Raw genomic sequence first — 57,671 nt, 5'->3', positions numbered from 1 at the left:
TTCGATGCACGCGAACCGTAAATAGAGGTTGCGGCTGCATCTTTAAGAATCACAAAATCTTCAATTTCGTTTGGGTTAATCGCGTTCAGTGCATTTCGCGAGCCAGAAACGCCACGTTGATCCAATGGCACACCATCCACAACGATAAGCGGGTCGTTAGAACCACTTAAAGAGGCTCCCCCACGAATCCGAATGGTTCCCCCTTCACCGGGTGCACCTCCGGGAGGAGTGATTTGTACCCCGGCAGATTTACCGGCGATAAGTTCCTGGGGAGACACTACTGCCCCCTGGTTAAATTGTTCCGGAGAAATCTTCTCAACTGCTCCTGTGGCATTCTGTTCAGAAGTAGATCCATATCCAATCAATACCACCTCATCAAGAGTGGCCTGGTTTTCATCAAGAGTTACATCAAGTGTAGATTGTCCCTGATAAGGTATTTCTTCGGTTTTGAAACCGAGAAAAGAGAAAACAAGAATATCCCCGTTTGTAACATTCTCAAGGGTATAGTTTCCATCAAAATCGGTTGAGGCCCCATTCGAGGTCCCTTTTACAATTACGTTAACCCCGGGAATGGGCAAGCCGGTGGCACTCTCGGTCACCGTACCGCTCACCACCTTTTGGGCGAAAAAGCTCATTGGTAGCAGAAATAGCAAGTACAACGTGCTTTTAAATAAAGTTCTCATAAATTTTATATTGGTTTTTACTAATAGTTAACCTTATATTTTTACTTCCTTGAGGTTAAATGTATGTAAAATTCATCCCAAATTTTAACAAACCCGCACCAGTAAAGGAACTCAAACGTTTTCGTGTTGAAAACTTTTCAGAATTGAAGTCATGCCAAATAAAATATGGTAAATTTGCGCATACCTTTAATAGGGTACCTCTGCATTAAGAATCCCTTACTAGAAATGAAACCAAAACTTACACTCAAACATATAGCAAAAGAACTTGACGTATCAATTTCTACTGTTTCAAAAGCCTTAAGAGACAGTAAGGAGATTGGTGAAGATACAAGACAAAAAATCAAGGCTTTCGCTAAATTGTATAATTACAAGCCTAATAATATAGCCCTAAGCCTGAAGAACAGGAAAAGTAAAACCATAGGTATCATTATACCGGAAATAGTCCATCATTTTTTCACAACAGTAATCAGCGGCGTAGAAAAAGTCGCTAATGAGCTGGGATATAACGTTTTGGTTTGCCTTTCCGGTAACTCATTTGACAAAGAAGTTCTGAATATGGAAATGCTGGCCAATGGTAGTACCGACGGTTTTATTATGTCTTTGGCCAAAGAAACCATGCAAAAGCAGGATTATCACCATTTAGAGGAAGCTATCAACCAGGGAATGCCGCTGGTTCTATTTGACCGGGTGGTAGATGAAATTGCCTGCGATAAAGTTATTATTGATGATGTAATTGGCGCAAAAAAGGCGGTACAGCATCTAATAAAAATAGGTTGTAAAAAAATAGCGCTTATTTCTACCGTAGATTATGTGATCGTAGGCAAACTAAGAACTCAGGGTTATAAAAAGGCCCTGGAAGAAAATGGCCTGTCAATAGATGAAGAACTTATTCTGAAAATTGAAGAAATTGAAGATAGTGAAAAGAAAATTGGGAATTTTCTGAAAGGAAAAGATGTGGACGGAGTTTTCGCTGTGAATGAGCATTTTGCCATTTCTGCTATAAAAGCATTACAGGAAAATGGAAAAAAAGTCCCCGGGGATGTTTCTGTAATTGGATTCACTGATGGGGAACTTTCGAAAAGGTTTATTCCCAGTTTAACCACGGTGAGCCAGCATGGAGAACGTATGGGAGAGGAAGCTGCGCGTATGCTTATCGAGAAACTGGAACGTGATGTAGAAGAAATTGAAAATTATAAAACAATAATTGTTGAAACTGAATTAGTAGTTAGAAATTCAACAAAACACTACTAACAGGTACTTCAAAATAAATTTTCTATATATTTGTCGTAATTGAAATTTATCAGAACTTATATTTTTACTTCCTACCTTTATTAAGTTTTGATAAGTCTCTGGCTTATCGTAATTAAAAACTTACGATATGCGTAAACGCACATTAAGCTTCTGGGAAATCTGGAATATGAGTTTCGGTTTCCTGGGAATCCAGTTTGGTTTTGCCCTGCAAAATGCCAACACCTCAAGAATTTTTGAAACCCTTGGAGCGAAAGTAGAGGATATTCCAATTCTCTGGATCGCCGCGCCGGTTACCGGTTTGGTAATTCAGCCAATAATAGGTTATTTCAGCGATCGTACCTGGACGAGATTAGGAAGAAGAAGACCCTATTTTCTGGCGGGCGCGATCCTGTCTTCGATAGCCTTATTCATTATGCCAAATTCCCCAACTCTCTGGGTGGCGGCGGGTACACTATGGATCATGGATGCATCTATCAACATCTCCATGGAACCTTTCCGCGCATTCGTGGGAGATAATCTGCCCGACCGGCAGCGAACGCTTGGTTTTGCCATGCAGAGCTTTTTTATTGGCATTGGCGCCGTGGTAGGCTCGCTGCTTCCCTACATGTTCACCAACTGGTTCGGGATAAGCAATACCGCACCGGAAGGAGTGATCCCAGATTCGGTGAAATGGTCTTTTTATGTAGGCGGAATTGTTTTTTTCTGCGCCGTTCTCTGGACGGTCTTGCGCTCTTCGGAATATTCTCCGGAAGAACTGAAGGCTTTTGAAGAAGCCGCAAAAAAGGAAAAAGAGCTGCGGGTTGAAGTTGTTGATAAAACAAAGAATATCCGCAACCAGTTTCTTACCGGGCTGGGAATGTTCCTGGTCGGCGCTGTAATCAGCTTTTTAATATATGAAAATGGTCTTACCAAAGAGCTATATATATTATTTGTGGGTTTAATGGTCGCCGGAATTCTCTTTATGATCGTTTCACAACTTCGGAAAAAGGAAGTACGCAACGGTTTTACCATTATCATTACCGATATGCTGAATATGCCCCCTGCGATGAAACAACTTGCATGGGTACAATTCTTTTCGTGGTTTGCCCTTTTTTCAATGTGGATTTATACCACACCTGCAGTGACCGGTCATGTGTTTGGCGCATTTGATACCACAACCATTGAATATAATGATGCTGCAGACTGGGTGACGGTAATGTTCACAATCTATAACGGCGTTGCCGCTGCTGTGGCATTTTTATTGCCGGTACTGGCACGCAGAACCAGTAATAAAGTGACGCATTTATTGGCATTATCGGTAGGAGGAATCGGATTGATCTCCATCTATTTTCTCGGGGACAAAACCGGCTTGCTTCTGGCCATGATAGGCGTGGGAGTGGCCTGGGCAAGTATCCTTTCCATTCCCTATGCCATGCTTTCGGGAGCTTTGCCTTCAGCGAAAATGGGATATTATATGGGAGTTTTTAACTTCTTTATTGTGATCCCACAAATCGTGGCGGCAACCATACTCGGATTCCTCGTTAAAGAGTTGTTTAATGGCGAACCTGTATACGCGTTGGTGGTGGGAGGCTTTTCCATGATACTTGCCGGCCTGCTTACCCTAAGAGTTCAAACCCATAAAAGAATTAATATTGATGAACAACCATAGAGCCTTCATTTTCGATCTCGACGGAGTTATTGTAGATACGGCTAAATTTCACTTTCTTGCCTGGCGGAAGCTTGCTAATGACCTTGGTTTCGATTTTACCCAGGAACAGAACGAGCAGCTCAAAGGCGTTAGCCGGGTGGAATCGTTGAACAAGATACTCACCTGGGGAAATATGAAGCTTACTGAAGAAGAATTTAACAGGCAAATGGCACTGAAGAATGAAAATTATCTCTCTTATGTAGATAAAATGGAAGAAGATGAAATTCTCCCCGGTGTACCTAAAGTGCTTAATTTCTTGAAAGAAAAAAATATCCCGATCGCCCTCGGCTCTGCCAGTAAGAACGCCAGGACGATCCTTAAAAAAATCAACCTTTACAATACATTTGATGCGATTGTAGATGGGACCGATGTTAGTAAAGCCAAACCCGATCCCGAGGTTTTCCTCATCGCTGCGGAAAGGCTTCACGCAAAACCGGAAAACTGCGTGGTTTTTGAAGATTCTTTAGCAGGAGTGGAAGCCGCAAACATTGGCAAAATGATAAGTATTGGAATCGGAGAAAAGCAAGTGCTGCATGAAGCCGATTTTGTGTTCCCCGATTTCACCAAAATAGAAATAGATTTTATTGAAAAACTACTGAGAAAAGAAGAAGAATGAATCAGGATTATATAAAACCAGATGAATGGTCGATCATAGAAGAGGGATTCGACCCCGGAAAAGTGAAATCTTCCGAAAGTCTCTTCAGCATTGGGAACGGGGCTATGGGCCAGCGTGCTAATTTTGAAGAAACCTATTCGGGACCCAGTTTTCAGGGTAGCTATATTGGCGGGGTTTATTATCCCGACAAAACCAAAGTGGGCTGGTGGAAGAACGGTTACCCCGAATATTTCGCCAAGGTGCTGAACGCTCCAAACTGGATTGGTATTAATATATATGTAAATGAAACACCTCTCGACCTTCATAAATGCACATCTGTAGAAAATTTCAGGAGAGAACTGGATATGAAGGAAGGCTGGCTGGGCAGAAGCTTTGAAGCTACTATGCCTAACGGAATTAAAGTTGAGGTGAAGGCTATTCGTTTTCTTTCCATCGTCAATGATGAACTGGGAGCGATAAAATTCGAAGTAAAGCCGATAAATGCTTCTGCCAACATACGTTTTGAGCCTTATCTGGACGGCAGCATCACCAACACCGATGCCAACTGGGAGGAGCGTTTTTGGGAAACCCTCGAAGTTAAAATCCGGGAAGACAAAGGTTTTTTGGTTTCAAAAACGCATAAAACCGGCTTCCATGTTGGAACCTATATGCAGTCTGAGCTATTTAAAAATGGACACCTTTTTTCCGAAGAACCTGAAATTAAAACCGATGAAGACAGGATCTTCTTCAATTATTCGGTGGATGTTTCTGAAGGGGAAACGGCTTCGATTATAAAGTATGCGGGCTATGTAACAGACATGAATCACCCAAATGACGAATTGATATCAGCGGCCGCTTCTGTTTTGAAAAAAACCAAAACAAAAGGTTTTGATCAACTGAAGCTGGAGCAGAAAAACGCCTGGGCGAAGATCTGGGAAATGGCCGATATTACCATTTCAGGAGATGTCATGGCTCAGCAGGGAATCCGGTTCAACATTTTCCAGTTGAATCAAACCTATTTGGGGAAAGACGAGAGGTTGAATATCGGTCCAAAAGGCTTTACCGGAGAAAAATACGGCGGAAGCACCTATTGGGACACCGAGGCCTATTGTATTCCATTCTATATGGCGACCAAAGACCAGAAAGTGGCCCGAAACCTGCTGACTTATCGCTACAATCAATTAGATAAGGCTATTGAAAATGCCGAAAAACTAGGTTTTTGCAAGGGAGCAGCTCTTTATCCCATGGTGACCATGAATGGAGAGGAAAGCCATAACGAATGGGAGATCACCTTCGAGGAAATTCACAGGAATGGAGCCATGGTTTTTGCCATTTACAATTATGTTCGTTTTACCGGTGACTTCAGTTATATCCCTGAAAAAGGGCTGGAAGTGATGATCGCAATTGCGCGTTTCTGGCAGCAGCGTGCGAATTTTAGCAGCCAGAAAAATAAATATGTCATTCTGGGAGTGACGGGACCCAACGAATATGAGAATAACGTTCATAACAACTGGTACACAAACTATATCGCGAAGTGGTGTATTGAATATTGCATGGAAATGATCGATAAGGTCAAAGATGGCTATAAAGAAGATTATGATCGTGTGATGGGCAAAACGTCGCTTAACGAAGGCGAACTTGCCAACTGGAAAGAGGTGGCCGAAAACATGTATTTTCCATATTCTGAAAAATATGGCGTCTTCCTGCAGCAGGACGGATTTTTAGACAAAGAGATCATCCCTGTCTCCGAACTTGACAAAAAACAGCGTCCTATCAATCAGAAATGGAGCTGGGATCGTATTCTTCGTTCCTGTTATATCAAACAGGCCGATGTACTTCAGGGTTTCTACTTCTTTGAAGATCATTTCAGCAGGGAAGAGCTTGAAAAACATTTCGATTTCTATGAGCCTATTACCGTTCACGAATCCTCACTTTCTCCCTGCGTGCATAGCATTCAGGCGGCATTGCTTGGTAGAATGGAGCAGGCTTATAATTTTTACCTGAGAACATCCAGGCTGGACCTTGATGATTATAATAAGGAAGTGGAGCAGGGTTGCCATATTACCAGTATGGCAGGTACCTGGATGAGCATTGTGGAAGGTTTTGGCGGCATGCGCGTGGTGGATGACCAGCTTTCCTTTAATCCGCAAATTCCTGAAAACTGGAAAGCCTATTCCTTTAAAGTGAATTTCAGGGAAAGGATTTTAAAAGTTGATGTGACCGCTGAAAAGACCAATTTCAGCCTGGAAGGTGAAGATTCGCTGGAGATCCTGGTAAAAGGAAAAAAAGTGGAGGTACAGCCTAATTTACCTGTTAGTGTTTAAAATAAAAAGGGCTGCCTGGAAAAATTGATTTTACCTGCTGAAATTGGTTCAGATTCACCAAATCTTAAGCTAGGGCTTAAAAACGGCAATTTTCAGATCTTTTTTCAACAGCTTCTTTTTCTTAAATTAATAAAATGAAAAGACTATTTTTTATAAGTCTGTTTTTGATGAGTTTGAACGGTTTTTCACAGATTGAAAGAATTGAACCACCATTCTGGTGGACCGATATGAAAATGGACGAGCTTCAGGTGATGCTCTATGGAAAGGATATCGCCGAGTATGAAGTAAGTGCTGAGGAACCTGTAATTCTCAGGAACGTGCGGAGAACCGAAAATCCGAATTATCTTTTTGTAACGATCAATTCAGGTGATCTTGCAGCCGGAAAATATAAACTTAATTTTTCCAAAAACGGAAAAAAGAAATTTTCACGGAATTATGAATTGAAAGAACGTGAGGAAAATTCCGCAGAACGTGAAGGATTTGACGCTTCTGATGCGATTTACCTGATTATGCCCGATCGTTTTGCGAATGGAAATCCGGAAAATGATTCCAGTCCGGAGCTTCAGGAGAAAGCCAACCGAAGCAAACAGGGCGGTCGTCATGGTGGCGACATTCAGGGAATAATAGACCATCTTGATTACCTGGAGGACCTGGGAATTACGGCCTTGTGGAGCACGCCGCTTCTCGAAGACGACGATCCGCAATATTCCTATCATACCTATGCCATTAGCGATGCTTACAATATTGACAAACGCTATGGAAGCAATGAAGATTATCGAAGGCTGGCAGATGAAATGCATAAGCGGGACATGAAGCTTATCATGGATTATGTGACCAATCATTGGGGTGCCGAGCACTGGATGATCAAAGATCTGCCCACTTACGACTGGATCCATCAGTTTCCGGGTTACGAAAATTCAAATTATCGCATGACCACCCAATACGATCAGCATAAGTCTAAAAGAGATTTGAGGTATTGCGTTGACGGTTGGTTCACCAGCACTATGCCTGATCTGAATCAAAGCAATCCGCTGGTCCTGAAATATCTTACCCAAAATGCGATCTGGTGGATAGAATATGCAGGGCTTGACGGTTTCCGAGTGGATACGTATTCATATAACGACAAAGATGGAATCGCCAAATGGACTAAAGCGATAATGGATGAATATCCCCATTTCAATATTGTAGGCGAAGTATGGATGCACGACCAGGCGCAGATCTCGTACTGGCAAAAAGACAGTAGGATTGGTGCGATCCAGAGTTTCAATTCTTATTTGCCCTCGGTGATGGATTTTACCCTTCACGATGCCATTGGGACCATGTTTAATGAAGAAGAGCAAAACTGGGGTGAGGGAATGGTGAAGGCTTATGACAATTTCGTAAATGATTTTTTATATACAAATATTAATAATTTACTGGTTTTTATAGAAAATCACGATACCAACCGTTTCAATGAGATCTATGACGGTGATGTAGACAAATATAAACTTGCGATGACGCTGATCCTTACCACGCGGGGAATTCCGCAGCTTTATTACGGAAGCGAAATAGGAATGCGCGGCGATAAAGGCAAAGGCGATGGCGATATTCGCAGGGATTTTCCCGGAGGCTGGGAAAGTGACGAACAATCGGCTTTTTTAAAAGCTGAAAGGAGTGCGAAGCAGCAGGAATATTACTCGTTTACAAAAAAGCTCCTGAATTACCGGAAGGACCAGCCGGTGCTGCATTTTGGGAAATTACTTCAGTATTTGCCTGAAAACAATGTTTATGTGTATTTTAGGTATAATGAAGACCAAAGAGTAATGGTAGTGATCAATAATAATCCCGACGAGCAGGTGCTAAACCTGTCAAAATATAGCGAAGGCTTAAAAAACCATATTTCCGGCAAGGAGATCATTTCGGGAAAATCCATGGAACTAAAAGACAAACTCAGCATTGGTGGAAATAAATCTATGGTCATTGAACTGAATTAATCATTAAAACTTAAATATGATGAAGAAACTGATTTTATTTCTTTTTATGGTGAGTTTGATTACTTCCTGTAAAAATGAACAGAAAGAAGAGCAGCCTGTAAAACAGGAACAGGTTCAGGATAGTCTTCCGCCAATAAATGACGATGTGCTGGAAACAGCCGTGATCTATGAGGCGAATATTCGCGATTATTCACCAGAAGGAACTCTTGACGCTTTTACGAAAGACGTTCCAAAGCTTAAAAACCTCGGGGTAAAGATCATTTGGGTAATGCCTATTTATCCTATTTCCATGAAAAAGAGGAAAGCTACTGCCGATAAATCTATTGAAGATATTAAGGATCCTGAAGAGAAGAAAAAGTACCTGGGGAGCTATTATGCGATCCAGGATTATTCGGCGGTGAACGATGATTATGGTACCATCGAAGATTTTGACGAACTGGTACAAACGGCCCATGAGAATGGGATGTATGTCATTCTCGACTGGGTCGCTAACCATACTGGCTGGGATCATCCCTGGCTAAAGGAGCATCCTGAATATTATACCAAAGACAAAAATGGAGAAATTACCGAGCCTATTAATCCGGAAACCGGGGAAAAATGGGGCTGGACCGATGTTGCTGATCTAAATTACGAAAATCCCGCGCTGCGTGAGGCCATGCGTGATGAAATGATGTTCTGGATCAATCACGATATAGATGGTTTTCGTTGTGATGTTGCGGGAAATGTTCCCACCGATTTCTGGGAAAAAACTGTAAAACAGATGAAAAAAATAAAACCCATTTTCATGTTGGCCGAGTCTGAAGACCGTGACCTTTTTGAACAGGCTTTCGACATGGGTTACAATTGGGAGGGATACCATATCATGAATTCCATTGCGCTGGGGAAAGCCACTGCCAAAACCTGGGATAATTATATGAAGAAAGTAGATTCTACTTATCAGGAAGATGATATTTTGATGAATTTTGTCACCAATCATGACGAAAATTCGTGGAGTGGCACCGTGGCCGAAAGATTGGGCGATGCTTCAGAAACCATGCTGGCCCTTACTTATACCATTCCCGGCATGCCCCTGATCTATAACGGGCAGGAATACGACATGAACAAAAGGCTGAAATTCTTTGAAAAAGACACTATTCCTAAAACAAAAGGAAAAGTTTATCCGCTTGCAGTCAAACTCGGAAAACTTAAAAACACCAATCCGGCATTGAACGGTGGTAAGAACGATGCCTCTTATACCAGGTTAAAAACTTCAGATGAAGAAAAGATCCTTGCTTTCAAAAGAGCGAAGGAAGGGAATGAGGTTTATTATATCGCTAATTTTACTGCCAAACCGGTGACATTTACGGTAGATCTTACAGGAGATTTCAACGATTATATTAACAGAGGGGATTTCAGTTTAAAGGCCGATCAGGAAATCCAATTTCAGCCCTGGGAATATAAAATATTGACGAATAAGTAATTAAAATCCTAAAATTTTGTAAAAAGCCGCATTATTGTGGCTTTTTTTATTACTTATTAACCGAAAACGATTTAGTTTTTTCCGAAATTAGGTTATCGTTCTGAAATGAAATAGTTTTGGGCAGCAATGGCAGAAAATATAAGAAACATCGCGGTTTTGACTTCCGGGGGAGACGCTCCAGGAATGAACGCTGCAATTCGAGCAGTAGTACGTGCCTGTTCATTTTATAAATTAGATTGTACAGGTGTTTACAGAGGCTATCAGGGTCTAATTGAAGCCGATTTTGAAAAGCTGGATGCGCGTTCGGTTAGAAACATAATAAATAAAGGCGGGACTTTTCTCAAATCTACCCGCTCCATGGAATTTAAAACTAAAAAAGGCCGTAAAAAGGCCTATGATAATTTAGTTGCTAATAATGTTGATGCCCTTGTGGTTATAGGCGGGGATGGTACCTTTACCGGTGGACAGCTTTTTAGTCAGGAACATAATTTCCCCATTGTGGGTATTCCTGCAACCATAGATAATGATATCAATGGCACCGATTTTACTCTTGGATATGATACCGCCTTAAATACTGTGGTTGAGGCAATTGATAAAATACGTGACACGGCAAGTTCTCATAACCGCCTCTTTTTAGTGGAAGTAATGGGAAGAGATGCTGGTGATATTGCCCTTAACAGCGGTATAGGTGCCGGTGCGGAAGAAATTCTCATCCCTGAAGAAAACCTGGGAGCTGAAAGATTGATAGATTCACTTCGAAAAAGCAAGAAGTCTGGGAAAACCTCAAGTATCATTGTGGTGGCTGAAGGCGAAAAAAGTGGAAAAAACATCTTTGAACTGGCAAAATTCATCGAAGAAAACCTTGATGAATATGAGATAAGGGTTTCAGTGCTTGGCCATATTCAGCGGGGAGGATCCCCAAGCTGTTTTGACCGTGTGTTGGCAAGTAAACTTGGAGTAGGAGCCGTGGAGGCACTTATGAAAGGAAAATCGGAAATTATGGTTGGCATACATCATCAAAAAGTGGTGCATGTAGACCTTGAAATCGCCATTAAGGACGATGCTAAAATAGATAATGAATTACGAAGGGTGGCCGACATCACTTCGGTATAATTAAAAACCAAAGAAAATGAGTACAAAAATTGGAATTAATGGATTTGGGCGTATCGGAAGGATTGCCTTTCGTATAGCCGCTCAACAAGAGAATGTAGAAGTAGTTGCGATAAACGACCTGCTGGATGTTGAACATCTTGCTTATATGCTGGAATATGATTCGGTACATGGGAAATTCAATGGAAGCATTGAAGTAAAAGATGGAAAACTGCATGTAAACGGAAAAGAGATCCGTGTTACTTCAGAAAAAAATCCCGCCGACCTTAAATGGGATGAAGCAGGAGTTGATGTGGTATTGGAATGTACCGGTATCTTCAAGGAAAAAGATTCAGCAAAAGCTCACCTTGATGCCGGAGCGAAAAAAGTTGTGATCTCTGCTCCGTCTAAAACAGCTCCTATGTTTGTTATGGGAGTGAATCATAAACAAGTGAAGGCTGACGATCATATTGTATCTAACGCCTCATGTACTACAAACTGTCTTGCACCACTTGCAAAAGTGATCGATGATGAATTCGGAATCGTGGAAGGTTTGATGACAACAGTACATGCTTCAACTTCAACACAATTTACCGTAGATTCCCCATCAAGAAAGAATTACAGACTTGGTAGAAGCGCTTTAGCGAATATTATTCCTACCTCAACAGGTGCGGCAGTTGCAGTAACCAAAGTAATTCCGGCTCTTGACGGAAAACTTACCGGAATGGCATTTCGTGTGCCTACTACAGATGTATCAGTGGTTGACCTTACGGTAAGAACTGAAAAATCTGCTTCTTATGACGATATTAAAGCTGCAATGAAAAAAGCTGCTGATGGTGCCTATAAAGGAGTGATTTCTTATACCGAAGAAGAAGTGGTAAGCCAGGATTATGTTTCTAATCCGCACACCAGTAACTTCGATGCAGGTGCAGGAATCGCCCTTAACGACCATTTCTTTAAGTTGGTAGCCTGGTATGATAATGAATACGGATACTCCGCAAAACTTGTCGATCTTGCTGCTCACGTAGCTTCTTTATAACTTTCACTTCTGGGCCTGAAGAAATTAAAAAAGATTAGTTCACTTATATTTAATCTGTTTTTGGTCTCTTCCGGCCCTTTTTAATTCTTTACAGATGATTTTAATAGCTGACGGAGGATCCACGAAATGTGACTGGATACTTCTGGATCATGAAGGAGAACAGGTTCTAAAAACCAGGACCAAGGGACTTAATCCTGCCGTTTTTAAAGAGCCCGTGCTAGAGGAAAGACTGCTTGAAAACTCCGATTTAGCTGAGGTAAAGCACAAGATAGAAAAGGTCCATTTTTACGGTGCCGGTTGCGGGACTCCTACTCCAAAGGAACTCCTCAGGAGTATTCTTTCCGGATATTTTACCAATGCAGAAGAAGTTTTAGTGATGGAAGACATGGTGGCAGCCGTTTATGCGGCCACAACAGAACCCGGGATCGTATGTATCCTCGGTACAGGTTCCAACAGTTGCTTTTTTGACGGAGAGAAGATTCACCAGGCGGTAGATTCCCTGGGATATACTTTGATGGATGAGGCCAGCGGGAATTACTTCGGAAAAAGGCTCATCAGGGATTACTATTATAAAAGAATGCCTCCGGAAATTGCCGAAAGTTTTGAAAAGGCCTTTGATGTAAATTCTGATGTTATAAAACTGAATCTATACCGAAGGGAAAACCCTAATACATATCTTGCCAATTTCGCTGAATTCATTTTTACTAATGAACGCAACGGTTATTTTTACAAACTGTTGCATGAAGGTATGTATGATTTTGTTCAATCGCGTGTGTTATGTTACCCGCAGGTAAGATCGGTTCCCGTACATTTTGTGGGGAGCATCGCTTACTTTAGTCAGGACATTATCCAGGCCGTGGTTCAACCATACGGCATCGAATTGGGCAATTTTGTAAGAAGACCTATAGATGGCATTATCGAATATTACAGGCAACATATCATTAAGGTATAATTTATAATACCTGAAATTTTAAAAAAGAGACCATCTAACCAAAGTTGGTCTCTTTTTATATCCAAAAAATTCTCTCCGGGCGTTATTTGAAGATCAATTCTCCTGATCTAAAAAATATTTTTAAATCTAACCTCCTGGTATATATTCGTTTATAAAAATTACTACTTTTATTCAAAATATTTTGAATGCTGGTAAAGGTATATGGGAGTGCAGTTTTTGGAGTTGAAGCCACAACGATTACTGTAGAAGTGAATGTAACTTCAGGAATTGGTTACCATTTGGTGGGCCTGCCAGACAATGCAGTGAAAGAATCGAGTTATCGCATTACCGCTGCTCTTCAGAACAACAATTTTAAACTTCCTGGAAAAAAGATCATTATCAATATGGCGCCTGCCGATCTTCGTAAAGAAGGATCTGCCTATGATCTTACTTTTGCCATCGGAATCCTGGCTGCTTCCCAACAAATAAATGCCGATAATATTTCAGATTACCTTATAATGGGGGAACTTTCCCTTGACGGAAGCTTACAACCCATAAAAGGTGCATTGCCCATTGCCATTCAGGCGAAAAAGGAAGGATACAAAGGCTTTATCCTTCCGGAACAGAACGCGCGTGAAGCCGCAATTGTCAAAGATCTTGAGGTTTATGGGATAAGGAATATCACCCAGGTGACCGATTTTTTTGATAAAGGAGTGGCCCTGGAACGAACCGAAATAAATACCCGGGAATCTTTCTATAATAACCTAGACAACCTTGATAATGATTTTTCAGATGTAAAAGGCCAGGAATCTATAAAAAGATGTATGGAAATTGCTGCCGCTGGAGGCCATAATATTATTTTAATCGGGCCACCGGGAGCAGGAAAAACAATGTTGGCCAAACGTTTGCCCAGTATTCTTCCGCCCATGACTCTACAGGAAGCTCTCGAAACCACCAAGATCCATAGTGTGGCGGGAAAGATCAGGGAAAATGTGGGCTTACTGGCACAGCGACCTTTCCGAAGTCCGCACCATACAATTTCAGATGTAGCCCTTGTAGGCGGTGGTACATATCCGCAGCCAGGAGAAATTTCGCTGGCTCATAACGGGGTACTTTTCCTGGATGAACTCCCGGAATTCAAACGTGGAGTTTTGGAAGTGATGCGGCAGCCGCTCGAAGACCGGGAAGTGACCATTTCGAGAGCAAAATTCAGTGTTACCTACCCTTCCAGTTTTATGCTGGTCGCGAGCATGAATCCGAGCCCGGGAGGCTATTTTAATGATCCTTCGGCGCCGGTGACATCTTCGCCGGCTGAAATGCAGCGCTATTTAAGTAAAGTTAGTGGCCCGCTTTTGGACCGTATAGATATTCATATTGAAGTTACGCCGGTTCCTTTTGATAAGCTTAATGAGGAAAGAAAGGGTGAAAATAGTATAGAGATCAGGAAGCGGGTAACGGCAGCCAGGGAAATTCAGGCAAAGCGGTATGAAAACCATGAAAACATTCACTATAATGCGCAAATGGGACCTTCATTGCTGAGAAAATGTTGTAAACTTGATGACGCGAGCAAAAATCTGCTGAAAACTGCTATGGAAAGATTGAATCTTTCTGCAAGGGCTTATGACCGAATTCTTAAAGTTTCCCGCACTATTGCTGATCTTGAAGCTTCTGAAGATATCTGTGGCAACCATATAGGTGAAGCCATTCAGTACAGAAGTCTTGACCGTGAGGGCTGGTTTGGATAAATCAGAAGTATCTTCGGTTTTAATTAACTTATCCTTTTATCGCTTTTTTATATTTTTGGAAGAACCTTAAAAAACCACTTCCGGAAATTTCCGGTTTTACAACCATACCAATGAAAAAACTTATTTTGATAATTGTCGTTTTCGGACTTATTTCCTGTAAAGGAGACCGATCTGAAGATATAGAAAAAGCAACAGATAACACCGATTCTGTGTCTACTGAGGATTTAATACCTGAAAGTTTGAAAAATATCGACCCTGTGGTACTCACCACTGAAGAAGCCAATAAATTGGTTGAATTACCTCTGAAATGTATAAATACCGAATATCCCAATAAACTCGGCCAGACGCTGGAAAATAAGGCTGCCATAGGAGAACCCCATGAACTTCATCCTGCATTTTACGGCTGTTTTGACTGGCATTCTTCTGTTCACGCGCATTGGTCTTTAATTACTTTATTAAAGAATTTTCCGGAAATCGAAAAAAAGGAAGCCGTAAGGGAAGCTTTAAAAAATTCTCTTTCTGAAGAAAATATTCAGGGCGAAATAAAGTATTTTAAAAGGGAAGAGAGTGATTCGTATGAGCGTACTTACGGCTGGGCCTGGTTGTTAAAACTTGCTGAAGCTCTTAAAACCTGGGATGATCCCCTGGGCCAGGAACTCTATCAAAATTTGCAGCCATTAACTCAGGTAATCGTGCAGCGTTTTGAAGAATTCCTTCCAAAACTGAATTATCCTATTCGGGTTGGGGAACATACCAACACTGCTTTTGCACTTTCTTTTGCCTATGATTATGCAAAAACTGTCGGAAATGAAGAATTCATGAAAATCATTAAAAAACGCGCTGAAGATTTTTATCTGAAAGATGATAATTGTCCTCTTTCCTGGGAACCCAGCGGGTATGATTTTCTTTCTCCCTGTCTTGAGGAGGTTGATATAATGAGGAAAGTGCTTCCTAAAAACGCCTTTAACCTGTGGATGGAAGATTTTATGCCTCAGCTCAAAAATAAAGATTTCGACATGGAAGTAGGGGAAGTTTCTGATAGGACCGACGGGAAACTGGTGCACCTTGACGGCCTTAATTTTAGCCGCGCCTGGGTATTTTACGGGCTGGCCAATGAATATCCTAAAAAATACGGCCATTTGGAAAATCTTGCCGATAAACATGTTGCAAAATCCTTTCCCAATGTAGTAGGAGATAGTTATGAAGGTGGCCACTGGTTGGGAACTTTCGCGATTTATACCTTAATGAAGGCGGGAAATCCTGAAAAAGAGTGAAGGATTTTCTGAAAAACCTGGGACCTGGAATTCTTGTTTCTGCAGCTTTTATTGGTCCCGGTACAGTAACCGTATGTAGTCTCGCCGGGGTTCATTTTGGATATTCCCTTTTGTGGGCCCTGCTTATATCTGTTATTGCCTGTATCATTCTTCAGGAAATGTCGGCTCGATTAGGATTGATCACAGGAAAAAGCCTTAGCGAAAACATAAGGCAGGAACTAAAGCCTCCGGTGATAAGAAATACTGTTCTGATCCTTATTTTTTCAGCCATAGTGATAGGAAATGCTGCCTACGAAGCAGGAAATATTACCGGCGCCGTTTTAGGAATGGAAGCAATTACAGGAAGTTTAAATATTGTCATTGGTGACTTTTCTCTTAATTTCTGGAGCCTTATTATTGGCCTTTTTGCTTTTTTACTTTTATGGCTGGGAACCTATAAAAAGATTGAAAAAGCTTTTATTGCTCTTGTTTTCCTGATGAGCATTTCCTTTATTGTGACAGCTTTTCTTACCAGACCAAAACTTTCTGAAGTTCTTGAAGGTTTTATTCCGCAGCAGTTTAATGCAGGCTTATTCACGATTATCGCCCTGGTGGGAACTACTGTGGTGCCTTATAACCTTTTTCTTCACGCTTCACTGGTAAGTGAAAAATGGAACGGCAGGAAAAATTTGCCAATTCTTAGAAAAGAACTGGTTTTTTCCATCATACTGGGAGGATTGGTATCTATGGCGATTTTGATCTGTGCGGCTGCTGCAGATGTTCAAGGGATTGAGAATGCGGCTGACCTTGCTGTTGGCCTGGAACCATTGTTTGGGAGTTTAGCGAAATATTTCCTTGCTCTCGGCTTGCTTGCTGCTGGAATAACTTCTGCCATAACTGCGCCCCTGGCCGCAGCTTTTGTGGTAAAAGGATGTTTAGGGTGGAAAGGAGGTTTTGCTTCGGGTCGGTTCAAGAGTGTCTGGATAATCGTTCTGATGCTCGGTATCATTTTTTCTGGGATTGGGTTGAAACCTGTACAAATAATCAATTTCGCTCAAATCTCTAACGGTCTGGTGCTGCCGATTGTGGCATTTTTCTTATTTTGGATAGTGAATCGCCGTTCTCTGATGGGTGAAGATAAAAATACACTCTTTCAGAATATTTTGGGAGTAGCGGTTATTGCCCTGGCTTTTTTCCTTGGGCTTAAATCGGTGTGGAACGTAATTCAGAACTGGTAATGAAAAAAAAGATACATATTAACTGCGACCTCGGTGAAGGCGGAGAACATGATGCCGATTTAATGCCGCTTATTTCTGCCTGTAATATTGCCTGCGGTGGCCATGCCGGTAACCTTGATACCATGCATAGAACCGTACAGTTAGCTATGGAAAATAAAATAGAAATTGGTGCTCATCCTTCTTATCCCGATAAAACAAATTTCGGGCGGAAAAGTATGAAGATGTCGGATGAAGATCTAAAACTTTCTATCGAAGCGCAGGTGCTCACATTGAAGCAGATCATAGAAGCTGAAGGTGGAAAGCTTTCCCATATAAAACTTCATGGCGCGCTTTATAATGATGCGGCAAAAGATGAAAATATTGCCAGAACTGTAATCGATGCCCTTGATTTATTAGAAGAAAATTACAGGCTTTTTGTGCCTTTTAATTCTAAAATTTCTGAATATGCCATGGGGAAATATGAACTGTTCTGCGAGGTTTTCGGTGATAGAAATTATGAGCATGATCTAAGCCTGGTTTCGCGGTCAAAACCCAATGCGGTAATCGATCAAAAAGAGCAGGTTTTTGAGCATGTTTTTTCCATGTTCCGGGATAAAAAAATCACCACAATTTCAGGCGAAAAAATCAACTGTAAAGCCGATACTTTTTGCATTCACAGCGATACGAATTCGGCTGTTGAAATTCTTGAATATCTACATAAAAAATTTGCCGAAGAAGGCATTTCAATTATCAATTCCTAATGCCTGTTTATCCTCAAATAGTACCGATGGGGGAGCAGGCTATTTTGATCAATTTTAAACCTGAGATCAGCTCTGAACAGCTTGAAAAAGTATTGTTTTATAAAAGACTGATCAAAAATTCAGAATTTAAAGTAAAAGTTGAGGTGCTAAATACATACAACTCATTATTAATTAATTACGACTCTACTATAGAGGATGCTTATAGTGAGTTTTCGCGTCTAAAATCACTTCTGAAGACTGCTAAAATAGAAAAAAAAGGGAACTCGAGATTATTTTATGTTCCGGTATGTTATGATGAAGAATTTGGTTTCGATCTTCAGTTGATTTCTGAGCAAAAAAATATCAGTATCAGCGAAATTATTGAGCTCCATACCCGGCCTGTTTACCTTATTTATTTTTTAGGTTTTTTACCCGGATTTTTATACCTCGGAGGGCTTGATGAAAAACTTCATTTTCCGCGGAAAAATTCTCCTCGAAAACAGGTAGAAAAAGGTTCGGTTGGAATAGGTGGAAATCAAACCGGAATTTATCCCGAAAATAGTCCCGGCGGCTGGCAAATTTTAGGCAGAACACCGGTAAAATTATTCAACCCAAAACTTCAAAATCCGTCTCCTTTTTCAGCCGGAGATCATTTAAAATTTTACGCGGTTTCCAGGGATGAATATCTTGCTTTGGAAGAAGAGATCAATGCAGGACAATTTCAGTTTAAAAGTGAAAATTATGAAAGCTGAAATTGAAATATTACAACCCGGATTATTTTCCACAATTCAGGATAACGGACGTTTTGGATTTATGGAATTTGGAGTTCCTGTAAGTGGTGTCATGGATAAATATGCTGCGAAGATTGTCAACCTGCTTCTTGGAAATCCTGTTGATGCTGCAGTTATGGAAATTACTTTACAGGGGCCTCAATTAAAATTCCATACAGCTATAAATATTTGTTTGAGTGGTGCCGATCTTTCTGCTGCTGTAAATGGGAATCCTGTAAAAAGAAATGAGTTACTGCAGGTTGAAAACGGGGATGTTTTAAAATTTGGAAAAAGAAAATCAGGTTTTCGGGCATATCTTGGTGTTTCCGGTGGTTTTGATACAGAAAAAGTAATGAATAGCCGAAGCTGGTACAGGGGAATTACCCGGAATTTTAAACTTGAGAAAAATTATTTTCTTAAAATTCACGAATTTCCGCTAAAAACCAGATCTACGAATGCGAGTATAAAAGTTGATGAAAATTATCTTTTTGACAAATCAATAGATGCTTTTCCCGGTCCTGAATTCGATAAATTATCAGAAGAACAGCAGGAAGAAATTTTCAAAGTTTATTTTTCACTGGAGGTTTCGAGCAACCGGATGGCGATAAGTTTTGCTGAAAAATTTTCAAATGAAATTGAGCCTATACTCACGGGCCCCGTTCTTCCCGGAACGGTTCAACTCACTCCGGCAGGTAATGTCATTGCTTTGATGCAGGATTGTCAGACTACAGGCGGATATCCTCGCATACTTCAGTTAAGTGAATTTGGCAAACAGGTGCTTTCCCAAAAAATGCCTGGCGAAAAAATTCGGTTTAAAAAAGTAGATTATTAGAGTTTGGGTAGGGGCAAATAAAAAAGTGCCGCCATGTTTGCTATAGAAAAGACCCTACTCAGAACTATATCCACAAAGCTGACACTTTTTTGCCCCAAAACACTTTAGCTTTACTAAAATGACTAAGACAAATGTAGATGGAGGGATCTTTTCATACAAGGGGATTTTTCCCCTTTTTTACTTTTTATTCTTAAAAACTTAACAATTAATTATATTTTTAAGATTGAAACTAATCAACTTATTATGAAACCAAAAAAATGTATTAGCGTTGAACAGGCAAGGGAGTTGCAAAATCACTGGGTTAGATCCCGTGGAAAGGAAATTGAAAGAGGCCAGGGTTACCAGGATACCAGGGAATTCTGGTTTAGCCTGGATGAACTTCAGGAGTACATAAATTATGTTCGGGAAGAATCTGAAAAGCAGAAGGTGGTGAATCCCGGTATTCGGGTCTATTTTGGTGCCTATCCACCTGGAAAAAACAACAGGGAAAAAAGTTATAGCACTATTTTTCTCGCTCCAACCAAAGACGTAACGAATTCACCTACAACTACTGAAAACAATTACGATATCGAGCCCCTCAACGAATCCAGTGGCGGTGTTCCTCCAACCACTTATTAGAGTTTTACCGAATGCTTGAATTCTTCATTAATTCTTTATTTCGCGGTGTATTGTGGGAATTTTTAGCCGCTCTTGCTGCTTTTATTTATTTCAGGCGGGTGAAGAATATTCCGCTTTATAAAAAAATCTTTATTTTTTATTTATGCGCGATGTTCCTGATAGATGTCCTTGGATATTACGTGGCCGTTGCTTATTACAGTGACTACCAAATTTTCGGTTTTACCAAAGGCACTGTTTTTGAGCGTAATTACTGGTTGTTCAATGCGGTAAAGCCTTTTGCGGTACTGGTCTATCTTCAGTTTTTTATTTTCCAGATACGATCTTCTAAACTTCGTAAAATCCTAACCTGGGCAGCGGTTGTTTTTTTTCTATCCTCTCTATTGTACCTTATATTTTCAGGAGAATTTTTCACAGCTTATGCCGCTTTTACTCCTTTGGCAGGCTCAATTTTGTTGTCAATAACCATTGCCTGTTACCTAATTGAAATGCTCACCAGCGAAACGATTTTATATTTTTTCAAATCACTTTCTTTTTATGTGGCTGTTGGAGCGCTTATCTGGCATTTGGTCTTTACACCCATGTTTATTTACAACAAATTAAATATTATGAACTCTTCTCCTCAATTTGTGAAAATATATTTAATGACTTTAGGCATACTTAATTTCTTCATGTATTCGGTATTTGTATTAGGATTTTTAGTCGAAATGAGATCCCGCGAAAAAGAAGGTTATGTTGTATGAGTGCCGGCTTAAATTGGCTTTCAATAATAGGCTTGGAAATATTCTGAAAATGCTCCCAGATGTTATGACTGTAAATTTACTAAACTTGTTAAATCTATTAATGCATAAGAATGCTTAAAAAGGAAGAAATACTGTTGCTTGTCTATTTTATCCTGGTGATTTTTTTCCTCGCCGGATTTACAGTTATTTTCTTTATTACCTATCAGCGCAGAAAGAATAAAATTCTTCAGGAAAAATTTGAAGCTGAACAAAAATTTAAAGAAGAACTTTCTAATGCCCGTGTTGAAATCCAGGAAGAAACGCTTAAAAACGTAAGCTGGGAATTACACGATAATATCGGGCAGTTGCTTTCTGTAGCCAGTATGCAGATGAAAATACTGGATCGAAAGATTGAAGAAGAAAATCAAACTGAGTTTAAAGAAGTTCAAACACTTGTTAAGGATTCATTAGAAGAGGTAAGGGCCCTTTCCCGGTCTTTAAATAATGAAGTTATCGACGATAAAGGCTTAGAGGCTTCTGTACAAAATGAAATCGATCGTTTTAACCGCCTGGAGGTTTTGGAAGCTTCCTTGGTAATTGAAGGCGAAAAGAGTTTCGTGAAGCCCGAATATAAGATAATCCTTTTTCGCATCCTGCAGGAGTTTTTCTCTAACGTTATCAAGCATTCAGGAGCTACCACCCTCAAAGTGAAATTCAGGTATTCTCCTGAATATTTAGAAATAACCGCTGTCGATAATGGCAAAGGTTATGAATTGGAAAAGGCAAAAAAAGGTGCCGGTCTACTTAATATGGAAAGTCGGGCTAAAATGATTAATGCCGATTTTTCATTGGAATCATCTGTAAATAAAGGAACTTCACTATATTTATGCTGCCCAACCAATACTAAGCTTTATGAACCAGTCGATCATCATCGTTGACGATCACAAACTTTTTGCCCAATCTCTACAGGTTCTAGTGAATTCTTTTGAAGGATTCGAAGTTATAGACGTTTTTAAAAATGGAGAAGAACTTGTTGAATACTTCCAACAAAACAATACCGAACCTGATATTATCCTTCTTGACATGCGTATGCCGGTAATGGATGGCTTGGAAACCATGTCATGGCTTAAGCAAAACAAACCAGATCAAAAAGTGCTGGCATTAACGGTTGATCAGGAAGAGGATACCATAATAAAAATGCTAAAGCTTGGTTGTCGTGGCTACCTTCTCAAAGATATTGATCCTGATGAATTTGAACATGCCCTGAATTCAATCATGGAATATGGATATTATTCAAATCAAACAATTTCAGAAGCTTTAAACCATGGGGAGCAAAAGGAGAAATATGAAAGCCTTACCGGCCGGGAACTTGAATTTGTTCAATATGCGTGTAGTGAGAATACTTACAAAGAGATCGCAGAAGAAATGAATCTTAGTCCGAAAACCATCGACGGCTACCGGGAGAGTATTTTTGCGAAACTTCGGGTGAAAACCAGGGTCGGCCTGGTAATGTTTGCCATTAAAGAAGGTATCTTCAAAATCTGACCTTATACTTAATTTAAGATTTGCTTTTTTCTTACATGCCTCTACTGCTGTATCTTTGCAGTCTAAAAAGAAAGATTTGATCGATTCAGCTAAAATAGAATTAAGAAATTTAAAAGTTAAAGATTATCAGGAACTTAAAGAGTCCATGATCAGGAGTTATCATACCATGCCTCATGAATACTGGACCAAAGGGGAAATTAAAACCTTAATTGATAAGTTTCCGGAAGGGCAATTGTGTATAGTGATCGACAATAAAATTGCCGGCTGCGCACTTTCCATCATTGTAGATTATGATCAGTTTGAAGATGATCATACCTATGATTCCATCCTCGGGGGCGAAAATTTCTCTACACATACCAAAAATGGCGATGTGCTCTACGGAATTGATGTTTTTATTCATCCCGATTATCGGGGAATGCGTCTTGGCCGTCGTCTTTACGAAGCCAGAAAAGAGCTTTGCGAACATCTTAATTTGAAATCCATAATTTTTGGAGGACGTATCCCGAATTATTCGAAGTATTCAAAAGAGCTTACTCCTAAAAAATATATCGAAAAAGTAAAATTACAGGAAATACATGATCCTGTTCTTTCCTTTCAGCTTTCTAACGATTTTCATGTGAAGAAGGTCATTAGGGGTTATCTTCCCGGCGACCATGAAAGTAAAGAATTCGCCACTTTAATGGAGTGGAACAATATTTATTATACAAAGCCGCAAAATCTGGTGAAAACTACCAAAACCGTAGTTCGGCTGGGTCTTGTTCAGTGGCAGATGCGTCTTTTTAAGAATTATGAGGCCCTGGTTTCTCAAATCGAATTTTTCGTAGATGCGATAAGCGATTATCAAAGCGATTTTATTCTCTTTCCGGAATTGTTCAACGCCCCGTTGATGGCGCAGTTCAACCATTTGAATGAGGTAGAGGCCATACGTGGGCTTTCGGAATATACCGACAGGCTGCTGGAAACTTTCCGTGATTTTGCCATTAAATATAACATTAACATTATTACGGGCAGTATGCCCCAGCTGGTTGGTGAGCATATGTATAACGTGGGATTTCTGTGCCGTCGCGATGGAAGTTATGAGCGGTACGAAAAATTACATATTACACCTTCCGAAGAATCCTTTTGGGGAATGAAAGGTGGCAATAAACTGCAAACCTTTGATACCGACTGCGGAAAAATAGGTGTTTTGATATGTTATGATGTGGAATTTCCCGAGGCCTCGAGAATTTTGGCGGAAGAGGGAATGAACATTCTTTTTGTTCCTTTTATGACCGATACTCAGAATGGTTATTCCCGGGTGAAGATCTGTGCCCAGGCTCGTGCGGTTGAAAATGAATGCTACGTGGCAATCGCCGGTTCGGTGGGAAATCTTCCGAAAGTCGATAATATGGATATACAGTATGCTCAGAGTGCAGTTTTGACGCCTTCAGATTTTGCCTTTCCAGTGAACGGAATTAAAGCTGAAGCAACTCCAAATACCGAAAGTACCTTGCTGGTGGATGTAGATCTTGATCTTCTCAAGGAACTTCACAATTTCGGAAGTGTTCGAAATATGAAAGATCGCAGAATGGATCTGTATTCTCTAAAAAAGAAGAAATAATCCCAAAATAGCCGTGCAGCTTTGTTGCAGGCCTATTTTTATCATATTAGCCTTATTTGGGATTAAAATTATTAAAATCCCAAGGAAAGTCTTTTAAAATAAGGCTTTTCAAAAAATGCCACTCAAAAAACGGAGCTAGTTAAAAAATTCTTATTCTGCTTTGCCTTTTCTGGAAAATCTTCAGAAATCGTAATATAAATAAGGTTAAACAGCTTTAAATCAGTTATTTAATAGTTTATTTAAAGCTTTGGAAGTAATTTAAGGCTCCTGAAGTAGAAATTGCTGCCAGCTTAACCTGCTAATTTTAAAAATTAGATATGGAAAAAACACAGAAAAACAACAAATACAGCAGCACGATCACTCAAAGTGATTCGCAACCGGGTTCACAGGCTATGTTATACGCAATTGGTCTAACCCGCGAAGATTTTAATAAACCATTTATCGGTATCGCCAGTACGGGCTACGAAGGGAATCCCTGTAATATGCATCTGAACGATCTGGCGAAAGAGGTGAAAAAGGGGACTGAAAATGCAGATCTCGTTGGTCTTATTTTTAATACTATTGGAGTAAGTGACGGGATTTCTATGGGGACACCCGGGATGCGTTTTTCTTTACCTTCCCGTGACCTTATCGCCGATTCTATGGAAACAGTGGTGAGCGCTATGGCTTATGACGGCTTGGTGACTGTGGTAGGCTGTGATAAAAATATGCCGGGAGCCCTTATGGCAATGCTTCGGCTTAACAGACCTTCAATTTTAGTATACGGCGGAACGATCGCTTCCGGATGCTATAAAGGAAAGAAACTTGATGTGGTCTCGGCCTTTGAAGCATGGGGAGCCAAGGTTTCTGGTGAAATGAACGAGGAAGATTACCAGGGAGTGGTTGAAAATGCCTGTCCCGGTGCCGGCGCCTGTGGCGGGATGTATACCGCAAATACCATGGCATCGGCCATTGAGGCTTTAGGAATGAGCCTTCCTTTTAATTCTTCTAACCCTGCGGTTGGTTCTCATAAAGCTGAAGAAAGCGTCCGCGCTGGAGAAGCCATGAAATTGCTGGTTGAAAAAGATATAAAACCAAGAGATATCGTTACTGAGAAATCTCTTGAAAATGCTATCCGGCTTTTAACCGTTCTTGGTGGTTCCACCAACGCGGTACTTCATTTTCTTGCGATCGCCAAGGCGGCAAAAGTAGATTTTGGGCTGGATGATTTTGAGAGGATTTGTGACAGCACTCCATTTTTGGCAGATCTAAAACCCAGCGGGAAATATGCCATGGAAGATATACATCGAATTGGCGGAATTCCCGCAGTTTTAAAGTATATGCTGAAAAATGATATGCTGCACGGTGACTGTTTGACCGTTACCGGAAAAACTCTCGCTGAAAATTTAGCCAATGTTCCCGATATGGAGGAAGGTCAGGATGTGATCCATTCGATGGATAATCCTATTAAGAAAACCGGCCACATCCGTATTCTATATGGAAATATTGCTGAAAAAGGTTCTGTTGCCAAAATTACCGGGAAAGAAGGACTCGAATTCACTGGAAAAGCACGAGTTTTCAATGGAGAATATGAAGCCAATGATGGAATCTCTTCCGGAAAAGTGAAAAAAGGCGATGTGGTGGTAATCCGTTATGAAGGGCCTAAAGGTGGTCCCGGAATGCCTGAAATGTTGAAACCGACTTCAGCAATTATGGGCGCCGGCCTGGGTAAAGAAGTGGCCTTGATAACCGATGGTCGTTTTTCCGGTGGAACCCACGGTTTCGTTGTGGGACACATTACTCCTGAAGCACAGGAAGGAGGGCTGCTCGCTTTACTCGAAGATGGAGATGAAATAACTATAAATGCCGAAACAAATACAATTAATGTAGCGCTTTCGGATAAAGAAATAGAAAAAAGAAAAAAATCCTGGCAGCCGCCTGCTCTAAAACCAGAAGGCGGGGTATTATACAAATATGCCAGGACCGTGTCATCAGCCTCTGAAGGCTGCGTGACCGATGAATTTTAATACTGCAATTATGGAAGTAAAAACAGCGAGTTTTGAAAAGGTGGAGAAGAAAGCAATGACAGTTTCGGGAGCCGAAGCGGTGATCAAATGTTTGCTTGAAGAAGGCGTGGAAACCATTTACGGCTATCCCGGTGGGGCTATCATGCCTGTTTATGATGAGTTATTCAAATATCAGGATAAGATCCACCACGTGCTTACCAGGCACGAACAGGGAGCAACGCACGCGGCTCAGGGCTATGCACGTGTCTCGGGAAAAGTAGGTGTTGCTGTTGCCACTTCTGGACCTGGAGCCACAAATCTGGTCACCGGTATTGCAGATGCTATGATTGATTCTACTCCAATGGTTTGTATCACCGGTCAGGTAGGATCGAACCTTTTGGGAAGCGATGCTTTTCAGGAAACCGATATTGTAGGTATTTCTACGCCTATTACCAAATGGAATTATCAAATTACCAAAGCTGAGGAAATACCTGAAATTATAGCCAAGGCATTCTATATTGCCAGGTCGGGAAGGCCAGGACCTGTGTTAGTTGATATTACCAAAGACGCCCAGTTTGCTTCATTAGATTTTACCTATAAAAAATGTTCCGGGATCCGCAGTTATAAGCCTTATCCCGAAGTGAACCTTCTGGAGGTAGAAAGAGCCGCGGGAGTGATCAATAATGCGAAAAAGCCTTTGATCGTGTTTGGTCAGGGAGTGATCCTTGGAGGAGCCGAAGACCTTCTGAAAAAAGTAGTTGAAAAAGCAGGAATTCCTTCCGCCTGGACCATTTTGGGCCTTTCAGCGCTTCCAACAGATCATCCTTTAAATGTTGGGATGGTGGGTATGCACGGGAACTATGCACCCAATTTGCTTACCAACGAATGTGATGTTTTAATAGCCATAGGTATGCGGTTTGACGACCGTGTGACCGGTAACCTCGAACATTATGCTAAGCAGGCCAAAATCATACATTTTGAGATCGATCCCGCAGAGGTGAATAAAAATGTACATACAGATTATCCGGTTCTTGGAAATGTAAAAGAGACCCTGAATTCTTTGCTTGATCTTTTGAAAGAAAATCAACATACAGAATGGCATGATCGCTTTAAAGAACTTTATAAAGAAGAATATAAAAAAGTGGTCAGCCTTAACCTTGATGTTTCCAAACCAGACATCCATATGGCCGAGGTTATTCAGCAAATCAATGAATTTTCAAAGGGTGATGCGGTAATTGTTTCCGATGTCGGACAGCACCAGATGAAGGCCTGTCGTTATGGAAAATTCAATCAAACGCGCAGTAATGTGACTTCCGGCGGCCTGGGAACTATGGGCTTTGCTTTGCCTGCTGCTATGGGCGCAAAAATGGCAGTACCAGAAAGGGAAGTTGTGGCAGTGATCGGCGATGGAGGTTACCAAATGACCATTCAGGAACTGGGAACGATTTTTCAAACCAAAATTCCGGTTAAAATCGTGGTTTTGAACAATGGTTTCCTCGGAATGGTTCGCCAGTGGCAACAGTTGTTCTTTGATAAGCGATATGCTTCCACTGAAATGATCAACCCAGATTTCGTGACCATTGCAAAGGGATATCATCTCAAAACAAATAAAGTCACAGAAAGAAGCGAGCTGAAAGCTGCAGTTAAGGAAATGATGGAAAGTAAAGAAGCTTACTTTCTGGAAGTAAAAGTTGAACAGGAAGAAAACGTGTTCCCTATGATACCAACAGGAGCAGCGGTTTCTGACATATTATTGGAATAATGGAAAAGAAAAATTACACGGTATCTATTTATACCGAAAATAACCTGGGATTGCTTAGCCGTATTGCGGCCATCTTTCTTAGAAGACATATTAATATTGAAAGCATCACTGCTTCCCCAAGCGAGGTGAACGATGTGATGCGCTTCATAATCGTTGTTAATGTCACTGAAGATCAAATCAAAAAGATCGTCGGGCAAATTGAAAAACAAATTGAGGTAATAAGGGCGTTTTACCATACACAGGAAGAGACTATCTTCCAGGAAACCGCACTTTACAAAATAAAATCCCAGTCTTTTCTTGACGATCACAGCATTCAGGATTTTATAAAAGAAACAAACGCGAGAATCGTAACAGTGACCACCGAATTTTTTGTGATTGAAAAAACGGGCAAGCGAAAAGAGGTCGATGAACTTTACGATACGCTAAAACCATACGGACTTATGCAATTTGTTCGATCGGGAACTATTGCCGTAACAAAAAATGAAATGCCAATTTCTGGCATACTTGAAAAATTTAATACTACAAATTCAATATCATGACCAACTACTTTAACAGTCTTCCCTTACGAGAAAAATTGGCCCAGCTGGGCACCTGTCGCTTTATGGCACTTGATGAATTCAGCGAGGGAACGACTGCTTTAAAAGGTAAAAAAATAGTAATTGTGGGCTGTGGGGCCCAGGGACTCAACCAGGGATTAAATATGAGAGACAGCGGTCTAGATATTTCCTATGCCCTCAGGGAAGGAGCTATTAAAGATAAAAGGCAGTCCTGGAAGAATGCTACTGAAAATAATTTTAAAGTCGGAACTTATGAAGAGTTGCTGCCGGATGCTGATCTGGTGATCAACCTTACCCCCGACAAACAACATACGCCTGTTATTAAGGCAATTATGCCTTTTATTAAGAAGAATGCGGTGCTTTCCTATTCCCACGGTTTTAATATTGTAGAGGAAGGAATGAAGATCAGGGAAGATATCACCGTCATCATGGTGGCACCTAAATGTCCGGGTTCTGAAGTACGGGAAGAATATAAGCGCGGTTTTGGGGTACCAACACTTATCGCAGTTCATCCCGAAAACGATCCCCGGGGGATTGGCCTGGAATGGGCAAAGGCTTATGCCTATGCCACCGGTGGCCACCGCGCTGGAGTGCTTGAGTCTTCTTTTGTAGCCGAAGTGAAATCAGATTTGATGGGGGAGCAAACCATTCTTTGCGGAGTTCTTCAAACAGGCTCTATCCTTACTTTTGATAAAATGGTGGCTGATGGCGTGGAGCCTTCCTATGCCGCGAAACTGATCCAGTATGGCTGGGAAACGGTTACCGAAGCTTTGAAACATGGTGGAATTACTACTATGATGGATCGACTTTCGAATCCTGCAAAGCTTAGAGCCGATGAAATTTCGGAAGAACTGAAACAGCAATTAAGACCGCTTTTTCAGAAGCATATGGACGATATTATTTCAGGAGCTTTCAGTGAAAGAATGATGAAAGACTGGGCAAATGATGATAAGGAATTGCTTACCTGGCGTGCGGCTACCGAGAACACTGCTTTTGAAAAAACCGAAGCTACTTCTGAAGAGATCAGGGAACAGGAATATTTTGATAAAGGAGTACTTATGATCGCTTTGGTGAAGGCAGGAGTGGAACTTGCTTTTGAAACCATGACCGAAGCGGGAATTATTGCAGAATCGGCTTATTATGAATCCCTGCATGAAACTCCGCTTATCGCCAATACCATCGCCCGGAAAAAATTATTTGAGATGAACCGTGTGATCTCTGATACTGCGGAATACGGCTGTTATTTATTCGATCATGCGGCAAAGCCACTTATTAAAGATTATGTGAACAGCCTTGAACCTGAAGTAGCCGGAAAAATATTTGGTGATGGTTATAATGGGGTTGACAATCAGGAACTCATCGCGGTGAACGATGCGATAAGAAACCATCCCGTAGAGAAAGTGGGAGCCGTTTTAAGAAAAGCAATGACGGCAATGAAGAAAATACATGAATAGATGAAGTTGTTACAGAAAAAAGACACCTACAAACCCAGCCTGGAATCGGTAAGAGAGGCCGCTGAACGAATTTCCAAAGTGGTGGTAAAAACTCCTTTGGCAGAGTCGTTTACCTACAGCATGAAATTTGGCGCTAACGTTTTTTTAAAAAGGGAAGACTTGCAGCAGGTGCGTTCCTATAAAATTCGGGGTGCCTATAACAAAATTTCCAGCTTGCCGGTGGAACAATTAAAAAAGGGGGTGATTTGTGCCAGTGCGGGAAATCATGCGCAGGGTGTTGCTTTTGCCTGTAACAAACTCAAGGTTAAAGGGGTGATCTATATGCCAGGCACCACTCCGCGTCAAAAAGTTGAACAAACTAATATGTTTGGCGGTGAATGGGTTGAAGTGGTGCTGAAAGGCGATACTTTTGATGATTCCTATAAAAATGCGCTGAAGCACGGGGAGAAATTCGGACAGGTTTTCATTCATCCTTTTGACGATGAAAAAGTGATCGAAGGCCAGGCTACCATAGGTCTGGAAATCCTGGAACAGGCTCAGGAACCTATCGATTATTTGTTCGCCCCACTTGGAGGCGGAGGCTTGCTGGCAGGCGTTTCTTCGGTTTTTAAACAATTGAGCCCGAAGACAAAAATAATAGGTGTTGAACCAGAAGGAGCACCTTCAATGAGCTCATCGCTTAAAGCTGGTGAACTGGTAGAGCTTTCTCATATCGAGCGATTTGTTGACGGCGCGGCAGTTCAAAAAGTCGGTGCCCGTAATTTTGCGATTTGCAGGGAAAATCTTGATGATATGATCACGGTTCCCGAAGGGAAAATATGTCAGACGATCCTTGATCTTTATAACAAAGACGCGATCGTGGTGGAACCTGCCGGAGCCATGGCTATATCAGCACTTGATTATTTTGGGGAAGAGATCAAAGGTAAAAATGTGGTTTGCATGGTTAGCGGCAGTAATAACGATATTACCCGAACTGCCGAAATTAAGGAAAGAGCCATGCTTTATGCCGGTTTAAAGCATTATTTTATAATAAGTTTCCCCCAACGCGCAGGAGCTTTAAAGGAATTTGTAGAAAAAGTCCTCGGCCCAACAGACGATATTACGCATTTTGAATATTCCAAAAAACATCACCGGGAGAATGGCCCCGCAGTAGTGGGAATAGAGCTTAATGACCCTGCAGATTTTGGTCCGCTGGTGGAAAGGATGAAAAAAAAGAATTTTTTCGGGGAATATTTAAATGATAAACCTAACTTATTTCAATATTTGGTATAGAAAATGATTTTAAATTAAAAAAATTTATACATTTACAACGTGAAAGATATCAGACAAATAATATTACCCTCTTTTCATTTCAGGCCCCGCCGCAGTTAATCGGTGGCCGCAATTTTCATTTTTAATATTATTTGACTTTTTACATTTTGAACATTTCCAGCAGCATATCATCTAAATTATATATCAGAATTTTTTCTGACATATCACCCATGCGCCGCTTTTTCCCCCGCACGTAAGTGCGTGTATTATATTATGGAACCTAGGTGAGTCCGGTTCCCCTTCGGAAAACTCAAAAAACAATTTTATTAAAAACTAAATTTCTTAGCAGATGAAAATTATCATTGCTAATAAATCTCATGCTTCTTACGCAGAAGAGATCTGTAAAAATATTGAAGAATCGGCCAAAGTTCGTGGTACCGGTATAGCGCGTCGCACGCCTGAATATATCATCAGTAAGATGGAAAAAGGCAATGCGGTAATCGCTCTTGACGGAGAAAAATTCGCCGGTTTCTGCTATATCGAAACCTGGAGCCATGAGAAATATGTCGCAAATTCAGGACTTATCGTACATCCCGATTATCGTAAGCACGGTCTGGCAAAAGACATCAAGAAAGTTATTTTCAAGCATTCCAGGGAAAAATACCCACACGCGAAGATCTTTGGTATTACCACCGGTTTGGCTGTGATGAAGATCAATTACGAGCTGGGTTATCAGCCGGTGACATTTTCGGAGCTTACCGATGATGAGGCTTTCTGGAAAGGTTGTCAAACCTGCAAGAATTATGATGTTCTTACCAGGACAGAACATAAAATGTGCCTTTGTACGGGAATGCTTTACGATCCTGCCAAAAAGGAACCGGAAAAGAAAAAGAAAGAAAGTAAATTTAACGATAAAGCCTTTCAAAGGCTGAAACATATCAAGCAAACCCTTTTCTATAAAAAGGAAAAGGTCGAAAACGAATAAAAAATGAAAAAAGTTGTAATCGCATATAGCGGCGGACTGGATACATCTTATTGTGCAAAATATCTTTCAGAAGAAGGCTTTGAAGTGCACGCGGTAAGTGTGAACACCGGAGGTTTTTCTGAAGAAGAAATCGAAAAGATCGGATCGAATGCTAAAAAAATAGGAGCAGATACCTATAAAAACATCGATGCAGTTTCTTCATTTTATGAAAAAGTGGTTAAATACCTGATCTTTGGAAATGTATTGAAAAATAATACCTATCCGCTTTCGGTAAGCGCTGAGCGGATCATTCAGGCTATTGAAATTGTCAATTATGCCAAGCAAATCGATGCGAAATATATTGCTCACGGTAGCACCGGCGCGGGAAATGACCAGGTGCGTTTTGATATGATCTTTCAGATCATTGCTCCCGAAATTGAAATTATCACTCCTATAAGAGATAAAAAACTTGCCCGACCTGAAGAGATCGATTACCTGAAATCTAAAGGTGTGGAGCTTAATTGGGAAAAAGCAAAATATTCGGTGAATAAAGGTTTGTGGGGCACCAGTGTTGGAGGCGCAGAAACTCTGACTTCCGAAAAACCGCTTCCCGAAGAAGCTTATCCATCCCAGTTGAAGGAAAATGATCCTAAACAAATAAGTCTCGGTTTTACAAAGGGAGAATTCACTTCTTTAAATGGAAAAAAGGATTCGCCTGAAAAAAATATTCAGAAACTGGAAGAAATCGCCAACAAATACGCCATAGGGCGTGATATTCACGTTGGTGATACCATTATAGGCATCAAAGGTCGTGTTGGTTTTGAAGCCGCCGCGGCTCAGATCATCATCAAAGCCCATCATCTGCTGGAAAAGCATACGTTGAGCAAATGGCAGCTTCAACATAAAGATTACCTGGCGAACTGGTATGGAACCCATTTACACGAAGGTCAGTATCTGGAACCCGTAATGCGAAATTTTGAAGCTTTTCTCGAATCTTCACAGGAACAGGTGACAGGAGAGGTGTTTGTAACGCTGCATCCCTACAGGTTTCAGCTGGATGGAATTAGATCAAAATATGATTTGATGAATTCCGGATTTGGAAAATATGGAGAGGAAAATAAAGCCTGGACCGCTAATGATGCCAAGGGTTTTATCAAGATCCTTTCGAATGCCGGAAAGATTTATCAACACGTAAAAGAAGAAGGATGATCAAAGCAGGTATAATTGGCGGCGCAGGATACACGGCGGGAGAACTGATCAGGATTCTTCTGAATCACCCTGACGCTGAAATTGACTTCGTTTACAGCACTTCTCAGCCGGGAAAAGCTGTTTCGACCATTCACCAGGACCTGGCCGGGGAAACCGATCTAAAATTCACAGATGCGATCAATAAAGAAGCCGATGTTGTTTTTCTTTGTCTCGGCCACGGTAATTCTAAAAAATTCCTTTCGGAAAATCAGTTTTCAGATAATACGAAAATTGTGGATTTGAGCACCGATTTCAGAATGAGTGGAGATCATGAATTTGTTTACGGACTTCCGGAATTCAATAAAAAGGAGATTCAATCGGCTAAAAATATCGCCAATCCCGGTTGTTTTGCCACTGCGATCAGCCTGGCTATCCTTCCACTGGCGAAAACCGGAAAACTTAAGGATGACTGGCATGTGAATGCCGTTACCGGTGCCACCGGCGCTGGAACGTCACTTTCTGAAACCACTCATTTTACCTGGCGGGATAATAATTTTTCTTCCTATAAATCCTTCGGACATCAGCATTTAAATGAAATAGGACAGAGCCTGAAAAAGTTACAGCCTTCTTATGAAGGTGAAGTAAATTTCATTCCGAATAGAGGGAATTTCTCCCGAGGGATCCATGCTACGGCTTATACCAAATATGAAGGTTCTCTCGAAGAAGCCTCAGAAATTTATTCAGAAGTGTATAAGGACGCGGTATTTACTCATTTAGTAGATGGCGAATTACACCTGAAGCAGGTTGTGAATACGAACAAATGTCTGTTGAAACTAGAAAAATTTGACAATAAGATCCTTGTAACCAGTATCATCGATAATCTGCTGAAAGGCGCATCAGGCCAGGCGGTTCAGAATATGAATATTATGTTCGGCTTCGAAGAATCTGCAGGATTAAAACTAAAAGCGAATTATTTTTAAAATTTCAGATTTCTCAGTAAAAGATGTGAAATGACTAACCAACAAAAAGTAAAAATATGAAAATAGCCATTCTTGGTACCGGAAATCTTGGCGTTTCCCTTGCAAAAGGACTCATCTTCAGCAATGCCTTTACCAGCTTGTACCTTACAAAAAGGAATTCTGATGCGATTAAGGATTTTGAAGAATATTCAAAAGTAAAGGTGACTGCCGATAACCGTGAAGCGGTTCAGAATTCGGATATCTTGTTGCTTTCGGTGCAGCCTACCCAACTGGAAAGGATCCTGGAAGAAATCAAAGATCTGCTTACCGATAAACACGTGATCATTTCTACGGTAACCGGTTTTAAGATTCCCCGAATTGAAGCTATTATTGGCGAAGACCAGTTCATAATTCGCGCAATGCCGAATACCGCGATTGCCGTGGGAAAATCAATGACCTGTTTGTGTTGCAATGAAAAAGGGAAAAAACGTATCGCAATTGCCGAGGCTATTTTTAATCGGTTGGGAACAAGTATAATAATTCCAGAAAATAAAATGCAGGCGGCGACCGTAATTTGCGCCAGCGGGATCGCTTTTTGGATGCGATTGATAAGAGCCACTAGTCAGGGTGCGGTGCAGCTTGGATTCGACGCTAAAGAAGCCCAGCAATTAGCCGTACATACCTGTCTCGGAGCTGCAAGCCTTTTAATCGAATCTGGCAAACATCCTGAAGAAGAGATAGATAGGGTAACCACGCCTCGTGGCTGTACGATCGAAGGTCTTAATGAAATGGAACACAACGGGCTTAGTTCCTCCCTGATCAAAGGTCTACAGGCATCTTTCAAAAAAATCAATAATATCTCAGAAAAATAATATGGATCTATTTGATGTATATCCGTTATACGATATCACTCCGGTAAAAGGAGAGGGCTGTCATGTTTTTGATGAAAATGGTAAGAAATATCTCGATCTGTATGGCGGTCATGCTGTCATCTCGATCGGTCATTCGCACCCCGATTATGTAAAAGCGGTTTCAGAACAGGTTTCAACACTGGGATTTTATTCAAATTCCATAAAAAACCCCTTACAGCAAGATCTGGCAGATAAGCTGGAGGAACTTAGCGGAGTGAAGGATTATTCCTTATTTCTATGCAATTCGGGAGCTGAAGCCAATGAAAATGCCTTAAAAGTCGCTTCTTTTCATACCGGTAAAAGCAGGGTTATTTATTTCGAAAAGGCTTTCCACGGAAGGACCTCCGGCGTGGTCGCGGTAACCGATAATGAAGGAATTAAGGCGCCGTTCAATCAAGGACATCGCGTAACCCGTCTGCCTTTTGACGATACAGAGGCTTTGAAAAGCGAACTTAAGAAAAACGATGTGGCGGCGGTGATCTTTGAGGTGATCCAGGGTGTGGGAGGCCTCGATGAAGCTTCTTCTGAATTCTATAAAAATGCGGAAGAACTTTGCCACGCGCATGGCTCATTGCTGATTGCCGATGAGGTACAGGCAGGTTATGGAAGAACAGGCGATTTTTTCGCTTTTCAGAAACACGGAATTCGTCCCGATATTATTTCCATGGCTAAAGGAATGGGGAATGGATTTCCGATTGGTGGAATTTTAATTGACCATAAGATTCCGGCCAAACACGGGATGCTGGGAACCACTTTTGGCGGAAACCATCTTGCATGTGCTGCCGGTATTGCCGTGCTGGATGTGATCAAAAAGGAAAAGCTGATGGAAAACGCGGCCGAACTTTCAGGATACATTCAGCAAAAAGCCAAAGAGATTCCGCAGATAAAAAAAATAAAAGGCCGCGGATTGATGATAGGCTTGGAATTCGATTTTGAAGTCGCGGCACTTAGGAAAGATCTGTTATTCAATTACCAGATTTTCACGGGAGCAGCCAGCAACAAAAAATTATTGCGGATCCTGCCACCTTTGAATATTCAGAAGAAACATTTTGATGAATTTTTCGAAGCTTTAAAATCGGCATTAAAAAAGAATGACTATTAAATAAAACGTCAGGCTGAACTTGTTTCAGCTTCTATTATATCCTGAGCTTTCGACTTCCTGCCTAACGGCAGGCGGGTGGTCAAGCTGAATGTTTAGAAGGACAAAAAAATAAAAAATGAAGAACTACATCACATTATCTGATATAGAAAATTTAGATGACCTGATTAAGGAAGCGCTCGAATTAAAGAAAATAGACTGGGCACTGGATACCGGAAAGGGAAAAACCGTGGGCCTGCTGTTTTTTAATCCGAGCCTGAGAACACGTTTGAGTACCGAAAAGGCCGGAAAACTGCTGGGCATGGAAGTGATGACCATGAATGCGGGTAAAGACGGCTGGGCACTGGAATTTGAAGACGGCGCGGTGATGAATTCAGATAAGGCGGAACATGTAAAAGAAGCTGCCGGAGTTTTGTCGCAATATTGTGATATTATCGGGATTCGTGCTTTTCCCGACCTGATAGACCGCGACAAAGACGAAGCCGAAATCGTTTTGAACGCTTTCAGGAAATATGCGACTGTTCCGGTAGTGAATCTCGAAAGTGCTACCGGTCATCCGCTACAGGCACTGACCGATGCGATAACCATTTCCGAATTAAAAGATAAAAAGCGGCCAAAGGTGGTGCTAAGCTGGGCACCGCATCCTAAGGCATTGCCACAATCGGTACCGAATTCTTTTGCCGATATCATGCAAAAGATCGATGTAGATTTCGTGATCACGAATCCGAATGGTTATGATCTCAACCCGGCCATTACTAAGGATGTTTCGGTGATTCATGACCAGGAAAAAGCGCTGAAAGATGCCGATTTTGTCTATGTAAAGAACTGGAGCAGCTATGAACATTATGGTAAAGTGCTTTCGGTTAAAAAGGACTGGACCCTTAATCAGGAAAAATTGAAAGGCACTAAAAACGCAAAAGTGATGCATTGTTTGCCGGTAAGACGGAATGTGGTGATCGCCGATGATGTTCTGGACAGCGAGAATTCAGTGGTCTTGCAACAGGCCGGGAACCGGACTTTTGCAGCCCAGGCGGTTTTAAAGAGATTACTGGAAAATTCAGATAATTCTAGATAAAGTTTAAACTTCATTGCGATCCGTCCGCCTTAGGCGGAGGAGAAGCAATCTCATATGGAGACTGCTTCAGTCGATTTTCTCCTTCGCAGTGACATGTTCAGCTTGACGAAACTTATAAAAATGACAACAACGATCAAGGTTATTAAAATAGGAGGGAAGCTCATCGAAGATGAAGAAAAGCTATCAGTTTTTCTTGATGATTTCGCCGCTCTTGAGCAACCCAAGATCCTGGTTCATGGCGGTGGAAATAAAGCCACCGAAATTGCTGGAAAGCTTGGTTATGAGACGAAAATGGTGGAGGGCCGCCGTATCACCGATGAAAATTCAATGGCGGTAATTACGATGGTCTATGGCGGACTTCTTAACAAGAACATCGTTGCAAAACTTCAAAAGAGAAATATCAATTCTATTGGAATGTGCGGCGCTGACGGGAAAAGCATAGTTTCTAAAAAACGTCCCGTAAAAGAAATAAATTATGGACTGGTAGGCGATATTGAGAAAATTAATACCGAATTTATCTGGGAGCTTTTGCAGCAGGGAATTGTGCCGGTCTTTTCGGCTATTTCGTATAGTGAAACGGGGGAATTACTCAATACCAATGCCGATTCTGTGGCTTCAGAAATTGCGGTGGCGCTAAGCTCAAAAATGGTGACGGAATTAAATTACTGTTTCGAAAAGAAAGGTGTTCTGGCAAATATCGCCGATGATGATTCGGTTATTCCGGAAATCGATAAAAATAAATATTCAGAACTTTTAGAGCAGAAAATAATCAATGAAGGAATGTTGCCAAAGCTTCATAATTGTTTTCAGGCCCTCGAAAAAGGAGTTGAAATTGTAAGATTAGGAGATATGTCATTATTAAAGCCAGATTCGGTGCATACAAAAATCGTAAAATGATAAAACTTGAAAACCTGCAAAAAGAAGCGGTGGAGTTGCTTCAGAATTTAATTGAAACGCCTTCTTTTTCAGAAGAAGAGGATAAAACTGCGGAATGGCTTCAGAAATGGTTTGAAAAACACGAGATTCCGCATGAGCGCTATTTAAATAATGTTTGGGCGAAAAACAGGCATTTTGATGAGTCTAAACCCACGCTTTTGTTGAATTCCCATCATGATACGGTCAAACCCAACAAGGCTTATACACGAAATCCGTTTAAGGCCAAAATTGAAGATGGAAAGTTATTTGGTTTGGGCAGCAATGATGCCGGCGGCTGCCTGGTCTCTTTACTGGCGACTTTTACCTATTTCTATCAGGCTGAAAATTTAAATCACAACCTTATTTTTGCAGGAACCGCGGAAGAGGAAACCAATGGGAAAAATGGAATTTCCTCTTTATTACTGAAAATTCCAAAGATCGATGTGGCTATTGTCGGTGAACCAACGCTGATGAGCCTGGCAATTGCCGAAAAAGGGCTGGTGGTCTTTGATGCGAAAGTGAAAGGAAGGCCTTCTCATGCCGCGCATCCAAATGACGATAATTGTATTTATAAGTCGGCTAAAGCCCTGCAGTGGTTTGAGAAATATCAATTTCCGAAGGTCTCTGAAGTCCTGGGAGAAGTAAAACTAACAGTCACACAGATCAAGGCCGGGACCCAGCATAATGTGGTTCCCGCAGATGTTGACCTGGTCATCGATGTTCGGGTAAATGATAAATATACCAATGCGGAAGTAGCCGAAATTTTACAAAAAGAAGCTCCTGTTGATGAGATTATTCCGCGATCCTTAAGGCTGAATTCATCTTCTATTCCTAAAGATCATGCGCTGGTAAAGGCAGGGATTGACCTCGGAATGGAAACCTATGGTTCGCCAACACTTTCAGATCAGGCGATGTTGAGTTGTTCGTCATTGAAACTCGGCCCCGGTGATTCCACGCGTTCGCATTCCGCGGATGAATTTATTTATGTTAGGGAAATTGAAGAAGGAATTGAAAAATATATAAGGTTGCTTAAAAAAGCACTTAGAACAAACTCAATTGAATGAAGTGAGAAAATCATGTTCCTCAGTTTAAAATTCCTTCAATGACATTGAAAAAAAAAGATACCTCAGGCTGAACCTGCCTACCGTCAGGCAGGCTTGGTTCAGCTTCTATTAAGATCCTGAAACAAGTTCAGGATGACAGGAAATAAAATAAAAAAATTATGAAACTCTGGGATAAAGGTATTTCGATAGACAAGAAGATTGAAAATTTCACGGTCGGCAATGATCGTGAGCTGGATATGCATTTAGCTCAATACGATTTGATCGCTTCGGAAGCGCATGCGAAGATGCTCGGGAAAGTCGGAATTTTAGAGGAAGAAGAAGTAAAAAATACTTCTTCAGAACTGGCAAAACTGAGAAAACAACTGGAAGAGGGGAATTTTAAGATCGAAAAGGACTTTGAAGACGTTCATTCCAAGATCGAATATGAGCTAACCAAAGCTTTGGGTGATACCGGAAAAAAGATCCACACAGCACGTTCAAGAAATGACCAGGTTTTGGTTGCCATGCAGCTTTATTTCAAGGAAAATATTCAACAGATCATTTCCAAAACCAAAGATTTGATCGACGTGTTACTAAAGCTTGCTGATGAGCATAAGGAAAAAGTATTGCCCGGGTATACACATTTGCAGGTGGCGATGCCATCGTCTTTCGGACTCTGGTTTTCGGCTTATGCCGAAATTCTAATCGATGATCTTTACCTGCTTGAAGCCGGCTTAAAAGTTGTGGATCAGAATCCGCTGGGATCTGCGGCCGGTTATGGGTCTTCCTTTCCGATAGACAGGGAATTCACCACCAAAGAATTGGGCTTTTCCGATCTAAAATATAATGTGGTGGCCGCCCAGATGAGTCGCGGGAAATGTGAGCGTACGGTAACTTCCAATATCGCGTCGGTTTCCAACACGCTGTCCCGTTTTGCGATGGATATCTGTCTTTATATGAGCCAGAATTTTGATTTTATCGGTTTCCCTGATGAATTGACTACGGGTTCCAGCATTATGCCTCATAAGAAGAATCCAGATGTTTTTGAGCTTATTCGTGGGAAATGCAATAAACTTCAGGCGATTTCCAACGAAATGATCCTCATCACCAATAATCTTCCGAGCGGCTATCACAGGGACTATCAGCTCATCAAGGAGAACAGTATTTATTCCGTGGAAAATATCAAGGAAATTCTGGATATTTTTATTCATTCCATTCAGCAGATCAGGGTGAAGAAAATTGACCTTTCCGATGAGAAATATAAATACCTGTTTACAGTTGACAGCATTAACGATCTGGTGATGCAGGGAAAATCGTTTCGTGACGCTTACAAGGAAATAGGGGAGCAGGTGCAGAATAATTCTTATAAACCAACCGCTTTAAAAGATCATTCTCATTTGGGAAGCAAGGATAATCTGGCGCTGGATCAAATCAGGAAGAAGGCAGGTATTTAATTTCACAGTCACTCTGTACTTGTTTTTTTATTATTGAATCTTCGATTTCAGGATCTCACCTTTCGACTCCGCTCAAGGTGACATTTTAGAAAGCAGCTTGCAGGTTTTAAAAACCTGCAAGGTCTCTGTTTTTTTAAAATAAAAACCTCCCGAAAACCAGGGCTTCCGGGAGGCAAAAACATCATAATGAACAAAAAAAGATCTAAATAATGGTCATTTGGCCAAGTTTCAAATTATCATTATTAATATCATGATCTTCCGGGTCGCTGATAACACTTTCCAGAAAATCACCCACTTTCGCGGTTGAATAGTGGTTGTCTTTATTAATATCGGGAGTACACACGTTTAACGCGATACTCATTTCCACCGCTTTTCTTACTGCCAGCGCTTCGGTTGTGAGTCCAAAATGTTCCAGAAGCATGGCTGCGGAAAGGATGGACGCTACGGGATTTGCTATTCCCTTGCCGGCTGCTTGTGGATAAGAACCATGAATAGGCTCAAAAAGCGCCACTTTAGATCCTACTGAAGCCGATTCCAGTAAACCTATACTTCCGCCAATCACACTGGCCTCATCTGAAATGATATCACCAAACATATTTTCTGTGAGGATCACGTCGAATTGTTTCGGATTCAAAATCATCTGCATCGCGGCGTTATCGACGAACAGAAAATCCAGTTCCACATCTTTGTACTCTTTAGCGACTTCTTTAACCGTTTTTCTCCACAGCCTGGAAGTTTCCAGGACATTCGCTTTATCCACCAGTGTTACTTTTTTTGAACGCAGCTGAGCGGCTTTAAATGCGAGGTGTGCAATTCTTTCAATTTCTTCAACGGAATAAGTACAAAGGTCGGAAGCCGATCTTCCATCTTCCGAAGTACTTTTTTCTCCAAAATAAATTCCGCCGGTAAGCTCCCGAAAGATCACCATATCGGCACCTTTTATAATCTCGGCCTTAAGAGGAGAACGATCTACTAATTTGTCATAAGCCTTGACCGGCCGGATATTTGCAAAGAGTCCGAGTTCTTTTCTCAATTTCAGAAGTCCCTGTTCAGGCCGAACTTTTGCTTCAGGATCATTATCGTATTTCGGATCGCCGATCGCCCCAAAAAGCACAGCGTCAGATTTCTTACAGAGTTCCAGTGTGGCATCGGGCAGCGGATTCCCCAACAGATCGATTGCCGCCGCCCCTACCACGGCTTCTTCAAAATAGAACTCATGCTCAAATCTATCTGCAACGGCATTCAGCACTTTGACTGACTGCTGTGTGATTTCGGGACCGATCCCGTCGCCGGGAAGTACGGCTATATTCAATTTCATCTTAGAATTTTTTAATATGTTTTTTCCAGTTTTTTGTCTTTACCGGAATGTTTTTTTTCAAATTTCCTGATCACATCTAATTTGCTCACCAGAAAATCAATGTCATCGTATCCATTCATCAGGCAGGTCTTTTTGTAAGGATCGATGTCAAAATGTTCCTTTTCACCGCTTCCTGTCAATTCGACTTCCTGATTTTCGAGATCAATTTTAATTTTTTCCGATGGATCCTTAGTTACCGCAACGAATATTTTCTGAAGGAATTCCGGACTAACCTGAACCGGAAGGACGCCGTTATTCAGGGCGTTTCCTTTGAAAATATCGGCGAAATAGCTTGAAATAACAGCTTTAAATCCGAAACCTTTGATCGCCCACGCGGCATGTTCCCGGCTGGAGCCGCAACCAAAATTGTTTCCGGCTACCAGGATGCTTCCGGAATAAGTTGGATCGTTCAGGACGAAATCTTTATTTTCTGAACCATCCTTATTATATCGCCAGTCTCTGAAAAGATTATCTCCAAAACCTGCTTTATCGGTAGCTTTTAAAAAACGGGCAGGAATGATCTGATCGGTATCCACATTTTCTGAATCCAGAGGTACTACGGTATCTTTTAGTGTTATAAATTTTTCCATTAGATCAATTCAAATTTTGGGTGAAATCTACCAGTTTTCCTGCTACTGCTGTAGCAGCGGCTGTAAGCGGGCTTGCAAGAATTGTTCTTGAGCCCTGTCCCTGACGGCCTTCAAAATTACGGTTGCTGGTAGAAACACAATATTCCCCTTCAGGAATCTTATCATCATTCATGGCCAAACATGCCGAACAGCCGGGTTGTCTTAATTTAAAACCGGCGTCTTCAAAGATCTTATCAAGGCCTTCAGATTTTATCTGGGAGGCGACCTGTCTCGATCCAGGAACGATCAAAGCGTTTACATTTTCAGCTTTTTGTCGGCCTTTAATATATTTCGCCGCTTCGCGGAAATCTTCAATTCTGGAATTGGTACAACTGCCAATAAATATCCAGTTGATAGGTTTATTCAGTAAACTTTCGCCCGGTTTAAAACCCATATATGCCAATGCTTTTGCATCGCTTTTTCCTCCTTCCAGTGGAATAGCACCGGTAATCTTTATTCCCATCCCCGGATTCGTTCCGTAGGTGATCATCGGTTCGATATCTTCCGCATCGAAGTTGAATTCTTTATCAAATTCGGCATCTGCATCGGTTTTCAAGGTTTTCCAGTAAGCAACCTGTTTGTCAAATTCATCACCTTTTGGAGCGAATTCCTTTCCTTTTACATATTCAAAAGTGGTTTCATCAGGAGCGATCAAACCGCCGCGGGCGCCCATTTCGATGCTCATATTACAAACCGTCATACGGCCTTCCATAGACATCTCTTCAAAAACATTTCCGGCGTATTCACAGAAATAACCGGTACCGGCATTGGTGCCGATCTGGCTGATGATATAAAGGATCACATCTTTCGGGAGGACTCCTTTTTTCAGTTTTCCATTTACGTTTACTCTCAGCTTCTTCGGCTTTTCTACGAGCAGGCACTGGCTCGCGAAAACCTGGGAAACCTGGCTAGTCCCAATCCCAAAGGCAATGGTTCCAAAAGCTCCGTGAGTAGAAGTATGGCTGTCACCGCAAACAATGGTCATTCCCGGTTGGGTAATACCAAGTTCGGGAGCCATTACATGTACGATCCCATTGTAAGGATGGCCAAGTCCATATAAAGTAATATTGTTTTCTTCACAATTTTGAGAAAGTTCCTTCAACTGTTTTCGAGACAATAAATCTTTTACCGGCAGATGCTGATTTTCAGTGGGTGTGTTATGATCGGCAGTTGCAACGATCTTATCCGGCCTGAAAACAGGAATTTCTCTTTCTTTTAATTCATTAAATGCCTGCGGACTCGTGACCTCATGTATCAGATGCTTATCGATGTACAGGATGTCCGGTCCGTTTGGGATACTTTCCACCACATGGGCGTCCCATATTTTATCAAATAAAGTTTTCTTCATATTCATTTAGGCAATTGCCCTTGCGTTCTTTCTGTAAATTTCCATTATTGTGTGAATGTCGTGATCAGCCACTTCTTTTTTCTCATCGGCGAAATTCAAAAATTCGCTGTAAACAACATCCAGTTCCAGTTTGGTAAGGTCGTAACCCATTTTCTTGGCTTTATATGCCAAAGCTGCCCTACCGCTTCTTGCGGTAAGAACAATAGCCGATTCAGTAACACCTACATCTGAGGGGTCCATTATTTCATAGGTCTCGCGATTTTTGATCACGCCATCCTGGTGAATGCCCGAGCTGTGGGCAAATGCATTGGCTCCTACAATGGCCTTATTAGGCTGAACCAGCATTCCCATTTCACGGGAAACCATTTTACTGGTATCGAAAAGAAGTTTTGGATTGATCTGTGTGTTTAAGAATAGTGTTGGATGCTGGCGAAGGATCATCACTACTTCTTCTAAAGCAGTATTTCCGGCGCGTTCTCCAATACCATTAATAGTACATTCGATCTGGCGGGCGCCGTTCATAACACCGGCAATGGCATTGGCAGTGGCCAAGCCCAGGTCATTATGACAATGGCAGGAAATAATAACATTTTCAATTCCTTCAACATGATCTTTTAAATATTTGATCTTTTTGCCGTATTCTTCCGGAAGGCAATATCCGGTGGTATCGGGAATATTTAGAACGGTTGCACCGGCTTTTACGGCTTCGGTACAAACCTTTGCAAGAAATTCATTGTCGGTTCTACCGGCATCTTCCGCATAGAATTCAACATCATCTACAAAGCTTCTGGCATAACTTACAGCTTCGGCAGCGCGATGGATGATCTCTTCCCGCGAAGATTTGAATTTATATTTGATGTGGGAATCAGAAGTTCCTATTCCCGTATGTATTCTAGGTTTTTTTGCATATTTCAGAGCCTGGGCGGCCACTTCGATATCGTTTTTCACCGCCCTGGTGAGACCGCATACGGATGCATTTCTGACCAGTTTGGAAATTTCGGTGACCGATTGAAAATCTCCCGGACTCGATACCGGAAAACCTGCTTCTATAACATCAACTCCTAATTCATCCAGCCTGGCAGCGATTTTTAATTTTTGCTGAGTATTCAGTTTGCAGCCCGGGACCTGCTCGCCATCCCTCAATGTAGTGTCAAAAATTTCTACCTTTTCTGTGTTCATAAGCGGTTTTTTTTACTTTATCTTTATCTAAAGTATTGAATGCAGGAGCGTTCAGGTTGCTTTATCTTAAGGTATTACGACACTTAACTTTGAATTTTACATGAATAAAACACTGTATAACAGGATTTTACGAATATTTTTGTTACAATGACCAATGATCTTACTGAAAATCTTTTTTCTCTTATTAAGTCCTTATCGGCTTCAGAAAAGAGACAATTCTCATTATATGTCGGGCGAATAGGGGTTAATGCCGATAGTAAATTCCTCAATCTTTACAAGGTGATCTCACGTCAGAAAAAGTATGATGAAAAGGAGATTTTAAAGAATACGAAGATCAGTAAACAGCAATTGTCTAATGTAAAATCCCATTTGTACAAACAATTACTGATTTCACTTCGGTTAAATCCGGCGCACCAGGATATTCCAATTCAGATAAGGGAACAATTAGATTTCGCGTGGATCCTTTATCACAAGGGACTTTATAAGCAGAGCCTGAAATTGCTCGATAAGGTGAAATCCCTGGCACTTACTTACGAAGAAAAGAATGTCGCTTATGAGATCCTTGAATTGGAAAAGATCATTGAATCTCAATATATCACCCGAAGTATAAAAAACCGGGCCGAGACCCTTATCAGGCAAACCGAAGAACTCGGTAGACTTAATATGATTTCGGGAAAATTATCGAATCTTTCCCTGGAATTGTATTCGATCTTTTTAAAGCTGGGTTATTGCCGTACTGCTGCCGAGGCGCAGGAAATAAAAGATTATTTTCATAAACAATTACCGGAATATACTTTTAACGAATTGGGTTTCAGGGAACGCTTATGGCTTTTTAAGGCCCATTTGTGGTACAGTTTCCTCATCCAGGATTTTCTAGGCTGTTATCGATATTCGATGAAGTGGAATGATCTTTTTAGAGAATACGAACACCTTATTCCTATTCACCCCGTTTCTTATTTAAAAGGAAATCACTATTTGCTCGAATCGCTTTTTTATTTGAACCATACCGCGCTGTTTGAAAAAACCCTCAGGCACCTTGAAGAAGCTTTACGAGATCCCAAGATCCCGCATGACGACAATATTGCGGCGCTTTCCTTTTTATATGTTTACTCCAACAAGCTAAATCTTAGGTTCATGAAAGGCCATTTTGGAAATGCCGATGAGCTTGTTGAAAAAATCGTTCAGAAAATAGCCAAATTTCAGGATCGCCTGGACGAACACCACATTATGATCTTTTATTATAAGATCGCCTGTTTGTATTTTGGTGATGGAGATAACAAAAAATGTATCGTTTTTCTGAAAAAGATCATCAATAATAAATCTCTGGAAATGCGTGAAGATCTGATGTGTTTTGCACGCATTCTTAATCTTGTCGCGCATTACGAAGGTGGTCTGGATTATCATCTGGATAGCCTGGTGAAATCTACCTATAAGTTCCTGATCAAAATGAATGACCTTCATGAGGTTCAAAAGGAAATGATAAAATTTTTACGGAATTTACCCGATGTTTCTCCCCTGGATATCAAAGATGAATTCAGAAAACTGCATTCCAAACTCAAGGAATTCGAAAATCATCCTTATGAAAAAAGGGCCTATTTGTACCTGGATATTATTTCCTGGCTGGAGAGCAAGATCCAAAACCGCCCGGTAAAAGAGATCATCAAAGAAAAGAACCAGGAAATATCCCGATAATTCAAGTTTTTGGCAAGAGATAAGCAATATTTTACCAACATTCTTTTTTTAAACCTGGCCGTACTGTTTATAAGTACTTCCGGGGTATTAGGGCGTTATATTACGCTGGATCCGGTGGTAATTATTTTTTACCGAACGCTTATTGCCGCGGTGGTTTTTTACATTCTTATCAGGTGGCGAAAGATCAGTTTAAAAATAGAAAGCAAAAGAGATCTTTTGAAGATAATTTTAGGCGGATTCCTGTTCGGAGCTCACTGGATCACCTACTTTTACTCATTGCAGCTTTCAAATGTGGCGATTGGTTTGCTTTCTCTTTTTACTTATCCTGTGATTACCGCTTTCCTGGAACCAATTCTCCTTAAAACATCTTTTAATAAAATCCATCTCGCACTGGGAGTACTGGTGCTGGCAGGAATCTATTTGCTGAGCCCAGATCTGGACTTCGAAAACGATTATTTTATCGCTGTGATTTTAGGAGTGATTTCTTCTGTTTTCTATGCGCTCCGGAATATCCTGATGAAGAATCAGATTTCAAAATATAACGGTACTACTTTGATGTTTTACCAGATTGTTACCATTTGTATTTGTCTATCCCCGGTTCTGTTTTTTTCAGAATTCACACCGGTAATAACCCAGTGGAAACCGCTTTTAATTTTGGCGATTCTCACCACCTGTATCGGCCATACACTTTTCCTGAACAGTTTCAGAAATTTTACCGTAACCGCGGCAAGTATTATGAGCAGTATTCAGCCGGTCTACGGAATTTTACTGGCGATTATTTTCCTGGATGAAGTTCCACAACTAATGACCATTTTAGGAGGAATTCTGATCATCAGCGCGGTAGTTATAGAAAATCTGGTTTCTTATAAAAAAGCTTAGAAACAGGCATTCCATAAAGGATCATCGGGCGGCGGAGCAATTATGTGAATTTGATTTTTTTTCACCGGATGAATAAATCTGAGCTCACGCTCGTGAAGATGGATGCTGGCGTCTTTGTTACTCCGGTCAAAACCGTATTTTAAATCGCCTTTTATGGGGCAGCCGATCGCCGAAAGCTGACTGCGAATTTGATGATGCCGGCCGGTGTGAAGATTGACTTCCAAAAGGTAATAATTGTCAAGTTCCTTCAGAATTTTATAATCAAGACTCGCTTTTTTACTTCCAGGAACTTCGTTGATATGGGCGTAAGATTTGTTCTGTTTTGGGTTGCGTTTTAGAAAATGGACAAGTTCATCCTGTTGTTTTGGTGGCGCATTTTTGACAATCGCCCAATAGGTCTTTTCGGCATCTTTATTCTGAAAGAGTTTGTTCAACCGAGGAAGGGCTTTGGAGGTTTTAGAAAATAAGACGATCCCGCTGGTTGGGCGGTCCAGGCGGTGAACCACTCCTAAATAGACATTCCCGGGTTTGTTATATTTTTCTTTCAGAAAAGATTTTACAACTTCGCTAAGCGGCTTATCACCGGTTTTGTCACCCTGAACGATGTCGCCGGGACGTTTATTCACGACGATAATATGGTTATCTTCATAAAGAACCTGAAGATTATCTTTATTAGAATGCCCGGTTTCTGAACTCAAAACCGGAAAATATTTTCAGACCTGTCCAAATTTTTAACTGTTAATTGATAATTGCTAATTGCCAATTGATTTAATACTGCTCTTCATCTGAAGGGAAGTCTTTACTCTTCACGTCGTCCCGGTAATTTTCAAAAGCTGTGGTCATTTCAGAATGAAGATCGGCATATCTTCTTAAAAAACGCGGATTGAATTCATGGGTCATTCCCAGCATGTCGTGAACAACCAGGACCTGCCCGTCAACCCCGTTTCCGGCACCGATCCCAATTACAGGAATACTGATGCTTTCGGCCACCTCTTTTGCCAATTTTGCTGGTACTTTCTCCAAAACGATGGAAAAACAACCAATTTTTTCAAGCATCTTCGCATCGCTTTTCAATTTTTCAGCTTCCTGGTCTTCCTTTGCCCGAACGGTGTAAGTCCCAAATTTGTAAATAGACTGGGGAGTCAATCCCAGGTGTCCCATTACAGGTATCCCGGCGTTAAGGATCCTTTTCACCGATTCTTTTACCTCTTTTCCGCCTTCAAGTTTTACCGCATGTGCGCCGCTCTCTTTCATAATTCTAATAGCTGAACGAAGGGCTTCTTTTGGATCGCTCTGGTAACTTCCGAAGGGAAGATCAACGACTACTAGGGCCCTATTTATAGCTCTTACCACACTGGTGGCATGATAGATCATCTGGTCCAGCGTGATTGGAAGGGTAGTTTCATGACCGGCCATCACGTTGCTGGCTGAATCACCCACGAGAATCACGTCGATGCCTGCGCCATCCACTATTTTAGCCATAGAGTAGTCGTAGGCGGTTAGCATGGCGATCTTTTCGCCATTCGCTTTCATATCTACTAAAGATTTGGTGGTAATTCGCTTATATTCTTTTTTCGCAACAGACATCCGGATTTCTTTAAATTTGAGTAAAAGTAGTAAATTCGGCCACCACAATCAAAAACAACCATTCATGAAAAGATTATTTTTCCTGAGCTTAATTTTAATCGGTATGGCGGCATTTTCCCAAAGCAAAGATTCGGAAAATACTCCGAAAAAAATGGTTGAAGATTTCTTTGAAGCCTTTCATCAGCAGGATACCGTTAAACTGAAAGAATTTGCACTGGAAAGTACCATACTTCAGTCAATTTCGATAGATGCGGAAGGCAATACGGCGCTGCATACCGATAGCTATGAAAAATTTCTAAAAGGAATTGCGTCTATTCCGAAGGACGCTTCTTTTCAGGAAAAACTACATGAATTCAGAATTGAAGAAAATAACAATGCCCTGGCAACGGTGACTACTCCTTATACTTTCTATTTTAACGGAAGCAGAACCCATTGCGGAGTAAACAGTTTTACACTGGTGAAACTGGACGGGGAGTGGAAGATCGCTTATCTTATCGATACGCGCACCAAAGACTGCGATTAAGACTTTTTCACATCCCTGACACATCTAAAACCGGTATGTTCGAGTCCGCTGTCGGGTGCAGAACTCATTCGGGTTGAGGTGCGGTAACCTTTACAATAACTTTCGCTGCATAAAAAAGATCCACCGCGAATCACTTTTTCCTGATTCCGGTTTTCGTAGTCTTTAAAATAACCGTTTTCGCGAACTCTCAACATCAAATAAGCATCGGGATAATAAGTGTCAAGACACCATTCCCAAACATTTCCGGTAGTGTCATAGAGGCCGAAATTATTAGCGGGAAAACTTTTAACCGGCGCAGCTTTTTCGTAATGATCTTCAACAAAATTCTGAAACGGGAAATCGCCCTGGAAGAAATTAGCCTTTTCGGTTGCGACTGAAAAATCATTTCCCCAATTATAAATAATAGTATCGTTTCCCGCGCGATTCAAATACTCAAATTCGGCTTCGGTAGGTAATCTTTTACCAGCCCATTTGGCATAGGCCATAGCATCATACCAGGAAACCTGCACCACCGGGTAATCATCTTTGCCTTTAATATTTGTATCGGGACCCTCAGGATGTTTCCAGTTAGCGCCTTTTGTGAACTTCCACCAATATCTTGGGTTTGTGGGATCGAAAACCAGTGAGCCGGGTTCGTATTTTTTACCATTTATTTCGAAGGAACGTTCGGCAGTGGTAACATAACCGGTTGCTTCAACAAATTCCCTGAATTGCGCGTTGGTAACTTCGGTTTTGTCAACCCACAGATCTTTGACTGTTTCCTGATGTCGTGGATATTCATCCCTTTTTCCCAGGCTGTCGCTGGAACCCATCATATAATCCCCACCTTTGATCTTTAGCATTCCTTTTGTCGAAGCGGAATCGGCTCTTGTTTTTATAAATGAAATCTCCCGCATGTATTTTTTATAATAATCATTGTGCGGAATGACGGGTTTGCTTTCCACCACATTGATGGGTGTGTTTTTCTTGTTTTCCTGGCAGCCGGTAAACAGAAGACCTGCAAGAACTGTAATTATGAAGAAACGAAAGCTGAAGGACATTTTTTGTCAAAATAATGCGCAAAGATAGGCATAAAAAAACCGGAAAATCAAGTGAATGAAATTTCCGGTTTTAAGAAATTTATTAAAAAAACTATGGTTTCAGTACAATTCTGAAACGTGCTTCATTATTCATCATTCTCTCAAAAGCTTCATTAGCTTTATCGAGGGGAAATTCTTCGATCATCGGTGTTGTACCGGTCATGGCGCTGAATTTCAAAGTGTCTTCAGAATCCATTGCTGTTCCGCTTGGCCAACCGGCAGCTGATTTCCTTCCCATCAATAATTGCATGGGTGAAACTTCAATAGGCTCTCCTGTTGCTGCGACCATGAGTAATTTACCGTCAATTCCCAGACCATCAACAACCGAAGTAATCGCATCGCTATATGGTGCTGTTGCAAGAATGAGCCTGGCACCGCCTAATTTTTGAAGTTCTTCGGCGCCATTTTTCTCACCGGTATTGATATAATGATGGGCTCCCAGTTTTGATGCCAGATCTTTTTTCTTGTCATTATGTGAAATTGCCACTGTTCGCATACCCATTTTTGAAGCGTATTGTATCGCGAGGTGACCAAGCCCTCCAATTCCCTGCACGGCAACAAGATCACCAGCACGAATACCTGAATTTCTCAAGGCATTATAAACGGTGATCCCGGCACAAAGTAATGGCGCGGCATCTGCCGAAGAGAGTTCTTCCGGGATTGCGGCTATCGCCTCTTTTGGTGCGGTCATATATTCAGCGTATCCACCGTCATAAGAAATTCCACTTACTTTTCCGTTTTCGCAATTGATAAAATCTCCGCGGCGACAGGGTTCACATTCAAAACAATGTCCGCCATGCCAGCCAACACCCACACGCTGACCTTTCTTCCAGTTGGAAACATTTGCACCGACTTCCTCTACAATTCCCACCACTTCATGGCCAGGGATTCGAGGATATTCAAGTCCGGGAAATCCGCCTGCTTTTACAAAATTGTCGCTGTGACAAATTCCGCATGCTTCCACTTTGATCAATATTTCATTTTCACCAGGTTTTGGTTTATCAACATCTTTTATGATAAAATCACCACCTGCTTTTTCAATAACTGCTGCTTTCATAGACTGTTTTTATTTAATTTTTTTGCTGAAGCTGAAGTTACGAAAGAAGGCATTAAATGATTTTTAATTCTTTGTTAAACCCCTTCAGAAAAAGGATACATTAACAAAAGTACTATGGAATTGTTCATGCTGTGGAGAAGAATTGGCCAGAAGATACCGCGATTTTCAATTTTGATCTTTCCGCAGAAAAATCCTGCAATGATCCGCGGGAAAATGAGGATGAATAGAACAAGATCGAAATAAAGTCCTTCTACATAATTGAAGACGTGCACCATTCCGAAGATCACGGCTCCCACGAGCCAAAAGGGAAGATACCATCGCTTCAAAAGGTCGGAAATTTTAAGGAAATATTTTTCGGGAATTAATTCGCCCATCGCGTAGTAAAAAAGCGAAATTGTGATAAAAACAAGGGTATAGCGCAAAATCCAGTTCGCTTTTTCAGGAATTATAGCAAGAGCGCCAATAAATAAAAGGGCACAAAGAAAAAGTTTAATATCGGCAACTGAAGGTTTGACCAGACTTCTGAAGATGCTTTCTTCCATTACAGGAGCCGCGATTGCCGCCAGGAAAAAGAATTTCCACGGACTCTTTTTCATCATTTCGAAAAGCTCTGACTGCTGGTATTGTTCCAGGTCCAGCCCGGGAAACCAGGAATGTAAAAAACTCAAAAGCATGAAAAACAAAAAGTAAGAACCGATCATTAATGAAAAATTCCTGAAAAGGTTTTTGAGCTTTGCAGGTAAGTCGGGGCCGGTATTTTCTATATTTTCCAATTGGGATGTTAACAGTCACTAAGACTAACCTTCACCGCCAGGCCGCCTTCAGAGGTTTCCTTATATTTCTTATTCATGTCTTTTGCCGTATCCCACATGGTTTCGATGACTTTGTCGAGGGGAACTTTGGCCCGGCTGGCATCGCTTTCCAGAGCAATTTCCGCAGCATTAATCGCCTTTATAGCACCCATAGCATTCCTTTCGATACAGGGAATCTGGACGAGGCCGGCGATCGGGTCACAGGTGAGCCCCAGATGATGTTCCATGGCGATCTCGCTGGCCATAAGCACCTGCTCTGGAGTTCCCCCCAGGAGTTGGGTCAAAGCTCCGGCTGCCATGGCAGAAGAAACCCCAATTTCAGCCTGACAGCCACCCATCGCTGCAGAAATGGTAGCGCCTTTTTTGAAAAGACTGCCAACTTCTCCGGCTACCAGCATAAATTTCTTGATCTCTTCGAAACCGGCATCATGGTTTTCGATTACCATATAATACATAAGAACAGCGGGAACAGTACCTGCGCTTCCGTTGGTAGGCGCCGTAACCACGCGGCCAAGCGAAGCATTTACCTCATTTACGCTTAAAGCAAAACAGCTCACCCATTTCAGAATCTGGCGAAATTTCACCTCGGTATTCCTGATGGAAGTGATCCACTCTTCAGGAGAATCATATTTTTGATCGCCAATAAGGCGCTGGTGCATTTCGAAAGCGCGACGTTTTACATTCAGCCCACCGGGTAGGGTTCCAGGAGTATGGCAGCCAATGTACATCGATTCCAGCATGACATTCCAGATTTGGCGAAGACCGGCATCGATTTCTTCATCGGTGCGCAGTGAACGTTCATTTTCCAGGACAATCTCAGAAATATTTCTATTTTCAGCTTTACAGTAGGCGAGGAGCTCGGTTGCTTTTTCCACAGGAAAAGGAAATTCCTGAAAATTCTTCATTTTCCTGCTCGCATTTTTACGTTCTTTTTTTACTACAAATCCGCCGCCTATGGAATAAAAGGAAGAACTTGTTTTTTTTCCGTCTTTCAGAATTGCTCGAAAAGTGATCCCGTTTGGATGAAATTCGAGAAATTTCCGGTTGAACTTTACATCTTCCTGAAACGAAAATGGAATCTCACGTTCGTGGTTAAAATTGAGTTTTCCTGTTTGTTCTAAATTTTCGATTTCTGCTTCGATAATCGAGATATCCATGGTGACAGGATCATGGCCCAATAATCCTAAAATAGTGGCAATATCGGTGGCATGGCCTTTTCCGGTAAGACTTAAAGAGCCGTAAAGGTCAACGTGAATTTTCTCTACCTCTTCGAAATGGTTTTTTGCCTTTAATTCGGCAATCCAACGCTGAGCTGCCCGCCATGGTCCCAGGGTATGGGAACTAGAAGGCCCGACGCCGATCTTCAGCATATCGAAAACACTTATGCATTCAATTTTTCGCATTCAGGATAATATATTTTGCTGCAAAAATACGGAATTGTTAATGCTCAGCATGGAATTCAGAGAAAATAATAAAAGAGACTTTTTTTTCGGAATTACGGAAATGACAATGCATTACAAAAAATGTGACAACCTGTCATAAGATCTGTGCTGGCATAGTGATTGACTTCAAGTGATTGTAAAACGGAAAAACTAACGTAAAAACAAGTTATATAATTATGAGTAAAGTAATTGGAATTGACTTGGGTACTACCAACTCCTGTGTTGCCGTAATGGAAGGTAACGAGCCAACGGTAATACCCAATGCCGAAGGAAAAAGAACCACACCTTCAGTAATTGCATTTGTCGAAGGTGGCGAAATAAAAGTAGGAGATCCTGCTAAACGTCAGGCAGTAACCAACCCGCAAAAAACTATTTCCTCTATAAAGAGATTTATGGGGAACAAATTCTCTGAATCTTCAAAAGAAGCAGGAAGAGTTGCCTATACCGTAAAGAAAGGTGATAACGATACTCCACGTGTAGATGTGGACGGACGTATGTATACACCGCAGGAACTTTCAGCAATGATCCTTCAGAAGATGAAGAAAACGGCTGAAGATTATCTTGGTCAGGATGTTACAGAAGCGGTTATCACCGTACCTGCCTACTTTAATGACTCTCAGCGCCAGGCGACCAAAGAAGCCGGTGAGATCGCGGGTCTTAAAGTAAGAAGAATCATCAACGAGCCAACTGCTGCGGCACTGGCTTATGGACTTGATAAAAAATCACAGGATCAGAAGATCGCTGTATATGACCTTGGTGGTGGTACTTTTGATATTTCCATTCTTGAATTAGGAGATGGTGTATTTGAAGTGCTTTCTACAAATGGGGATACCCACCTTGGTGGTGACGATTTTGATGAAGTATTGATCGATTATCTGGCCGATACTTTCCAAAAAGCGGAAGATATCGACCTTAGAAAAGATCCTATGGCACTTCAGCGTTTGAAAGAAGCTGCTGAGAAAGCTAAAATTGAGCTTTCCTCTTCTACTCAAACCGAAATCAACCTGCCATACGTGACTGCGACTGCAAGCGGACCAAAACACCTCGTGGAAACAATCACCCGTTCTAAATTTGAACAATTAGCTCATGACCTTGTAAAAAGGTCTATGGATCCCGTTAAAAAAGCGCTTAGCGATGCCGGGCTTTCCAAAAGCGATATCGATGAGGTAATACTTGTAGGTGGTTCTACCCGAATCCCAAAAATTCAGGAAGAAGTTGAAAAATTCTTCGGAAAAAAACCTTCGAAAGGAGTAAACCCAGATGAGGTTGTGGCAATTGGTGCTGCGATCCAGGGTGGTGTACTTACCGGAGATGTGAAAGATGTATTGCTTCTTGACGTAACTCCACTTTCTTTAGGTATTGAAACCATGGGAGGAGTGAACACCAAACTTATCGAAGCCAATACAACTATCCCTACCAAGAAGTCACAAATTTTCTCTACTGCGGCCGACAATCAGCCTTCAGTTGAGATCCATGTGCTTCAAGGAGAACGTCCAATGGCAGCCGATAATAAAACAATTGGTAGGTTTCATTTAGACGGAATTCCACCAGCGCCAAGAGGAACACCTCAAATTGAAGTGACTTTTGACATCGATGCCAATGGTATTATTAAAGTTAGCGCTACCGATAAAGCAACTGGCAAGTCTCAGGATATTCGTATCGAAGCTTCTTCAGGATTGACCGAAGAGGAAATCGAAAAAATGAAGAAAGAGGCTGAGGCCAATGCTGAAACCGATAAGAAAGCCAAAGAGAAAGTTGATAAGCTTAACGAAGCGGATGCAATGATCTTCCAGACTGAAAAACAGCTGAAAGAATTCGGTGATAAACTTTCTGATGAAAAGAAAAAACCGATCGAAGATGCGTTGGAAGAGCTTAAGAAAGCTTACGAAACTAAAGAACTTGAAACCATTCAGCCTGCTTTAGACAAGATCAATGAAGCCTGGAAAACAGCTTCAGAAGAAATGTACAAAGCACAGGCAGATGCTCAGGGCGGGCAAGCCGGAGGACCACAGCAAGGTGCAACCGGAGCTCAGGGCGGAGCTGCTGAAGGCGGAAGCTCTAAAGACGGAGACGACGTGGAAGATGTAGATTTCGAAGAAGTCAAGTAAGCAGAGAACAAATTTTGCCTCGCAAAATTTTGTGAATCGCCTGCCTGTCGGTAGGCGGGCTTATCCTGAGTTTAGCGAAGGATATCTTAAACGACTATTATAAATTGAAAACCCGCGAAATTCGCGGGTTTTTTTATTGAAATAAAGTGTAGATGTACACCAGATTAAAAAGAACCAATACAACCAGGCATAGAACACTGAAAATCCGGTATGCTTTTCCCGGTTTTGCTTCTTCAGGAGTTTGTTTTCCTGTGATAAGCCTGTAATTGAACCAGGCAAGAAATGGTGCCGAGATGAATGAAAGAGCCGTCGCAAAATCGATCAAGACGGTAAAAGAAGCCGTAAAAAAGTACAGAATAAGCAGGGAAAGTCCGGGAATGAGGAAAACATTCCAACGGTAATTTTTCCATTTTTGGGATTCTGTAGACTGTTTTTCTTCGGCGAAAATTTCAGCGATTACCCGTGGAAATGCATCTGTGACTGCGAGTGTAGTGGAGAACATGGCGATAAAGGCCGCCACCGCAATTATGGGTTTACTCCAGTCGCCAAGGGTCTTTCCGTAGAGATCGATCAACTGCCCGGAGAATTCAACTGCGCTTCCAGAGAAACTAATTCCGCTACCAAACATGATCAAGACCCCCATTAAAAAGAAAAGGAGTCCGATAAAAGCCGCAGCCAGGTAACCGATATTGAAATCGGCAAAAGCCTCCCGGAGGCTCGTCTTGCTTTTATTGGAAATCGCTTTTTCCCTGGTCCAGATAGAATGCCAGACCGAGGCGTCCAACGGAATAGGCATCCATCCCATAAAAGAAATGATAAAAGCGATCCCTACTTTATTCCAGACAGCGGGAGCTTCCATTTCTAAAGCCTGATCTAATCTTCCTTCCCCGAAGGCCAGTATTACCGCTGTCAAAGTAGCAAGACCAAGTACGCTAACGATTATTTTCATCGCCTTATCCAGGGCGGGATATTTCCCAATTAAAAGCAAAAGAATACAGAGGCCGATAATTACGAAGCTCCAGGTAAAATTATCCCATCCCATTCCAAAGAGCCTTTCCGCCAGTCCGGCAGTTACAATGGTCACCGCGGCCTGGATGATAAACATGCTGCCTACGGTGATTAAAATAAAGGTCCAGTAAGGAAATTTGCCCATTTTCTTATATCCATGAATGAGATGGTCACCGGTCGCGGCTGCGTATCTGGGACCAAATTCGAGAAAGGGATATTTGGTGATACAGGCGAGTGCGAGCACCCAGATCAGCAGAAATCCGTAGTCAGCTCCTGCGCGTGTT

The 57,671-nt window shown here is 41.4% G+C and carries 50 protein-coding genes (2 of these 50 running past the window's edge); 38 read left to right on the top strand and 12 right to left on the bottom strand.

Going from position 1 to position 57,671, the window contains the following annotated elements; translation table 11 throughout:
• A protein-coding gene (locus tag C7S20_RS17985; protein WP_107013757.1) for a SusC/RagA family TonB-linked outer membrane protein crosses the window boundary here: on the bottom strand, window positions 1-683 show its 5' portion. Its footprint begins 2,245 nt before the window's first position; 683 of the gene's 2,928 nt are visible here — the first part of the coding sequence; it begins with the start codon at window positions 681-683; the stop codon falls past the left edge of the window.
• A gap of 225 nt (window positions 684-908) precedes the next feature.
• On the opposite strand from C7S20_RS17985, the gene C7S20_RS17980 reads away from it, so the two are divergent.
• From C7S20_RS17980 to argH, 34 genes are all read left to right on the top strand, one after another.
• Window positions 909-1,934, top strand: a complete 1,026-nt coding sequence (locus C7S20_RS17980; protein ID WP_107014314.1) for a LacI family DNA-binding transcriptional regulator — start codon at window positions 909-911, stop codon at window positions 1,932-1,934.
• Between the two features lie 127 nt (window positions 1,935-2,061).
• Window positions 2,062-3,582, top strand: coding sequence for an MFS transporter (locus C7S20_RS17975; RefSeq protein ID WP_107013756.1), 1,521 nt, complete (start codon window positions 2,062-2,064; stop codon window positions 3,580-3,582).
• A complete protein-coding gene (gene pgmB / locus C7S20_RS17970) occupies window positions 3,569-4,237 on the top strand; it encodes a beta-phosphoglucomutase (protein WP_107013755.1) in 669 nt (222 codons plus the stop codon). Before C7S20_RS17975 ends, pgmB begins: the two co-directional genes overlap by 14 nt.
• Entirely contained in the window at window positions 4,234-6,540 is a 2,307-nt protein-coding gene (locus C7S20_RS17965) for a glycoside hydrolase family 65 protein (RefSeq protein WP_107013754.1), read from the top strand. Before pgmB ends, C7S20_RS17965 begins: the two co-directional genes overlap by 4 nt.
• 134 nt (window positions 6,541-6,674) lie before the next feature.
• Window positions 6,675-8,513 carry a glycoside hydrolase family 13 protein gene (locus C7S20_RS17960; RefSeq protein ID WP_107013753.1) on the top strand — a complete coding sequence of 613 codons (1,839 nt, stop codon included), beginning with the start codon at window positions 6,675-6,677 and terminating at the stop codon, window positions 8,511-8,513.
• 19 nt (window positions 8,514-8,532) lie between these two features.
• Window positions 8,533-9,972 (top strand): alpha-amylase family glycosyl hydrolase, encoded by a 1,440-nt coding sequence (locus tag C7S20_RS17955; protein WP_107014313.1) that lies wholly within the window; start codon window positions 8,533-8,535, stop codon window positions 9,970-9,972.
• A 126-nt stretch (window positions 9,973-10,098) separates the two neighbouring features.
• Window positions 10,099-11,085: a 6-phosphofructokinase gene (gene pfkA / locus C7S20_RS17950; protein WP_107013752.1), complete on the top strand. Its 987-nt coding sequence runs from the start codon at window positions 10,099-10,101 to the stop codon at window positions 11,083-11,085.
• Window positions 11,086-11,101: 16 nt separating this feature from the next.
• Window positions 11,102-12,100, top strand: a complete 999-nt coding sequence (gene gap, locus C7S20_RS17945; protein ID WP_107013751.1) for a type I glyceraldehyde-3-phosphate dehydrogenase — start codon at window positions 11,102-11,104, stop codon at window positions 12,098-12,100.
• A gap of 94 nt (window positions 12,101-12,194) precedes the next feature.
• Window positions 12,195-13,052: an N-acetylglucosamine kinase gene (locus C7S20_RS17940; RefSeq protein ID WP_107013750.1), complete on the top strand. Its 858-nt coding sequence runs from the start codon at window positions 12,195-12,197 to the stop codon at window positions 13,050-13,052.
• Window positions 13,053-13,237: 185 nt separating this feature from the next.
• Window positions 13,238-14,776, top strand: coding sequence for a YifB family Mg chelatase-like AAA ATPase (locus C7S20_RS17935; protein WP_107013749.1), 1,539 nt, complete (start codon window positions 13,238-13,240; stop codon window positions 14,774-14,776).
• Between the two features lie 110 nt (window positions 14,777-14,886).
• Window positions 14,887-16,050 (top strand): DUF2891 domain-containing protein, encoded by a 1,164-nt coding sequence (locus tag C7S20_RS17930; RefSeq protein WP_107013748.1) that lies wholly within the window; start codon window positions 14,887-14,889, stop codon window positions 16,048-16,050.
• Complete coding sequence (locus C7S20_RS17925; protein ID WP_107013747.1) at window positions 16,047-17,267, top strand: Nramp family divalent metal transporter; 1,221 nt, start codon at window positions 16,047-16,049, stop codon at window positions 17,265-17,267. Before C7S20_RS17930 ends, C7S20_RS17925 begins: the two co-directional genes overlap by 4 nt.
• Window positions 17,267-18,007: a 5-oxoprolinase subunit PxpA gene (gene pxpA, locus C7S20_RS17920; protein WP_107014312.1), complete on the top strand. Its 741-nt coding sequence runs from the start codon at window positions 17,267-17,269 to the stop codon at window positions 18,005-18,007. Before C7S20_RS17925 ends, pxpA begins: the two co-directional genes overlap by 1 nt.
• Window positions 18,007-18,738 carry a 5-oxoprolinase subunit PxpB gene (pxpB, locus tag C7S20_RS17915; protein WP_107013746.1) on the top strand — a complete coding sequence of 244 codons (732 nt, stop codon included), beginning with the start codon at window positions 18,007-18,009 and terminating at the stop codon, window positions 18,736-18,738. The genes pxpA and pxpB overlap by 1 nt, the downstream gene beginning before the upstream one ends.
• Window positions 18,728-19,588 carry a 5-oxoprolinase subunit C family protein gene (locus C7S20_RS17910; protein ID WP_107014311.1) on the top strand — a complete coding sequence of 287 codons (861 nt, stop codon included), beginning with the start codon at window positions 18,728-18,730 and terminating at the stop codon, window positions 19,586-19,588. The genes pxpB and C7S20_RS17910 overlap by 11 nt, the downstream gene beginning before the upstream one ends.
• A gap of 243 nt (window positions 19,589-19,831) precedes the next feature.
• Window positions 19,832-20,206: a hypothetical protein gene (locus tag C7S20_RS17905; protein WP_107013745.1), complete on the top strand. Its 375-nt coding sequence runs from the start codon at window positions 19,832-19,834 to the stop codon at window positions 20,204-20,206.
• Between the two features lie 11 nt (window positions 20,207-20,217).
• A complete protein-coding gene (locus C7S20_RS17900; RefSeq protein ID WP_107013744.1) occupies window positions 20,218-20,946 on the top strand; it encodes a hypothetical protein in 729 nt (242 codons plus the stop codon).
• A gap of 110 nt (window positions 20,947-21,056) precedes the next feature.
• A complete protein-coding gene (locus C7S20_RS17895) occupies window positions 21,057-21,863 on the top strand; it encodes a sensor histidine kinase (protein ID WP_107013743.1) in 807 nt (268 codons plus the stop codon).
• Window positions 21,838-22,470: a response regulator transcription factor gene (locus C7S20_RS17890; RefSeq protein ID WP_107013742.1), complete on the top strand. Its 633-nt coding sequence runs from the start codon at window positions 21,838-21,840 to the stop codon at window positions 22,468-22,470. The genes C7S20_RS17895 and C7S20_RS17890 overlap by 26 nt, the downstream gene beginning before the upstream one ends.
• A gap of 76 nt (window positions 22,471-22,546) precedes the next feature.
• The gene (locus tag C7S20_RS17885; RefSeq protein ID WP_107014310.1) at window positions 22,547-24,070 is read left to right on the top strand and encodes a carbon-nitrogen hydrolase family protein; all 1,524 of its coding nucleotides are present in this window, start codon (window positions 22,547-22,549) and stop codon (window positions 24,068-24,070) included.
• Between the two features lie 317 nt (window positions 24,071-24,387).
• On the top strand, window positions 24,388-26,076 hold the full coding sequence (ilvD, locus tag C7S20_RS17880; protein ID WP_107013741.1) for a dihydroxy-acid dehydratase: 1,689 nt from the start codon (window positions 24,388-24,390) through the stop codon (window positions 26,074-26,076).
• A 10-nt stretch (window positions 26,077-26,086) separates the two neighbouring features.
• A complete protein-coding gene (gene ilvB / locus C7S20_RS17875) occupies window positions 26,087-27,817 on the top strand; it encodes a biosynthetic-type acetolactate synthase large subunit (protein WP_107014309.1) in 1,731 nt (576 codons plus the stop codon).
• Entirely contained in the window at window positions 27,817-28,356 is a 540-nt protein-coding gene (gene ilvN, locus C7S20_RS17870) for an acetolactate synthase small subunit (RefSeq protein ID WP_107013740.1), read from the top strand. Before ilvB ends, ilvN begins: the two co-directional genes overlap by 1 nt.
• On the top strand, window positions 28,353-29,828 hold the full coding sequence (gene ilvC / locus C7S20_RS17865) for a ketol-acid reductoisomerase (protein WP_107013739.1): 1,476 nt from the start codon (window positions 28,353-28,355) through the stop codon (window positions 29,826-29,828). Before ilvN ends, ilvC begins: the two co-directional genes overlap by 4 nt.
• Complete coding sequence (gene ilvA / locus C7S20_RS17860) at window positions 29,829-31,100, top strand: threonine ammonia-lyase IlvA (RefSeq protein ID WP_107013738.1); 1,272 nt, start codon at window positions 29,829-29,831, stop codon at window positions 31,098-31,100.
• Window positions 31,101-31,428: 328 nt separating this feature from the next.
• The gene (locus C7S20_RS17855; protein WP_107013737.1) at window positions 31,429-32,064 is read left to right on the top strand and encodes a GNAT family N-acetyltransferase; all 636 of its coding nucleotides are present in this window, start codon (window positions 31,429-31,431) and stop codon (window positions 32,062-32,064) included.
• 3 nt (window positions 32,065-32,067) lie between these two features.
• On the top strand, window positions 32,068-33,252 hold the full coding sequence (locus C7S20_RS17850) for an argininosuccinate synthase (protein ID WP_107013736.1): 1,185 nt from the start codon (window positions 32,068-32,070) through the stop codon (window positions 33,250-33,252).
• The gene (gene argC, locus C7S20_RS17845) at window positions 33,249-34,211 is read left to right on the top strand and encodes an N-acetyl-gamma-glutamyl-phosphate reductase (RefSeq protein ID WP_107013735.1); all 963 of its coding nucleotides are present in this window, start codon (window positions 33,249-33,251) and stop codon (window positions 34,209-34,211) included. Before C7S20_RS17850 ends, argC begins: the two co-directional genes overlap by 4 nt.
• A gap of 56 nt (window positions 34,212-34,267) precedes the next feature.
• On the top strand, window positions 34,268-35,062 hold the full coding sequence (gene proC, locus C7S20_RS17840) for a pyrroline-5-carboxylate reductase (RefSeq protein WP_107013734.1): 795 nt from the start codon (window positions 34,268-34,270) through the stop codon (window positions 35,060-35,062).
• 1 nt (window position 35,063) lies between these two features.
• The gene (locus C7S20_RS17835) at window positions 35,064-36,203 is read left to right on the top strand and encodes an aspartate aminotransferase family protein (protein WP_107013733.1); all 1,140 of its coding nucleotides are present in this window, start codon (window positions 35,064-35,066) and stop codon (window positions 36,201-36,203) included.
• A gap of 115 nt (window positions 36,204-36,318) precedes the next feature.
• Entirely contained in the window at window positions 36,319-37,275 is a 957-nt protein-coding gene (locus C7S20_RS17830; protein ID WP_107013732.1) for an N-acetylornithine carbamoyltransferase, read from the top strand.
• A gap of 120 nt (window positions 37,276-37,395) precedes the next feature.
• Window positions 37,396-38,172, top strand: a complete 777-nt coding sequence (argB, locus tag C7S20_RS17825) for an acetylglutamate kinase (RefSeq protein ID WP_107014308.1) — start codon at window positions 37,396-37,398, stop codon at window positions 38,170-38,172.
• The gene (locus C7S20_RS17820) at window positions 38,169-39,254 is read left to right on the top strand and encodes a M20 family metallo-hydrolase (RefSeq protein WP_193510778.1); all 1,086 of its coding nucleotides are present in this window, start codon (window positions 38,169-38,171) and stop codon (window positions 39,252-39,254) included. Before argB ends, C7S20_RS17820 begins: the two co-directional genes overlap by 4 nt.
• 158 nt (window positions 39,255-39,412) lie before the next feature.
• Window positions 39,413-40,687 (top strand): argininosuccinate lyase, encoded by a 1,275-nt coding sequence (argH, locus tag C7S20_RS17815; protein ID WP_107013731.1) that lies wholly within the window; start codon window positions 39,413-39,415, stop codon window positions 40,685-40,687.
• A 202-nt stretch (window positions 40,688-40,889) separates the two neighbouring features.
• Here argH and leuB read toward each other — a convergent pair whose 3' ends face one another.
• The 4 genes from leuB to C7S20_RS17795 are packed head-to-tail and all read right to left on the bottom strand — an operon-like array spanning window position 40,890 to window position 45,200.
• Window positions 40,890-42,005, bottom strand: coding sequence for a 3-isopropylmalate dehydrogenase (gene leuB / locus C7S20_RS17810; RefSeq protein WP_107013730.1), 1,116 nt, complete (start codon window positions 42,003-42,005; stop codon window positions 40,890-40,892).
• Between the two features lie 11 nt (window positions 42,006-42,016).
• Window positions 42,017-42,634 carry a 3-isopropylmalate dehydratase small subunit gene (leuD, locus tag C7S20_RS17805; protein ID WP_107013729.1) on the bottom strand — a complete coding sequence of 206 codons (618 nt, stop codon included), beginning with the start codon at window positions 42,632-42,634 and terminating at the stop codon, window positions 42,017-42,019.
• Between the two features lie 4 nt (window positions 42,635-42,638).
• Complete coding sequence (gene leuC, locus C7S20_RS17800; protein WP_107014306.1) at window positions 42,639-44,021, bottom strand: 3-isopropylmalate dehydratase large subunit; 1,383 nt, start codon at window positions 44,019-44,021, stop codon at window positions 42,639-42,641.
• Window positions 44,022-44,027: 6 nt separating this feature from the next.
• On the bottom strand, window positions 44,028-45,200 hold the full coding sequence (locus C7S20_RS17795; RefSeq protein ID WP_107013728.1) for a 2-isopropylmalate synthase: 1,173 nt from the start codon (window positions 45,198-45,200) through the stop codon (window positions 44,028-44,030).
• A 147-nt stretch (window positions 45,201-45,347) separates the two neighbouring features.
• Here C7S20_RS17795 and C7S20_RS17790 point away from each other — a divergent pair, with 147 nt between their 5' ends.
• A complete protein-coding gene (locus C7S20_RS17790; RefSeq protein ID WP_107013727.1) occupies window positions 45,348-46,892 on the top strand; it encodes a hypothetical protein in 1,545 nt (514 codons plus the stop codon).
• A gap of 9 nt (window positions 46,893-46,901) precedes the next feature.
• Window positions 46,902-47,771 (top strand): DMT family transporter, encoded by an 870-nt coding sequence (locus C7S20_RS17785; RefSeq protein ID WP_107013726.1) that lies wholly within the window; start codon window positions 46,902-46,904, stop codon window positions 47,769-47,771.
• Here the strand turns inward: C7S20_RS17785 and C7S20_RS17780 are convergent.
• Window positions 47,768-48,469, bottom strand: coding sequence for an RluA family pseudouridine synthase (locus tag C7S20_RS17780; RefSeq protein WP_107013725.1), 702 nt, complete (start codon window positions 48,467-48,469; stop codon window positions 47,768-47,770). The two genes, C7S20_RS17785 and C7S20_RS17780, sit on opposite strands and share 4 nt — an antisense overlap.
• 70 nt (window positions 48,470-48,539) lie before the next feature.
• Complete coding sequence (gene panB / locus C7S20_RS17775; RefSeq protein WP_107013724.1) at window positions 48,540-49,358, bottom strand: 3-methyl-2-oxobutanoate hydroxymethyltransferase; 819 nt, start codon at window positions 49,356-49,358, stop codon at window positions 48,540-48,542.
• A 64-nt stretch (window positions 49,359-49,422) separates the two neighbouring features.
• Between panB and C7S20_RS17770 the strand changes: the two genes are divergently transcribed.
• Entirely contained in the window at window positions 49,423-49,881 is a 459-nt protein-coding gene (locus C7S20_RS17770; protein WP_107014305.1) for a nuclear transport factor 2 family protein, read from the top strand.
• Here the strand turns inward: C7S20_RS17770 and C7S20_RS17765 are convergent.
• From C7S20_RS17765 to C7S20_RS17750, 4 genes are all read right to left on the bottom strand, one after another.
• Window positions 49,878-50,921 carry a formylglycine-generating enzyme family protein gene (locus C7S20_RS17765; RefSeq protein WP_107013723.1) on the bottom strand — a complete coding sequence of 348 codons (1,044 nt, stop codon included), beginning with the start codon at window positions 50,919-50,921 and terminating at the stop codon, window positions 49,878-49,880. The two genes, C7S20_RS17770 and C7S20_RS17765, sit on opposite strands and share 4 nt — an antisense overlap.
• A 91-nt stretch (window positions 50,922-51,012) precedes the next feature.
• The gene (locus C7S20_RS17760) at window positions 51,013-52,017 is read right to left on the bottom strand and encodes an alcohol dehydrogenase (protein WP_107013722.1); all 1,005 of its coding nucleotides are present in this window, start codon (window positions 52,015-52,017) and stop codon (window positions 51,013-51,015) included.
• A gap of 74 nt (window positions 52,018-52,091) precedes the next feature.
• Window positions 52,092-52,790, bottom strand: coding sequence for a CPBP family glutamic-type intramembrane protease (locus C7S20_RS17755; RefSeq protein ID WP_227009047.1), 699 nt, complete (start codon window positions 52,788-52,790; stop codon window positions 52,092-52,094).
• Between the two features lie 8 nt (window positions 52,791-52,798).
• A complete protein-coding gene (locus C7S20_RS17750; protein WP_107013721.1) occupies window positions 52,799-54,232 on the bottom strand; it encodes an L-serine ammonia-lyase in 1,434 nt (477 codons plus the stop codon).
• 215 nt (window positions 54,233-54,447) lie between these two features.
• Between C7S20_RS17750 and dnaK the strand changes: the two genes are divergently transcribed.
• Entirely contained in the window at window positions 54,448-56,379 is a 1,932-nt protein-coding gene (gene dnaK, locus C7S20_RS17745) for a molecular chaperone DnaK (RefSeq protein ID WP_107013720.1), read from the top strand.
• A gap of 133 nt (window positions 56,380-56,512) precedes the next feature.
• On the opposite strand, the gene C7S20_RS17740 is transcribed toward dnaK, so the two are convergent.
• Window positions 56,513-57,671, bottom strand: the 3' portion of a protein-coding gene (locus C7S20_RS17740) for an Nramp family divalent metal transporter (protein WP_107013719.1). It continues 101 nt past the right edge of the window; only the last 1,159 of its 1,260 coding nucleotides appear in the window; its start codon lies off the right edge, out of view — the gene reads right to left on this strand; its stop codon occupies window positions 56,513-56,515.

Origin of the sequence: Christiangramia fulva (assembly GCF_003024155.1) — a bacterium.
Taxonomy (GTDB): Bacteria; Bacteroidota; Bacteroidia; order Flavobacteriales; family Flavobacteriaceae; genus Christiangramia; species Christiangramia fulva.
This window is presented reverse-complemented; position numbering and strand designations above follow the sequence as displayed.

Coding starts and splice junctions, on each gene's coding strand:
- C7S20_RS17980 (WP_107014314.1), top strand. CDS start 909: ATGAAACCAAAACTTACACTCAAACATATAGCAAAAGAACTTGACGTA.
- C7S20_RS17975 (WP_107013756.1), top strand. CDS start 2,062: ATGCGTAAACGCACATTAAGCTTCTGGGAAATCTGGAATATGAGTTTC.
- pgmB (WP_107013755.1), top strand. CDS start 3,569: ATGAACAACCATAGAGCCTTCATTTTCGATCTCGACGGAGTTATTGTA.
- C7S20_RS17965 (WP_107013754.1), top strand. CDS start 4,234: ATGAATCAGGATTATATAAAACCAGATGAATGGTCGATCATAGAAGAG.
- C7S20_RS17960 (WP_107013753.1), top strand. CDS start 6,675: ATGAAAAGACTATTTTTTATAAGTCTGTTTTTGATGAGTTTGAACGGT.
- C7S20_RS17955 (WP_107014313.1), top strand. CDS start 8,533: ATGAAGAAACTGATTTTATTTCTTTTTATGGTGAGTTTGATTACTTCC.
- pfkA (WP_107013752.1), top strand. CDS start 10,099: ATGGCAGAAAATATAAGAAACATCGCGGTTTTGACTTCCGGGGGAGAC.
- gap (WP_107013751.1), top strand. CDS start 11,102: ATGAGTACAAAAATTGGAATTAATGGATTTGGGCGTATCGGAAGGATT.
- C7S20_RS17940 (WP_107013750.1), top strand. CDS start 12,195: ATGATTTTAATAGCTGACGGAGGATCCACGAAATGTGACTGGATACTT.
- C7S20_RS17935 (WP_107013749.1), top strand. CDS start 13,238: ATGCTGGTAAAGGTATATGGGAGTGCAGTTTTTGGAGTTGAAGCCACA.
- C7S20_RS17930 (WP_107013748.1), top strand. CDS start 14,887: ATGAAAAAACTTATTTTGATAATTGTCGTTTTCGGACTTATTTCCTGT.
- pxpA (WP_107014312.1), top strand. CDS start 17,267: ATGAAAAAAAAGATACATATTAACTGCGACCTCGGTGAAGGCGGAGAA.
- pxpB (WP_107013746.1), top strand. CDS start 18,007: ATGCCTGTTTATCCTCAAATAGTACCGATGGGGGAGCAGGCTATTTTG.
- C7S20_RS17910 (WP_107014311.1), top strand. CDS start 18,728: ATGAAAGCTGAAATTGAAATATTACAACCCGGATTATTTTCCACAATT.
- C7S20_RS17905 (WP_107013745.1), top strand. CDS start 19,832: ATGAAACCAAAAAAATGTATTAGCGTTGAACAGGCAAGGGAGTTGCAA.
- C7S20_RS17900 (WP_107013744.1), top strand. CDS start 20,218: ATGCTTGAATTCTTCATTAATTCTTTATTTCGCGGTGTATTGTGGGAA.
- C7S20_RS17895 (WP_107013743.1), top strand. CDS start 21,057: ATGCTTAAAAAGGAAGAAATACTGTTGCTTGTCTATTTTATCCTGGTG.
- C7S20_RS17890 (WP_107013742.1), top strand. CDS start 21,838: ATGAACCAGTCGATCATCATCGTTGACGATCACAAACTTTTTGCCCAA.
- ilvD (WP_107013741.1), top strand. CDS start 24,388: ATGGAAAAAACACAGAAAAACAACAAATACAGCAGCACGATCACTCAA.
- ilvB (WP_107014309.1), top strand. CDS start 26,087: ATGGAAGTAAAAACAGCGAGTTTTGAAAAGGTGGAGAAGAAAGCAATG.
- ilvN (WP_107013740.1), top strand. CDS start 27,817: ATGGAAAAGAAAAATTACACGGTATCTATTTATACCGAAAATAACCTG.
- ilvC (WP_107013739.1), top strand. CDS start 28,353: ATGACCAACTACTTTAACAGTCTTCCCTTACGAGAAAAATTGGCCCAG.
- ilvA (WP_107013738.1), top strand. CDS start 29,829: ATGAAGTTGTTACAGAAAAAAGACACCTACAAACCCAGCCTGGAATCG.
- C7S20_RS17855 (WP_107013737.1), top strand. CDS start 31,429: ATGAAAATTATCATTGCTAATAAATCTCATGCTTCTTACGCAGAAGAG.
- C7S20_RS17850 (WP_107013736.1), top strand. CDS start 32,068: ATGAAAAAAGTTGTAATCGCATATAGCGGCGGACTGGATACATCTTAT.
- argC (WP_107013735.1), top strand. CDS start 33,249: ATGATCAAAGCAGGTATAATTGGCGGCGCAGGATACACGGCGGGAGAA.
- proC (WP_107013734.1), top strand. CDS start 34,268: ATGAAAATAGCCATTCTTGGTACCGGAAATCTTGGCGTTTCCCTTGCA.
- C7S20_RS17835 (WP_107013733.1), top strand. CDS start 35,064: ATGGATCTATTTGATGTATATCCGTTATACGATATCACTCCGGTAAAA.
- C7S20_RS17830 (WP_107013732.1), top strand. CDS start 36,319: ATGAAGAACTACATCACATTATCTGATATAGAAAATTTAGATGACCTG.
- argB (WP_107014308.1), top strand. CDS start 37,396: ATGACAACAACGATCAAGGTTATTAAAATAGGAGGGAAGCTCATCGAA.
- C7S20_RS17820 (WP_193510778.1), top strand. CDS start 38,169: ATGATAAAACTTGAAAACCTGCAAAAAGAAGCGGTGGAGTTGCTTCAG.
- argH (WP_107013731.1), top strand. CDS start 39,413: ATGAAACTCTGGGATAAAGGTATTTCGATAGACAAGAAGATTGAAAAT.
- leuB (WP_107013730.1), bottom strand. CDS start 42,005: ATGAAATTGAATATAGCCGTACTTCCCGGCGACGGGATCGGTCCCGAA.
- leuD (WP_107013729.1), bottom strand. CDS start 42,634: ATGGAAAAATTTATAACACTAAAAGATACCGTAGTACCTCTGGATTCA.
- leuC (WP_107014306.1), bottom strand. CDS start 44,021: ATGAAGAAAACTTTATTTGATAAAATATGGGACGCCCATGTGGTGGAA.
- C7S20_RS17795 (WP_107013728.1), bottom strand. CDS start 45,200: ATGAACACAGAAAAGGTAGAAATTTTTGACACTACATTGAGGGATGGC.
- C7S20_RS17790 (WP_107013727.1), top strand. CDS start 45,348: ATGACCAATGATCTTACTGAAAATCTTTTTTCTCTTATTAAGTCCTTA.
- panB (WP_107013724.1), bottom strand. CDS start 49,358: ATGTCTGTTGCGAAAAAAGAATATAAGCGAATTACCACCAAATCTTTA.
- C7S20_RS17770 (WP_107014305.1), top strand. CDS start 49,423: ATGAAAAGATTATTTTTCCTGAGCTTAATTTTAATCGGTATGGCGGCA.
- C7S20_RS17765 (WP_107013723.1), bottom strand. CDS start 50,921: ATGTCCTTCAGCTTTCGTTTCTTCATAATTACAGTTCTTGCAGGTCTT.
- C7S20_RS17760 (WP_107013722.1), bottom strand. CDS start 52,017: ATGAAAGCAGCAGTTATTGAAAAAGCAGGTGGTGATTTTATCATAAAA.
- C7S20_RS17750 (WP_107013721.1), bottom strand. CDS start 54,232: ATGCGAAAAATTGAATGCATAAGTGTTTTCGATATGCTGAAGATCGGC.
- dnaK (WP_107013720.1), top strand. CDS start 54,448: ATGAGTAAAGTAATTGGAATTGACTTGGGTACTACCAACTCCTGTGTT.